Source organism: Nocardia sp. NBC_00416 (genome assembly GCF_036032445.1).
GTDB lineage: Bacteria > Actinomycetota > Actinomycetes > Mycobacteriales > Mycobacteriaceae > Nocardia.
In genome coordinates this window covers 5006573-5064243 of sequence record NZ_CP107932.1, presented here as the reverse complement: position 1 = coordinate 5064243, position 57671 = coordinate 5006573, and the positions used below count along the sequence as shown (strand labels likewise).

45 protein-coding genes and 2 pseudogenes (2 of these 47 running past the window's edge) are annotated in these 57671 nt (G+C 69.1%); 25 read left to right on the top strand and 22 right to left on the bottom strand.

What is annotated here, in order from left to right:
- On the bottom strand, positions 1-1065 hold the 5' portion of the coding sequence (locus tag OG804_RS21755) for an adenylate/guanylate cyclase domain-containing protein (RefSeq protein WP_328398603.1). 414 nt of this gene lie to the left of the window's left edge; the window shows 1065 of its 1479 coding nt (coding positions 1-1065); it begins with the start codon at positions 1063-1065; the stop codon falls past the left edge of the window.
- Between the two features lie 232 nt (positions 1066-1297).
- On the opposite strand from OG804_RS21755, the gene OG804_RS21750 reads away from it, so the two are divergent.
- Both OG804_RS21750 and OG804_RS21745 read left to right on the top strand, forming a co-directional pair.
- Positions 1298-2620, top strand: coding sequence for an AI-2E family transporter (locus tag OG804_RS21750; protein ID WP_328389324.1), 1323 nt, complete (start codon positions 1298-1300; stop codon positions 2618-2620).
- Positions 2621-2743: 123 nt separating this feature from the next.
- A complete protein-coding gene (locus tag OG804_RS21745) occupies positions 2744-3394 on the top strand; it encodes a DUF1707 SHOCT-like domain-containing protein (RefSeq protein ID WP_328398601.1) in 651 nt (216 codons plus the stop codon).
- An 18-nt stretch (positions 3395-3412) separates the two neighbouring features.
- Here the strand turns inward: OG804_RS21745 and OG804_RS21740 are convergent, their stop codons facing one another.
- Genes OG804_RS21740 through trmB form a run of 3 tightly spaced genes read right to left on the bottom strand, consistent with a single transcriptional unit; the run spans position 3413 to position 8682 of the window.
- Entirely contained in the window at positions 3413-7135 is a 3723-nt protein-coding gene (locus OG804_RS21740; protein ID WP_328389322.1) for an MMPL family transporter, read from the bottom strand.
- On the bottom strand, positions 7136-7864 hold the full coding sequence (locus OG804_RS21735; RefSeq protein ID WP_328398599.1) for an NYN domain-containing protein: 729 nt from the start codon (positions 7862-7864) through the stop codon (positions 7136-7138).
- A complete protein-coding gene (gene trmB, locus OG804_RS21730; RefSeq protein ID WP_328389320.1) occupies positions 7864-8682 on the bottom strand; it encodes a tRNA (guanosine(46)-N7)-methyltransferase TrmB in 819 nt (272 codons plus the stop codon). The genes OG804_RS21735 and trmB overlap by 1 nt, the downstream gene beginning before the upstream one ends.
- A gap of 189 nt (positions 8683-8871) precedes the next feature.
- Here trmB and OG804_RS21725 point away from each other — a divergent pair, with 189 nt between their 5' ends.
- The 5 genes from OG804_RS21725 to OG804_RS21705 all read left to right on the top strand — a co-directional run bounded on the left by OG804_RS21725 (position 8872) and on the right by OG804_RS21705 (position 14695).
- A complete protein-coding gene (locus OG804_RS21725; RefSeq protein ID WP_328389318.1) occupies positions 8872-9930 on the top strand; it encodes a GTPase domain-containing protein in 1059 nt (352 codons plus the stop codon).
- Positions 9917-11485: a hypothetical protein gene (locus tag OG804_RS21720; RefSeq protein ID WP_328389316.1), complete on the top strand. Its 1569-nt coding sequence runs from the start codon at positions 9917-9919 to the stop codon at positions 11483-11485. Before OG804_RS21725 ends, OG804_RS21720 begins: the two co-directional genes overlap by 14 nt.
- Positions 11486-11726: 241 nt before the next feature.
- The gene (locus tag OG804_RS21715) at positions 11727-13562 is read left to right on the top strand and encodes a phosphoenolpyruvate carboxykinase (GTP) (RefSeq protein WP_328389314.1); all 1836 of its coding nucleotides are present in this window, start codon (positions 11727-11729) and stop codon (positions 13560-13562) included.
- A 294-nt stretch (positions 13563-13856) separates the two neighbouring features.
- Positions 13857-14039, top strand: coding sequence for a hypothetical protein (locus OG804_RS21710; RefSeq protein ID WP_328389312.1), 183 nt, complete (start codon positions 13857-13859; stop codon positions 14037-14039).
- A gap of 341 nt (positions 14040-14380) precedes the next feature.
- Complete coding sequence (locus OG804_RS21705) at positions 14381-14695, top strand: hypothetical protein (protein WP_328389310.1); 315 nt, start codon at positions 14381-14383, stop codon at positions 14693-14695.
- Between the two features lie 3 nt (positions 14696-14698).
- Here the strand turns inward: OG804_RS21705 and OG804_RS21700 are convergent, their stop codons facing one another.
- A complete protein-coding gene (locus OG804_RS21700) occupies positions 14699-15424 on the bottom strand; it encodes a class I SAM-dependent methyltransferase (protein WP_328398597.1) in 726 nt (241 codons plus the stop codon).
- A gap of 1185 nt (positions 15425-16609) precedes the next feature.
- Between OG804_RS21700 and OG804_RS21695 the strand changes: the two genes are divergently transcribed.
- Positions 16610-17818, top strand: coding sequence for a glycosyltransferase family 4 protein (locus OG804_RS21695; RefSeq protein WP_328389308.1), 1209 nt, complete (start codon positions 16610-16612; stop codon positions 17816-17818).
- A 20-nt stretch (positions 17819-17838) separates the two neighbouring features.
- Here the strand turns inward: OG804_RS21695 and OG804_RS21690 are convergent, their stop codons facing one another.
- Positions 17839-19794: a hypothetical protein gene (locus OG804_RS21690; RefSeq protein ID WP_328389306.1), complete on the bottom strand. Its 1956-nt coding sequence runs from the start codon at positions 19792-19794 to the stop codon at positions 17839-17841.
- Positions 19795-19931: 137 nt separating this feature from the next.
- Between OG804_RS21690 and OG804_RS21685 the strand changes: the two genes are divergently transcribed.
- The gene (locus OG804_RS21685; RefSeq protein ID WP_328398595.1) at positions 19932-21146 is read left to right on the top strand and encodes a polysaccharide biosynthesis protein; all 1215 of its coding nucleotides are present in this window, start codon (positions 19932-19934) and stop codon (positions 21144-21146) included.
- On the opposite strand, the gene OG804_RS21680 is transcribed toward OG804_RS21685, so the two are convergent.
- The 4 genes from OG804_RS21680 to OG804_RS21665 all read right to left on the bottom strand — a co-directional run bounded on the left by OG804_RS21680 (position 21103) and on the right by OG804_RS21665 (position 27420).
- Positions 21103-25335, bottom strand: coding sequence for an alpha-(1->3)-arabinofuranosyltransferase (locus OG804_RS21680; RefSeq protein ID WP_442941897.1), 4233 nt, complete (start codon positions 25333-25335; stop codon positions 21103-21105). The genes OG804_RS21685 and OG804_RS21680 overlap by 44 nt on opposite strands.
- Before the next feature lie 104 nt (positions 25336-25439).
- The gene (locus tag OG804_RS21675; protein WP_327149153.1) at positions 25440-25610 is read right to left on the bottom strand and encodes a DUF2613 domain-containing protein; all 171 of its coding nucleotides are present in this window, start codon (positions 25608-25610) and stop codon (positions 25440-25442) included.
- 160 nt (positions 25611-25770) lie between these two features.
- The gene (locus OG804_RS21670; protein WP_328389302.1) at positions 25771-26871 is read right to left on the bottom strand and encodes an isochorismate synthase; all 1101 of its coding nucleotides are present in this window, start codon (positions 26869-26871) and stop codon (positions 25771-25773) included.
- A 36-nt stretch (positions 26872-26907) separates the two neighbouring features.
- The gene (locus OG804_RS21665; protein ID WP_328389300.1) at positions 26908-27420 is read right to left on the bottom strand and encodes a universal stress protein; all 513 of its coding nucleotides are present in this window, start codon (positions 27418-27420) and stop codon (positions 26908-26910) included.
- A gap of 104 nt (positions 27421-27524) precedes the next feature.
- Between OG804_RS21665 and OG804_RS21660 the strand changes: the two genes are divergently transcribed.
- The 3 genes and pseudogenes from OG804_RS21660 to OG804_RS21650 form a co-directional block, all read left to right on the top strand.
- Complete coding sequence (locus OG804_RS21660; protein ID WP_328389298.1) at positions 27525-28703, top strand: glycoside hydrolase family 3 N-terminal domain-containing protein; 1179 nt, start codon at positions 27525-27527, stop codon at positions 28701-28703.
- 162 nt (positions 28704-28865) lie between these two features.
- Positions 28866-29498, top strand: coding sequence for a TetR/AcrR family transcriptional regulator (locus OG804_RS21655; protein WP_328389296.1), 633 nt, complete (start codon positions 28866-28868; stop codon positions 29496-29498).
- Positions 29392-30327: pseudogene (locus OG804_RS21650) on the top strand (DUF5685 family protein); the annotation flags it as partial. The gene OG804_RS21655 and the pseudogene OG804_RS21650, both read left to right, overlap by 107 nt.
- 326 nt (positions 30328-30653) lie before the next feature.
- Here the strand turns inward: OG804_RS21650 and OG804_RS21645 are convergent.
- Positions 30654-32030, bottom strand: a complete 1377-nt coding sequence (locus OG804_RS21645; protein ID WP_442941595.1) for an acyltransferase family protein — start codon at positions 32028-32030, stop codon at positions 30654-30656.
- Between the two features lie 202 nt (positions 32031-32232).
- Here OG804_RS21645 and OG804_RS21640 point away from each other — a divergent pair, with 202 nt between their 5' ends.
- A complete protein-coding gene (locus tag OG804_RS21640) occupies positions 32233-33405 on the top strand; it encodes a DUF3068 domain-containing protein (RefSeq protein WP_328389294.1) in 1173 nt (390 codons plus the stop codon).
- Positions 33406-33551: 146 nt separating this feature from the next.
- Here OG804_RS21640 and OG804_RS21635 read toward each other — a convergent pair whose 3' ends face one another.
- Positions 33552-33722 (bottom strand): hypothetical protein, encoded by a 171-nt coding sequence (locus OG804_RS21635; protein WP_328389292.1) that lies wholly within the window; start codon positions 33720-33722, stop codon positions 33552-33554.
- A gap of 446 nt (positions 33723-34168) precedes the next feature.
- Here OG804_RS21635 and OG804_RS21630 point away from each other — a divergent pair, with 446 nt between their 5' ends.
- Both OG804_RS21630 and OG804_RS21625 read left to right on the top strand, forming a co-directional pair.
- A complete protein-coding gene (locus OG804_RS21630; RefSeq protein ID WP_328389290.1) occupies positions 34169-34456 on the top strand; it encodes an Rpn family recombination-promoting nuclease/putative transposase in 288 nt (95 codons plus the stop codon).
- Between the two features lie 35 nt (positions 34457-34491).
- Positions 34492-34716, top strand: a complete 225-nt coding sequence (locus OG804_RS21625) for a hypothetical protein (protein WP_328389288.1) — start codon at positions 34492-34494, stop codon at positions 34714-34716.
- 277 nt (positions 34717-34993) lie between these two features.
- Here OG804_RS21625 and OG804_RS21620 read toward each other — a convergent pair whose 3' ends face one another.
- Together OG804_RS21620 and OG804_RS21615 are read right to left on the bottom strand one after the other, a co-directional pair.
- On the bottom strand, positions 34994-35860 hold the full coding sequence (locus OG804_RS21620; protein WP_328398589.1) for a MaoC family dehydratase: 867 nt from the start codon (positions 35858-35860) through the stop codon (positions 34994-34996).
- Entirely contained in the window at positions 35860-37218 is a 1359-nt protein-coding gene (locus tag OG804_RS21615) for a 3-oxoacyl-ACP reductase (protein WP_328389286.1), read from the bottom strand. Before OG804_RS21615 ends, OG804_RS21620 begins: the two co-directional genes overlap by 1 nt.
- Before the next feature lie 286 nt (positions 37219-37504).
- Here OG804_RS21615 and OG804_RS21610 point away from each other — a divergent pair, with 286 nt between their 5' ends.
- Positions 37505-38797: an acetyl-CoA C-acetyltransferase gene (locus OG804_RS21610; protein WP_328389284.1), complete on the top strand. Its 1293-nt coding sequence runs from the start codon at positions 37505-37507 to the stop codon at positions 38795-38797.
- A gap of 222 nt (positions 38798-39019) precedes the next feature.
- Here the strand turns inward: OG804_RS21610 and gnd are convergent, their stop codons facing one another.
- Positions 39020-40051 (bottom strand): phosphogluconate dehydrogenase (NAD(+)-dependent, decarboxylating), encoded by a 1032-nt coding sequence (gene gnd, locus OG804_RS21605; protein ID WP_328389282.1) that lies wholly within the window; start codon positions 40049-40051, stop codon positions 39020-39022.
- Positions 40052-40972: 921 nt separating this feature from the next.
- On the opposite strand from gnd, the gene OG804_RS21600 reads away from it, so the two are divergent.
- The gene (locus OG804_RS21600) at positions 40973-43069 is read left to right on the top strand and encodes a VanW family protein (RefSeq protein ID WP_328389280.1); all 2097 of its coding nucleotides are present in this window, start codon (positions 40973-40975) and stop codon (positions 43067-43069) included.
- Between the two features lie 96 nt (positions 43070-43165).
- On the opposite strand, the gene OG804_RS21595 is transcribed toward OG804_RS21600, so the two are convergent.
- Positions 43166-44257: a DUF4185 domain-containing protein gene (locus tag OG804_RS21595; RefSeq protein WP_328389278.1), complete on the bottom strand. Its 1092-nt coding sequence runs from the start codon at positions 44255-44257 to the stop codon at positions 43166-43168.
- A 285-nt stretch (positions 44258-44542) separates the two neighbouring features.
- Positions 44543-46378, bottom strand: coding sequence for an acyl-CoA dehydrogenase (locus OG804_RS21590; protein ID WP_328398587.1), 1836 nt, complete (start codon positions 46376-46378; stop codon positions 44543-44545).
- A gap of 285 nt (positions 46379-46663) precedes the next feature.
- Here OG804_RS21590 and OG804_RS21585 point away from each other — a divergent pair, with 285 nt between their 5' ends.
- Entirely contained in the window at positions 46664-47263 is a 600-nt protein-coding gene (locus OG804_RS21585; RefSeq protein WP_328389276.1) for an alpha/beta hydrolase family protein, read from the top strand.
- Between the two features lie 9 nt (positions 47264-47272).
- Here OG804_RS21585 and OG804_RS21580 read toward each other — a convergent pair whose 3' ends face one another.
- From OG804_RS21580 to OG804_RS21570, 3 genes are all read right to left on the bottom strand, one after another.
- A complete protein-coding gene (locus tag OG804_RS21580; protein ID WP_328389274.1) occupies positions 47273-47935 on the bottom strand; it encodes a class I SAM-dependent methyltransferase in 663 nt (220 codons plus the stop codon).
- A 43-nt stretch (positions 47936-47978) separates the two neighbouring features.
- Entirely contained in the window at positions 47979-49235 is a 1257-nt protein-coding gene (locus OG804_RS21575; RefSeq protein WP_328389272.1) for an erythromycin esterase family protein, read from the bottom strand.
- Between the two features lie 94 nt (positions 49236-49329).
- Complete coding sequence (locus OG804_RS21570; protein ID WP_328389270.1) at positions 49330-50412, bottom strand: DUF4185 domain-containing protein; 1083 nt, start codon at positions 50410-50412, stop codon at positions 49330-49332.
- Positions 50413-50741: 329 nt separating this feature from the next.
- Here OG804_RS21570 and OG804_RS21565 point away from each other — a divergent pair, with 329 nt between their 5' ends.
- Together OG804_RS21565 and OG804_RS21560 are read left to right on the top strand one after the other, a co-directional pair.
- Entirely contained in the window at positions 50742-52262 is a 1521-nt protein-coding gene (locus OG804_RS21565; RefSeq protein WP_328389268.1) for an acetyl-CoA acetyltransferase, read from the top strand.
- The gene (locus OG804_RS21560; RefSeq protein WP_328389266.1) at positions 52262-53026 is read left to right on the top strand and encodes a crotonase/enoyl-CoA hydratase family protein; all 765 of its coding nucleotides are present in this window, start codon (positions 52262-52264) and stop codon (positions 53024-53026) included. Before OG804_RS21565 ends, OG804_RS21560 begins: the two co-directional genes overlap by 1 nt.
- A gap of 16 nt (positions 53027-53042) precedes the next feature.
- On the opposite strand, the gene OG804_RS21555 is transcribed toward OG804_RS21560, so the two are convergent.
- Positions 53043-53855: an alpha/beta fold hydrolase gene (locus OG804_RS21555; RefSeq protein WP_328389264.1), complete on the bottom strand. Its 813-nt coding sequence runs from the start codon at positions 53853-53855 to the stop codon at positions 53043-53045.
- 425 nt (positions 53856-54280) lie between these two features.
- On the opposite strand from OG804_RS21555, the gene OG804_RS21550 reads away from it, so the two are divergent.
- From OG804_RS21550 to OG804_RS21530, 5 genes and pseudogenes are all read left to right on the top strand, one after another.
- On the top strand, positions 54281-54616 hold the full coding sequence (locus OG804_RS21550) for a hypothetical protein (protein ID WP_328389262.1): 336 nt from the start codon (positions 54281-54283) through the stop codon (positions 54614-54616).
- A gap of 161 nt (positions 54617-54777) precedes the next feature.
- Positions 54778-54945: pseudogene (locus OG804_RS32395) on the top strand (cadherin repeat domain-containing protein); the annotation flags it as partial.
- Between the two features lie 467 nt (positions 54946-55412).
- On the top strand, positions 55413-55919 hold the full coding sequence (locus OG804_RS21540) for an NADPH-dependent FMN reductase (RefSeq protein ID WP_328389258.1): 507 nt from the start codon (positions 55413-55415) through the stop codon (positions 55917-55919).
- Between the two features lie 10 nt (positions 55920-55929).
- A complete protein-coding gene (locus OG804_RS21535) occupies positions 55930-56427 on the top strand; it encodes a flavin reductase family protein (RefSeq protein WP_328389256.1) in 498 nt (165 codons plus the stop codon).
- 141 nt (positions 56428-56568) lie between these two features.
- The gene (locus OG804_RS21530) at positions 56569-57372 is read left to right on the top strand and encodes an alpha/beta fold hydrolase (RefSeq protein WP_328389254.1); all 804 of its coding nucleotides are present in this window, start codon (positions 56569-56571) and stop codon (positions 57370-57372) included.
- A gap of 63 nt (positions 57373-57435) precedes the next feature.
- On the opposite strand, the gene OG804_RS21525 is transcribed toward OG804_RS21530, so the two are convergent.
- Positions 57436-57671, bottom strand: the 3' portion of a protein-coding gene (locus tag OG804_RS21525; RefSeq protein ID WP_328389252.1) for a hypothetical protein. It continues 121 nt past the right edge of the window; only the last 236 of its 357 coding nucleotides appear in the window; its start codon lies beyond the right edge, outside the window — the gene reads right to left on this strand; the stop codon is at positions 57436-57438.

The window sequence follows — 57671 nt, the reverse complement described above, 5'->3', positions numbered from 1 at the left end:
GTGGCGGTCGATGACATCGACTACGACCCGGAAGAATTCGTTGAGCAGGCTCACCACCTCGGTCGGCGGATGTTCCGCGGCGGTCGCGGTGGAACCGACCATATCCACGAACAGGACTGCCACGAATCGGGTTTCCCCGCCGAGTTCGGTGCCGTAATCGAGGGCCCGTTGCGCCACCTCGGCGCCGACGTGCTGACCGAACAGTTCCTGCAGCCGCTGGCGGGTCGCCGCCTCTTCCATCATCCGGTTGAAACCGACCTGCAGCAGGCCGATCTCGCTGCCGTCGAAAACTTCGACCTGCACGTCGCGGGCACCGTTCTGCACCTGGTCGATGGCCTGGCTGAGCTGGCGGACGGGGTCGGAGATACTGGACGCGGTCAGCATGGACAGCGCGAGCGCCTGCATGATCACCACACCGCAGAGCAGCAGAATCGACACCGCCAGCGATTGCGCCGAGAATTTGACGTCCGACGAGATCTGGGTGACGCACAGCAATACGATCGCGATGGTCGGGGCGAAGGTGCCCATTCCCCAGGTCATCGCCATCCGGGTGCCGACGCCCGGGGTGAGGGTGTGATCGAACCGACCGGCCGTGAGAGCCTCGGCCGCCACCGGTCGCAGAATGCGTTCACCGAGCATGTAGGTGAAACCGAACACGATGGTCGCGGCCATGCACTCGGTGATGATCACGGTGCCGGCCAGCGCCGGGGTCTCGGAGATGATCGCCGCGCCCAGCACTCCGCCGCCGAGAATCCACAGCGCCAGATGCAGAATCGCCTGCCGCAGCGGTGCGTGCAGGGCGGCCATCTGCTCCTGGCGGCTCGGCGGGCCGCCCCGCACCTGCCAGCGCATCACCGGCCGCAGCATGAGCGCCGAGGCGGCCACGCTGAGCACACCCCCGGTGAGGAAGACGATGGCGGGAACGAGCAGCCCGATCTGCCGGGTACCCGGCTCCTCGCCTTCGGGTACCGGCAACCCGTATTGGATGAACGCCCACACCAGTACGGCGCCGAAGGCGTTCGCGAGCAGCATCGAGGTCAGGTACAGGGGCCAGCGCGTATGCATGGTCTGTTTGACCGCTTCCAATGGCGCTGACACGCGTACCAATCTAGCGCCCGGCGCCGACCCTCCTGATGTTGCCGGGGTGGGGCGTTGCGCGTACCTTCGCGTTCGCTGCGGCGGTGCGCTGTGTGTGTACCTTCGCGTTCGCTGCGGCGGTGCGCTCTGTGCATACCTCTGCGGCCGTGCGCGGCGTGCGGGTGAGCTCCGCCCGGCTGCGCTCACTAGGCTCGGCCGGGTGACCGAGCCGAAACCAGCTGCTGCAGACGCCGTTCACCCGATCGTCCGGCAGACCGCCGAATGGGCGTGGCGGCTGCTGGTGATCTTCGCCCTGGTAGCGGTACTCGCGGCGGCGGTCCGCAGGCTGGACACCGTGGTGATTCCGCTGGCCATCGCCATGTTGGCGGCCGCGCTGCTCGCACCGCTGGTGAACTGGGTACAGCGGCGCGGGGTGCCGCGCGGGATCGGGGTCTTCGTCGCGCTGGTCGGCTCGCTCGGCCTGGTCGCGGGGGTGGTGACCTTCGTTGTGGAGCAGTTCGTGGTGGGTGTCCCGCAGCTGTCCGACGAGTTCACCCACAGCATCCACCAGGTCCAGGACTGGGCCATCAACGGTCCGATGCATCTGAGCGACGACCAGATCCGCAACGCCGGCGACGCGACGATCCGGGCCATCCAGTCCAATCAGGACACGCTCACCAGTGGCGCGCTCACCACCGCCACCATGATCGGGCATATTCTGACCGGCACCTTCCTGACGCTGTTCATCCTGATCTTCTTCCTCTACAGCGGCTACCAGATCTGGCATTTCGTCACCCGGATCGTGCCGCGGGCCCATCGGGAGCGGGTACGTACTGCCGGCGAACTGGGGTTCGGTTCGCTGGTGGGATTCGTCCGGGCGACGGTCGTGGTGGCCGCGGTCGACGCGATCGGCATCGGTTCGGGGCTGGCGCTTTTGGGGGTCCCGCTCGCATTGCCGCTGGCGTCGCTGGTGTTCATCAGCGCGTTCGTACCGATCCTCGGCGCCTTTCTGGCCGGTTTCGTGGCGGTGTTCATCGCCCTGGTGACCAAAGGTTTCGTGACCGCGCTGATCGTGCTGGGCATCATCGTCGCGGTGATGCAGCTGGAGGGGCATGTGCTGCAGCCGTTGCTGCTCGGGCGTGCCGTGCGGATCCATCCGCTGGCGGTGGTGCTGGCGATCGCCGCGGGGGTGGTTCTGGGCGGGATCGCGGGCGGTCTGCTGGCGGTGCCGCTGGTCGCGGTGCTCAACACGGCGATCCGTTCGCTGCTCGCCGAGGACCCCGAGGAAATGCTCGGCGAGCCGACACCGGACCGTAAAGGCATCTATGTCGCCGAACCCGATACACCCGAGGACGGTGACCAACTCGCGGGCGGGCCGGACATCGCGGGGCGTTTCGATCTCGGCGCACTGCTCGCCGAAGCACAGCGACGGCTGCCGATCGCGCGGACCGCCGACCCCGGCCCCGAACCGCGCCGAACCGATCCAGCGGACGAGCCGGGCGAGACCCTCGCCGGGAAGGAAATCGGAGGTCAGCGCGACTGAAGGAGGCGCTGGTCACCCCCGTATCCGGGAATGCCCTGATGCGGGATTCGGCCGGTGCTGGGTAATCTCGGACCTATGAACCGCCCCGATCCGGTATTCGACGGTGCGGGTCCCGGTAGCCAGGTGGGCAACCGGGACCTGCGTGTTTCCGATGCCGAACGGGAGCACGTCGGGGAACTGCTGCAGCGCGCGGTCGGGCTGGGGATGCTCTCGCTGGGGGAATTCACCGAGCGGATGGACACCGCGCTGGCCGCGAAGACCCGCGGCGAACTGAACTCGGTGCTCGTCGACCTCCCGGGTGTGCGGCTGATCGGTGAACCCGCGACCCGGCAGTCCGCGCACGGGCGGCCCGTTCCACTGCCGCGACCAGGTGATTCCGCGGGCTCGGCGCTGTCGGGAATGGTCCAGGGCGGGGTTATCCGGCCGCGGATGTCGGGAGTGAACCGCCGGGGCAACTGGCAGGTGGCGCCGGTACTGCGGGTCAACAGCTGGCTGTCCGGCGTGACGCTGGATTTCACCCAGGCGATCATGACCACCCAGGTGGTGGAGGTCCAGGTCGACGACTACGCCAGTTCGCTCACCCTGGTGGTGCCGCAGGAGGCCACCGTCGATCTGGACGGGCTGGAACTGGTCGGTTCCAGTGTGAACAACAGGGTGCGCAGCGGCCCGCCGATCGGCCCGCTGCACCTGCTGGTGCACGGCCGGGTCCGGTTCGGATCGGTCACCGCGAAACAGCCCTTCATGGCCCACTGGCGGCGGCTGCTCGGGAACTGATCCGCGCCTCGGCCGGAGCTAGTCCTGTTCGCGGCGGCGCAGCAGCTCGTTCACGCTGACCGAACGACCTTCACCGTGCTGATGCCGTCCGGCGTCGTCGACGGGCTGTCCGGGCTGTCCGGCCTGCTGGCGGCGCGCGGAACGCAAGCCGGCCATCCAGGATTCGATGCTGTTGCGTTCGCGCGGGTCCGGACTCTGCTGTGGACCGGGCTCTTCGGCGGACTGCTGAGCGAGGCTGTCGGGTCGCGGCCCGCGGGGGACGGGTCGCTCGGCAGGCCGGGTCGGCGGTTCCGGTGCGCGGTACTGCCCCGGCATCTCCGGTGGTTGTGCGCCGGGCACCCGCCGGGGGAGTTCGGGCAGGCCCGACGCCGGAGCGCCCGGAGTTCCGCTGCCGGGGTTGGAGATCCGCGGCATGGGACGTGGCTGCGAACCCTGGTCCTGCGGTGACCGCGGCGAGCCCGGCGGAATCGGTGCGGGTCGGCGGGGCGGGACCGGCGGCCGTGCGGGCCCCTGATCGGGCGCGGGCCGGGTACCGGACGGTTGCTGACCGGGGCCGGGCCGGGCGGGCGGGCGACTCTCGGGCGCGGGCGGGCGCGGCGGAGCGGGAGGCCTGGTCGGGCCTCCGGTGCGACCGGGCGCGCCGGGGATCCGCAGCGAACTCTCCGGCCGCGGCTGCGGCGGGGCGCCCGTGGTCCGCGCCTGCTGCGGGGTGGGGGGGACGGGGGGCGCGTCGGCCGGGGTCGGGTAGACCGTACGACCGGTCGCGTTCTGGCCGTCGGCGTCCTCGGTCGGTTCGGATGCGAAGAGCCCGCGCCGATTCGGGGAGGCGAAACCGGCCCGGCCCGGGGGCGGTCCGGTGGGCGGACGGCCCGGGGCGCCCGGTCCGGCCGGGGTGCGCTGAGCACCGGCCGGGGGAGCGGGTCGCTCCGGGCCGGGCGGGGTCGCCGGGGGCCGGCCCGGACCGGATTCGCTGCCCGGGACACGGCCGGGGGGCGGCCGGAAATCGTTGCGGGGTCCGCCGGGACCGCGTCCCGGCGCGCCGCGGTCGGGATCGGACGGCGCGGCGCCGGGGGCGCGGCCGGGCTCGGGGCGGGCCGGCGGCCGTCCCGGCCCGGATCCGGCCGGGAGATTCGCACTCTGCTCCGGTCCGCCGGGGACGCGTCCCGGAGGAGATTGCGGTCCGTGGGCGGGTGCGCTGGGCCCCTCGGTGGGCGGCTGGGCGCCCCGGCTCGCGGTGCCGGGTTCGTCGGTCGTACCGGGTCCGGATTCACCGGCGCCGGGACCGTCGCCCGCCTGAGCGGCCCGCGGTCGGGTCGGATCCGGCGCGCTCGGCATCGGTTTCTTGGGTGCGGTCGGGCCGGCGGGTGCTTGTTTGCGTCCGCCCTTGCGCGAAGCCTTGGGCACCGCCTGCATATGCGCGGTCGGCGCGGCGGCCTCGATCTCCTCGCGAGTGCGTTTGAGCACCGGTGTCCGGCGTTGCTTCTCGTTCCCGACCGCGGGCATCTGCATGGTCACCGGATCGGTGACGGGGGTGGTCTTGACCAGGTCGACCACATCGCCGCCGCCGGGACGCTCATCGTCCAGGATGGGTTCGCCCAGGCCGATCTTCTGCTGGATGCGTTTCATCCAGGCCGGGGCCCACCAGCAGTCGTCGCCGAGCAATTTCATGGTCGCCGGGACGAGCAGCATCCGCAGGATCGTGGCGTCGATGATCAGCGCGGCGATCATGCCGTAGGCGATGTACTGCATCATCACCAGATCGGAGAACGCGAACGCGCCGGTCACCACCAGCAGGATCAGCGCGGCGGCGGTGATGATGCGGCCGGTGTGCGCGGTGCCGATGCGGACCGCTTCGGTGGTGGAGGCGCCCATCGCCCGGGCTTCCACCATGCGCGAGAGCAGGAAGACCTCGTAGTCGGTGGACAGGCCGTAGATGATCGCGATGATCAGCACCAGGACCGGGGACATGATCGGCTGCGGGGTGAAGTTCAACAGCCCCGCGCCGTGCCCGTCGACGAATATCCAGGTCAGGATGCCGAGAGTGGAGCCCAGCCCGAGCGCGCTCATCAGCGCCGCCTTGATGGGCAGCACCAGCGACCCGAAGGTCAGGAACATCAGCACCGTGGTCACCAGGACCACCAGCGCGATCATCAACGGGATCCGGTCCAGGAGCGCGTCGATACTGTCCATCTGCAGCGTCGGCTGACCGCCGACCAGCATCGTCACATCGTCGGGGACCTCGATCGAGCGGAGATAGTCGACGGTCGGCTCGTAGTTCTCGGAATCGAGGAGGGTCGCGCTGCTGCGGAACAGATCCTTGCGCTCGGGGGATTGGGAGGGAACCGAGAAACCGGAGGAGTCCGCCAAGCCGGGAGCCTTGTCGGCCTCCTTCATCACCTTGGCGATCGACCTGGTGTTCTCGCCGATGAAGATCAGCTGGATCGGATCGGATTGGCGCAGCGGGAAGGTCTGGTCGAACTCCTCCTGCGCGATCCGGGTCGCGTTGTCGGGCGGCAGGTAGCGTTCGCTCATACCGCCGAAGGCCAGGTTCTTCACCGGAATGATGAGCAGCAGCAGCAGGACGCAGATCGGGATGGCGATCTTGAGCGGATGCTGCATGACCCAGGTGGTGGCCCGGCCCCAGAAGCTGGACTCCACCTCCTCGGCGGATTTGGTCTTACGGATCTGCTTGAAGCTGAGCATGTCCACCCGCGGGCCCAGCACACTCAGCATGGCGGGCAGCAGGGTGATGGAGCCGAGCGCGGCCAGCGCGACGGTGGCGATGGTGCCGTAGGCCATGGACTTCAGGAAGCCCTGCGGGAACAGCAGCAGACCGCCGAGGCTGGCGATGATCATGGTCGCCGAGAACATGACGGTACGTCCGGCGGTGATCACCGAACGCCGGACGGCGGCCGGGGTGTCGTAACCCTCGGCGAGTTCCTCTCGGAACCGGCTGACTATGAAAAGTCCGTAGTCGATGGCCAGGCCGAGGCCGATCATCGAGACCACCGCCCCGACGAACGAGTTCACCTCGGTGACCTTCGTCAGCATCATGATGATGCCGTTCGCGCTGATGATGGTCAGACCGCCGATGATCAGCGGGAGCGCGGCGGCCACCACACCGCCGAAGATGAAGAACAGCAGGATCCCCACGGCGGGGATGGCCAGGATCTCCATCCGCTTCTGGTCGTGGGCCATGGTGTCGTTGAGCGTCCCGGCCACCGGTTGCAGACCCGCGACCTGCACATCGATGCCGTCGATGAAGAAAACATCCTTGACCGCGCGATAGTTGCGGACCATCTCGGTGTCGTTGCTGCCGACGATCGCGATGGACGCGAACGTCTTGGTTTTGTCCGGGGACCCGAACACCGAGGGCTGGGATTCGCCGGTTTCGGTTTTCCAGTAGGCGCCGTTGATCTTCGCGATCTGGTCCGGATGCTCCCTGGGCAGCCGGTTCAGACTGTCGACGATCTTGTCCCGGAACGCGGGATCGCTATCGACGGTCTGGCCTTCGGGCGCGGTGTACAGCACCAGCACATCGGCGTTGTGGTCGCGGCCCCACGCCTCGTCGGAGAGCTCGGCGGCCGCGACCGACTCCGAGTTCGGATCGAACAACCCGCTGGAGCTGAGGTGGTCCGCCAGCCCGAGACCATAGGCGCCCAGGCCCAGCATCCCTGCGACAACGACTCCGATAACGGCGAAACGCAGCCGATAGACCAGATCGCCCCAGCGGGTGAACACTTAAGCGACTCCTTGTGCGGGGCGAGAGGTGAGTAGCGCCGACAGCGGCCGGAACGGCTGCAGCCAAGCACCCTCGTCGGGCAGCGAATCGAGGCTCACCCGCGGTAGGGGTTCACGGAAAACACCCGGGATGTCCTCGAGGTCGACAAAGTCGAGAGTATCGGATGTTACTGCCCAACTCGCGTGCTCGCGGAAGCCGAGCACCTGAACAGGGATGCCCTCGGTGGCCAGCTGCTCGAGCGGCTCCCGGAACGCCTGGCCGTCGGCCGAGGCCACGATGATCCCGGCCAGGCCCGAGCCCCGGGTGCGCTGGGCGATATGGCCGAGCATGTCCGAATCGACGTCGGAATCCTCGTCGATCTTCGGTTTCGCGAAAACGGCATAACCGACATTGCGTAGGGCCTCGACCCAGGGCCGGACCACATCGGCGGTGCCGGGGGCGATATTGGTGAAAACGGTCGCCTCGGGTTCCAGCCGCTGCTTGTCGCCGCTGGAGAGCTCGGCGGTGCGCGCCAGCAGCCACCGGCCGAGCGCGTCGAACCGCGGCCGGTAGGCGGCAGTGGGCCGACCTCCGAGGATGGCGCCCAGGCCCATATCCAGGTTCGGCGCGTCCCAGACCAGCAGGACTCTCCGGAGACCGTCCGCATCGGACCCTTCCGGCTCATTGCCGGATTCGTGCAGACTTTCGGCAACCTCGTCGCCGGCCGGGGCCATCTCACTGACGCTCATCATTCGATCTTGCCCCATATGAACTCGTTGATCGCACTACCGGCCCGATGTGCCTTGCCCTCGAATTTGGTGACCGGGCGCTCGAAACCGATCGGCGCGGAGTCGCGATGGTCGGCGCTCACCCCGCCGGTGGTCTCGTTCAGGCCGATGAGCAGGGGTTCGGCCGCACCGACTTCCGCGATGTGCTCGGCGTAGCCGGCGTGGTCGGTCGCCACGTGCAGAACCCCGCCGGGCCGCAGCCGGTCCGCGATGAGCGTGAGGGTGGCCGGTTGCAGTAGCCGGCGCTTGTGATGGCGGGCCTTGGGCCACGGGTCCGGGAAGAACACACGCACGCCGGTCAGCGATCCGGGAGCAATCATGTTCTCGAGCACATCTACCGCATCGCCGCGCAGCAGCCGGATATTACCGATCTCCTCGCGCTCGATCCGCTGGACGAGCTGTGCCAGTCCGGGCTGGTAGACCTCGATGCCGATGAGATTCAGGTCCGGTTCGGCCTGAGCCATGGCGGCGGTCGCGGTACCTGTTCCGCAGCCGATCTCGATGACCAGCGGCGCCGCACGGCCGAACCAGGCGGCGGCGTCGAGCGGTTCGTCGGCGACCTCGCGGCCGAGTGTCGGCCAGTTGCGATCCCAGGATGCCTGCTGGTTGGGGGTCAGCGCGCCGCGCCGGGAACGGAAGCTGGTGACCCGCGGATAGAGCCGGGACCCGGCGTGCCGTCGCCGCGGGCCTCCGGTGTCGCCGGAGGTTTCCGACAGTGCCACCGGAACGGACTCGGAGCGGGGGTGCACGGCGTCGTTCACAGCCCTATTGTCCAGCATGGCCGGTTCCGGGCCGCAGCGGACCGGCCGGGCCTACCCGTTGGTAGGAGGGACCCGGTCGTCACCCGGCGCGTCACTGCCCTCTTCTGACAGAATGCGCACCGGAAGAAGGGGGCGCGGCGGGTGTCGGCAGCACAGGGATCGGACAGGTATATGCGTGAGGCGGGGGCGGCGGATCCGCTGGAGCGAATGATTTCCACGCTCCGGATGGGCGACGGCGCGGACGCCGGGATCGCGAACGGTATCGAGGCCGCGGCGCAGCGCTGGCGGACCCTGCCCCGGGCGCAGGTCGCGGGGCGTACCCGGGCCGGACGGACCACCGTGGCCAAAGCGCTGGGCCTGCAGCACGGGGTGGAGACCGCGCCGGTCGACGAGCCGGGCTTTCCCGATCCCGTACTGGACGCCGATATCGTCGTCTACGTATTGGCCAGTACCCCGTCGCCGGGCGACCGGCGACTGCTCGCGTCGCTGCGGCCCGAACGCACGATCCTGGTGCTGAACAAGGCCGACGCGATCGGCACCGGCTGGGCCGACGCGGTGGAGGCGGCCCGGCAGTACGCCCGGGAATTCGGCCTGCCGACATTTCCGATGGTCGGATCGCTCGCCGCGCGGACCGTGTCCGGAGCGTTCCAAGAGTCCGATCTCGCGCTGCTGCGCAGGCTGGCGGAGTCCGGCTCCGCGGTGACCGTATCCGCCGAGGCGTTCGTCTCGCCGGCTGCCGGGCCCGATACCGCCGACCGCACCGAACTGCTGGAGCGCTGGGATCTGTACGGGCTGGCCTGCGTCCTGGCCGCTCTCGAACGGGAACCGGATCTGGCGCCCCGGACCGTGCTGCAGATCCTGCACACGATCAGCGGGATCGAACCGGTCGCGCGGTTGCTGGGCCAGCGCTATCAGCAGGCGATATCGCGGCGCGCGGGCACTCTGATCGACGAACTGACCCGGCTGGCGGCCCGGGCCGTCCCGCACGGGCAGAGCCGGGCTCGGGCGTTGATCACCGAGTATCTCGATACCGACGAAGCCCGGTGGCTCGCGTTGTGCGGCGGGCTGGTCGACCCCGAGGTCTCGCATCTGGCGGCCGGATACGCCCGGCCCGAGCCCGACGACGCCGACGACGCGCTGGCCCGGGCCGTGCGGTGGCGGGCGGTGGTCGCGGGCGAGATGTCCCCGGCGGCGCGCCGGGCGGCCGTGCGGGTGCACAACGGATACGTCCGCATGTGGGAACGGATGAGCAGTGTCGGACTCTGACCAGGGTCCGGTATCCGGGTCCGGGGGTCCGTGGCACGCGGATTCCGAGGAGGTCGCGGCGGAGCCGACGCCCGTGATCACGTTGCCCGACCCGGTCGCGGAGGTGGTGGCGCGCTGGAATCCGCAGGGTATGGCATTGCTGCGCACGATGACCGTCTCCGGCACCGCGGCTGAGGTGCGGCTCATCGGCTCCGACGACGCCAATACCGCGCTGCTGCGCACCGAACTGACCCGCTTCGAACCGCGGATCGACCTGAGCGCGCCGTCGTCGGATCCGTGGGTGAGTGCGGCGCCCGGGACGGTGGTGCTGCTCGTCCTGGACGCCGGTGTGGTGATCGGCGCGGCGGAACTGGACACCGTGCGGCGGCTCTGTGACGACGGGGTCCGGGTGCTGCTCGTCCTGAACGGAACGCATGCGCACAAGGACTGGCAGTTGGTCCGTGACCGCAGCGCCGAGCTGCTGGTCGCCGCCGGGCTGGACTGCGAGATCGTGCCGGTATCGGCCCGGCTGGCCCTGACCGCCCGGACCTCGGCCGATTCGGGGTTGCTCGACCGTTCCGGTCTCGCGGCCCTGCACGCCCGTCTCGTGGCGCTCACCACCGACACCGCGACCGCCGCCGCACGTCGCGCCGCGGCGGCGGCGCAGGTGGTCGCGGGTACTCGGGAGCGCATCGCGCAGGAGGAGGCGATGCTGCGGTCGGGAACCGAGACCGAACTGCTCCGGGCCGAACGATCCCGGCTGCTCGCCGACCGCGACGGCGGTCGGGCCGTGGCCGTCTCCACACTGCGCGCACAGCTCAATCTGGCCCGGGTGGATCTGCTCACCCAAGTCGGTTCCCGGGTCCGCGCACTGCATGCCGAGGCGCGGTCCGAACTCGACCGGATGGACCGGGCGGGCCGCCGTGACTTCCCGGAACGGCTGCGGCAGGCGGTCGGTCAGCTGACCGCGACGGTCGATCTGGATATCGCCGCGCGGCTGACCGAACTGCGCGTGCGAGCGGCCGCGGCGGGGCCCGCGGGCGGGGAACCGCTGGATGAGACACACGGGCTCCGGTACGAACCGGCGCCCACGCTCGGCCCGGATCCGCAACCCCGCCGCGGGGGTGTCGAAGATCACCTGATGATCGTTCTGGGCGCCTCGGCCGGGGTGGGTCTGGGACGTCTGATGGTGTCCCCGCTGGCTCTCCTGCCCGCCCTGGACGCGGCCAGTATCCCGGTCACCCTGCTGCTCGGCGCGGGTGCGGCCGCCTGGGTGGTGCGGGCCCGCCGTCAGCTCGCCGACCGCGACCATCTGCGGCAGTGGGTGGCCGACGCGGTCGCGAATGTGAAAGCCCAGCTCGAGCAGCGGGCGGTGACCGCGCTGGTGGAAACCGAAACCGAACTCGCGGACGGCATGGTGCGGGCGGCCGCGGCGAGTATGGTCGGGGTGGATCGGCGGGTCGCCGAACTGGAGTCGGCGCTGCGCCGGGCCACCACCGGACAACCCGGTCGGCTGGCCGCCTGCGCCCGTGACCGGCAGATACTGGAGCAGTGGGCGCCGGCGTCCGGAAATTAGTTTGTTCACCCCTATTGATCGGCAACCCGATTCCATAGGGGGCGCAATACCGCGTTAACCTCTAGACAGGAACCTGGGCGTCCGCTTCGCCCTATGTACACCGCCACGATCCGGGGGTGTACACGACGGGCCGTTGCGGAAGCCTCACCCGCCAATGGTGGCGCTAGGTGTTTTCGCGCTGGTCACGGGCCCATGGGCCAGGGCGGAGGCATTTCACGCCGCCCATTTCAGGAGAGTTTTCATGACCTCAGCGACCATTCCCGGTCTTCGTGGATCCGACGGCACCGCGCCGACCGAACACAGCGAACTGCTCGCCTGGGTTCAAGAGGTCGCCGAACTGACTCAGCCGGAGCGAGTCGTCTGGGCGGACGGTTCCGACGCGGAATGGGACCAGCTCACCACGCAGCTCGTCGCGGCGGGCACGTTCCAGAAGCTCGACGAGAAGAAGAAGCCGAACTCGTTCCTGGCTTTATCCGATCCTTCCGACGTGGCCCGGGTCGAATCGCGCACTTTCATCTGTTCGAAGACCGCCGCCGACGCCGGGCCGACCAACAACTGGGTGGATCCCGCCGAGATGCGCGCCACCATGACCGAGCTCTACCGGGGCTCGATGAAGGGCCGCACCATGTACGTGGTGCCGTTCTGCATGGGCCCGCTGGGCGCGGACGACCCGAAACTCGGCGTCGAGATCACCGACTCGGAGTACGTCGTGGTCTCCATGCGGGTGATGACCCGGATGGGACAGGCGGCGTTGGATTTGCTGGGCACGGATCGGCCCTTCGTGAAGGCACTGCATTCGGTGGGCGCGCCGCTGGCCGAGGGCCAGGCCGATGTGCCGTGGCCGTGCAACGACACCAAATACATCACCCACTTCCCCGAGGATCGCGAGATCTGGAGCTACGGCTCCGGCTACGGCGGGAACGCGCTGCTCGGTAAGAAGTGCTATTCGCTGCGGATCGCCTCGGCCATGGCCCACGATGAGGGCTGGCTGGCCGAGCACATGCTGATCCTCAAGCTGATCTCCCCGGAGGACAAGGCCTATTACGTCGCGGCGGCCTTCCCGAGCGCCTGCGGTAAGACCAACCTCGCCATGATCCAGCCGACCGTGCCGGGCTGGCGTGCCGAAACCCTGGGCGACGATATCGCCTGGATGCGGTTCGGCAAGGACGGCCGCCTGTACGCGGTGAACCCGGAGTTCGGTTTCTTCGGTGTCGCGCCCGGCACCAACCGGTCGTCCAATCCGAATGCCATGGAGACGCTGGAAGCCGGTAACACCGTCTACACCAATGTCGCGCGCACCGATGACAACGATGTGTGGTGGGAGGGTCTCGAGGGCGAGCCCGATCATCTGATCGATTGGAAGGGCAACGACTGGTATCTGCGGGAGACCGAGACGCTGGCCGCGCACCCCAACTCGCGCTACTGCACCCCGATGTCGCAGTGCCCGACCCTGGCGCCCGAATGGGACGACCCGCAGGGTGTGCCCATCTCGGCGATCCTGTTCGGCGGCCGCCGCAAGACCACGGTCCCACTGGTCACCGAATCCTTCGACTGGCAGCACGGCGTGTTCATGGGTGCCACCCTGTCGTCCGAGCAGACTGCCGCCGCCGAGGGCAAGGTCGGCACCGTGCGCCGCGATCCGATGGCCATGCTGCCGTTCCTCGGCTACCACGTGGGCGACTACCTGGGCCACTGGATCAACCTCGGCAAGAACGCCGACGCGGCCAAGCTGCCCAAGATCTTCTACGTGAACTGGTTCCGTCGCGGTGACGACGGCCGGTTCCTGTGGCCGGGCTTCGGCGAGAACTCCCGCGTGCTGGAGTGGATCATCGGTCGGATCGAGGGTTCCGCCGATGCCGAGAGCACCGCGATCGGTCATGTGCCGACAGCCGCCCAGATGGATCTGGCCGGCTTGGACGTGGACGCGGCCGATGTCGACGCGGCGCTCGCGGTGAACGTCGACGAGTGGCGGGCGGAGATCCCGCTCATCGAGGAGTGGTTCGAGTTCGTCGGCGACAAACTGCCCTCCGGCGTGCGCGACGAGTTCGAGGCCCTCAAACAGCGCGTGCAGGAGTAGCTGACCGTCCGGGCTGCCGAGCCCGACGTCATGGCACGATTTCCGGATACGACCCGCGGTGGATTCGATTCACCGCGGGTCGTGCTGTGTCCTGGTCCGGGGCCGTGCCGCCTGTGGATCGGGAACCGGTTGGAGCGGGAGCGGGATCCCGGCGGATATGTGCCTTATTCTGAAAGTGTCCTGAATCTCACGACCACGCAATTCCGATTGCCGGATTGTCCTTCTATCCCCTGATCGGCTCACCCGTCGCGCGATCCGTGGCCGAGTCGATCGCCCCCGAGAGGTGGTTGGAACATGGCCGACGGATTCGTCCCCTCGGAGTCCTGTGACGATCTTCCGGTGAGCACACCGTTGCATCGCGCCGCGGGGCGGCTGCAATCGGCGCTGCCGGACGGCTGGCAGGTCGAGGTCGTGGATGCCGCGGAGTCCGGCTCGGACGCCCAGCCTGTGCTGCGGGCGTTGCTGGCTACCGATTAGTTTGCTACACGAATAGTTTCTCGGCGCTCATCGAGATGACCTGCCGTAACCCTTCTTTCGCATGCGCGGCGTTGCGCCGTGCCGGAAACCCTGTCGTGTGGCAGAGTTTCGTGCGGCACGGGTTTCGTCTTGTGCGCGAAGCGAACTCGTGAACTGCCCTTTTCGTCCGTGACCGTTCCGGACGTCGTCGTGGGCCGTCCAATTCCCCCGAAATCCGACCTCGCGGTTCGTGTTTCATCGAACGCACTATTGCGTTTTGTTGCTGGTGGGCGCATGATGTTAGCCAGATATCAGCTCGCTCCATTCATCGAACCGAATACCCGCGATTGGGAGAGGCGTTCATGGCGGTGCAAGTGATCGGCCGGGCGTTGATGACCAGCGACCAGACCGACCATCAGGCGAAAAGCGTTGGCAGTGGCGGTTGGGTCGTCTCGTTCCTACCGGGACGCACTTTGACCACGGAGCAGGCTATGGCGGCCATGCAGGCGGCCGAGGCCGTGGCCGTGGTCGGCGGCCTGGCCGACCTGGTCGGGCTCACCACTCTCGAAACCGTGGGGCTGGCCATTCAGGAATCACCCTGGCGGCGGGCCGAACCGGTGGTCCGCAGCGGCTGGCGCGGTCGCGTCGAACGCAGCCGGGCGCAACTGGCGCTGTAACGATCAGCCGGGTTTGGTCGCGACCACCACGAGATTGCTGACCAATAACTCCCGGATGCCCGGTACCCGCACCAGCCACCATGCCCACCGCGGGTGATACCTGGGGAACAGTGTGTACACCTGCGCGGATGTGCGCCGTGACCAGCGCACACCGTCCGCCGCGCGGACCGCGAACAGGGAGGTGCCGAAGCGGTTCTTCGGTTCCCGGCCGTGTCGGCGGCGGTACCGTCGCGCGGCGTACTCCCCGCCGAAATAGTGCCAGGGTCCGGTCTCGTGGCCGCCGAACGGGCCGAGCCAGATCGTGTAGGACAGCACGATCATGCCGCCCGGCCGGGTGACCCGGACCATTTCATCGGCCATCCGCCACGGGTCCGGGACATGTTCGGCGACGTTGGAGGAGAAACAGACATCCACCGCGTCGTCCCGGAACGGCAGCGCCATCCCGGAGCCGCGGACTGCCGCGGGCACCGAGATACCCGCCGCGTGCATCTCCGAGGGGTCGGGCTCCACCGGGATGTAGCGGGCGCCGGCGCGGGCGAACTCGTCGGCGAAATAACCCGGGCCGCCCCCCACATCCAGAACCGTGGCGCCGGTCAGATCCCGGCCGGTGAGATCGGCGTAGAAATCGGCGATCAGGTGGGCGCTGTCGGTCGCGATACCGCCGTAGAACCGTGCGGGATCGGTCTGTTCGAAGCGGAAACTGTTCAGCAGGCGCAGCGACCGGCGCACCGAGGCCCGCCGGGCGAACCGGAAACGCTTCGGCGCAGGGCGCGGGGCCGGATCACGCCGCTGGGCACCGGGCGGGCTGATGATCGCGGCGACCTCGCTGCCGGCGGTCGGTATCCGGTCCACAGTTGATTCCTCGGCCTCGAGCACGATGCCGAGTCTCGCATATTGTGGTCGGCGACAAATCCCGCCATCCGCCGGCACGGCCCGCCCGGCGCCGGGGCGACAGAGTGCAGGAGCCCGGTGACTGCGGAAAGCCCTGCCGAGCGGGTGAGCCGTCGAGCACCGGCGTAGGTGTGGCTTCCGCAGGCGCTCATAGTCCGCGAGGTGTGCACAACCTGCGAAGACCCGCTCCCCCGCGCCGTCTCCGGACGGCCGCCTGCCGTGGTCGAGCCCGCCCCGGTTCCGGCGCGGGTGCCCGCGGCCATCCGGAGCAGGTGACCTACTGAGCGCGGGCCGTTGCCGGTCCCCACAGGTGTTCACAGTGCGCCACCGCCGGGATGCCATGTTCGACCGGACGGTCGGCATCCGTGCTCGGGGCCGCCTCCGACGCGCGTGCGGAAGGCCGTCCGAGGAGACGCGCTGTTGCGTAGTCGCCGGCCGTGATCTCTGTGGATGCCATGGCCGGTCTGTCTGCCGCCTGGTTTCTTGTCCGGATGGTTAGGTTCTGTGGTCGGGGCCGGCTCGGGTTCGGGAGCGCGCGTGGAGGAGTGTCCGAGGAAATGGAGCTGTCTTGCCGCGGCGGGTCGGTGACCGCCGGCATGGTGCCCGCGGCGTTGTCGCGGCCGATTTCCTGGCATGAGGCTTCCGCCGCCCATCCCGGGTCCGCAGTACCCGGCCGTGATTTCCGTAGATGCCATGGCCGGTCTGTCCACCTCCTGATTTCTTGTCCGGATGGATACCTTCCATGGTCGGGGCCCGCCCCGGTTCTGGAGCGACGGAGCGAAGGAGCGCAGCGACTGAGCGTAGGAGTGAAGAACCGGGGTTGACGAGGGCCCCGACCCGCGCCGCCGAAGGCGGCGCCATAAATAAGGAGCGCAGCGACTGAGCGTAGGAGTGAAGAACCGGGGTTGACGAGGGCCCCGACCACGCCCCGCCGGAGGCGGGGCAATATGCACAGCAGCGTTAAGGTGTATCGCGATGCCGATGTCCCGTCCGCGGGACCCGAACCGACCGGAGAAGCCCCACGTGCGCGAAGTACTTCTGCTCTGCTGGCGTGATACGGGTCATCCACAGGGCGGCGGTAGCGAACGGTACCTGGAACAGGTGGGCGCGCAGCTCGCGGCTCACGGAGTGAAGGTGACGTTGCGTACCGCCGGTTACCCGGGCGCGCCCAGGCGGGCGCGGATCGACGGTATCGATATCAGCCGGGGTGGGGGCCGTTTCACGGTGTATCCCCGCGCGCTGGCGGCGATCGCGTTAGGTCGGCTGGGTCTGGGCCCGCTCAAGGGTGTGCGACCGGACGCGGTGATCGATACCCAGAACGGCATCCCTTTCTTCGCTCGGCTGGTGTCGGGCGTGCCGTCGGTGGTGCTGGTGCATCACGGGCATCGGGAGCAGTGGCCGGTGGCGGGCCGGCTGGTGGGTCGGATCGGCTGGTGGATCGAATCGACCCTCTCGCCCCGGGTGCACCGGGCCGACCAGTACCTGACCGTCTCGCTGCCCTCGGCCGAGGAGTTGGCGACGCTCGGGGTCGATCGGTCGCGCATCGCGGTGGTTCGCAACGGCGCCGAGCCGGTGCCCGCGCATGTTCCCACCGGGACCGCCGGCGTCCGTTCGGCCGAGCCTCGCGTGGTGGTGCTGTCGCGGCTGGTTCCGCACAAGCAGATCGAGGACGCGCTCACCGCGGTCTCCCGGTTGCGGTCTCGGATCCCCGGGGTGCGGCTGGACGTGATCGGCGACGGCTGGTGGGCGGGCAAGTTGAAGGATCAGGCCGCTGCCCTCGGCATCGCCGACGCGGTGACCTTCCACGGCCATGTCGACGAGGGTCGCAAACACGAGCTGCTCGCTCGGTCGTGGGTGCATGTGCTGCCGTCGCGTAAAGAGGGCTGGGGCCTGGCGGTCATCGAAGCGGCACAGCACGGTGTCCCGACTGTGGGGTACCGGTCCTCGCGCGGGCTCACCGATTCGATCGTGGACGGCGTGACCGGGGTGCTGGCCGATGATGCCGACCAGCTCGCCGCCATCGTCGGTGATCTGCTCGAGGACGCGACGGCGCGCACGATCATGGGGGAGAAGGCTCGGGCCCGGGCTCGGGAGTTCTCTTGGGAGCACACCGCTTCGGGTGTGCGTCGAGTGTTGGCGGCGGCCGCGGCGGGCCGGCGGATCAGCGGGCTGATCTCGCCGGGTGAGGATTCGGCGGACAGTCCGCAGACCGAACTCCCGGCCGGGGTCTGACCGAGACGGATCTGTCGATCTCAGTGCTCGAATCGCCGGGCCAGGCTGCTGTACCCGTAGGCGACGAGTGGAGCGATCAGCAGGAGCGCCCAGAGGATATGCGCGGCGACCACCAGGGATCGGTGTTCCGGCGCGGGACGCGGGTGCACATCCGGGACCTGGTAGAGGGTGAGTTCGGGGGTGCTGTGCACCTGCCGCAGTTGGGCGAGGGTGGCCGCCGAATCCCCGTGCGGGCCGGGGGTGTCCTGCTCGACGACGACCCACCCAACCCCGAGCCGGGCCAGTTCGGTTGCCGGGCCGCCGGTGAGCAGGAGATCCTCGACGGTCTGGGCGCGGGCGCCCTCGCCGGTCACGGTCTCGCCGCGGACGGGCAGGGCACCGGTCTGCAGTACATCGCGCGGCAGCATCCGCGGTGCCGGATCCAGGACCGGGGCCGACCCGGAGTACGGGAAGCGACGGAACATGCCGCCCGGTAGGACCGCGATATCCCCGGGCCCGTCGATTCGTCCGGCGACCTCGCTCCAGGAATCCGGGTAGTCGATCGCGCGCATTTGCCCGCTCACGCCCCAGCCCAGATCCAGCAGCGGGAAGGTGAGCGCTCCGATGAACAGCACGGCGAGCAGGGGAGCCCAGCGGGGCGCCTCGCCCGCGGGAGCGCGGCGACTCGCGGATCCGCTGTCGTCGTCTGTCCGGCTTTCGGCGCTGCCCTCGGACGGCTGATCCGCGCCGGCGGACCCGATACTCCACTTCGCTCGTGCGGAGTCGGAGAATCTCAGGCAGGCCGCCGCGGCGCAGAGGGCGTACCCCGGCACGGCCAGCGCCACGAACTTCTGGGTGTCCCGGAGCAGCCCGGCGCCGGGCACCTCGACGACCAGCCATTCCATGACCGCCAGCCCCGGCGGAGTGGCCGCCAGCGCCGGGAGCACGACTGCCGCCGCGGCCAGAACCAGCAGGATCCGGCGGACCCGGGTCCGTCCGGGATCGCCGTCCGCCGCGGCCACCCGCCGGATACCGAGCAGCACGACGGCCAGCAGCAGGACAGTCGCGATCGCGGCGAGCGGTGTCGTCCGCGAGCCCGGCACGGCCTCGGCGTTCCAGATACCGCCCAGCCCGGCGAGGCTGCCCACGGTCGCGAGCCAGGGTTCGGCGCGGGCGGCGAAGGCCGTCACCCCGGCGGGATCGGACGGCTCGGCCGCGACACCCGAGACGGCGGTGGCCGTCAGCCATGGAATGGAGGCGAGCGCGGCCAGGGTGAGTACTCCGGCGAGCCGTCGCCACCCGGCGACCGTCACGGCCACGATCCCGGCGAGCAGCGCGCCGGTCGGGGTGAGGCCGGCCGCGGCCAGGCAACCGGCCAGCGCGGCCCAGGTCCGGTAGCGGTCGGAGCGGGGCGGGGCGGCGGTCGGATCGGCGTCGGTTCGCGGGGTGGTTTCACCGCGCTCGTCGGTCGCGTGGCCCGCGCTCGGTGGGAAGGGACCGGGCAGGTTCGGCGCGATCCGAGCCCGGGCGGTGGTCCGCAGCCGAAATGCGGCGAGCGCGGTCCAGGGGAGCGCCGCGTAGCCGGTGAGCAGGCTCCAGTGCCCCTGGAGGAGTCGTTCGGCGACGAAAGGGTTCCAGACCACCAGCGTGGTCGCGACCAGTTGGGCGACGAGCGGGACGCCGAGTAGTTCCCGGACCAGGACGGCCGCGCCGTAGCCGGCGGCCCAGAGCGCCGCCAGCAGGATGATCTTCACGAGCAGACCGCCGTCGATCACCGTCGAGAGCGCGGCCAGCAGTCCGTCCTGGGGTACGGCACGCGGTGCCGCGTCGCCCAGGCCCAGGGCGGCGTCGGTCGGATAGGAGCGCGGGGTGCTGACGGCATCGCGGAGCAGTAGGTAACCGGGCCGCAGCAGGGGCGCCGTGATCAGGAGTGTGAGCAGCAGGCTGTAAGCGGCCGGGAGCCAGAACGTCCACCGGCCAGTTCGTTGCGCACCCACGGCCAGACACCCTACGTTCGTTCGCCGCGCCGGGGCGGACCGGTATCCGCGCCGGGCCGGGTGGGAGACTTGCGCACGTGCAGTCCGTTCGCCGTCTTCCCGCCGTGGCGGACATGACCCTGGTGACCGCGGGCGCGATGACCGCGAATATCGCGAGTTACCTGCTGCAGCTCCTGGCCGGGCGCTGGCTCGGTGTGGCCGGGTACAGCGAGTTCGCCAGCCTGCTCGCCGTGCAGCTGCTGTGCGCGGTGCCCGCGCTGGCGTTGCAGAACGTGGTGGCGCGGGAGCTCGTGCACGGGGCCGATATCGCCGCCTTGCGTGTGCTGCGCTGGCGTTGTGCGTTGCTGGTGGCCGTGGCGGTGGCGGTGCTGGTGCCGCTGGTGAGCATGGTGCTCGAGGTCGGAGTCGGGGCCGCGGCGGCCGCGCTGGGTTCGGCGCCCGCGCTGGTGGTACTGGCCGGGGAGCAAGGGGTTCTGCAGGGGGCCAAGCGGTTCCGCGGGCTCGCGGTGGTGCTCGGCGTAACCGGTATCGCGAAAGTGCTTCCGGCACTGGTGGTCCTGGCCTGCGGCGGTGGCGCGACTCCGGCGCTGTGGGCTGCCGCGGGCGGTATCGCCGCGGCCGCGGTGTACGCGCGGGTGGTGGCGGGAGCCGCCCGGGACGGCGATCGGTCCGGCGGCGACACGCTCGAATCGGCGGGAGATACCGCTGCTCCGGTCGTCGGCGTGGGGAAACGCCGGGTGGCGGGCGGGTTCGGCGGAGTGCTCGCGGTGCTCCAGGCCGCGCAGGTGCAGGCGGCGTTGATGGCGCTGTCCTCCGCGGATCTGATCGTGGTCCGGATCGTGCTGGACGAACCGGACGCCAGCCGCTACGCCCTGGGGACCATCGCCACCAAGATCGCGTTCTGGTTGCCGCAGGCGGTCGGGGTCGTGCTCTATCCGAGGATGGCGCAACCCGCTTCCTCGCGGTCGGCGGTGCGGTCGGCACTCGCCGTGCTCTCCGGGGTCGGTGTGCTGGCTGTCCTGGGCGCCGCGGTGGCCGCGCCGCTGGCACCCCTGTTCGCCGGACAGGACTACGCCCCGATCCAAGGCCTGCTGTGGTTGTTCGCTCTGCACGGGGCGATACTCGCGGTGCTCCAGGGCGCACTGCTGTCGGCGATCGCGGTGAACCGGACGGCGCTGGCGGGACTCGCGTGGGCGGGGCTGGCGCTCGAGGTGGTCCTCATGTTGACCCTGGCGACGACTGTCACCGGACTCATCGCGACCGCTGCCACTGTGGCGGGGGTGACCACGACGCTCGTCGCGATACTGGTCATCCGGGCGGCGGTCCGCCGTCCGGTGGCGGCTCCGGCCTGATCCCCGGCAGCGCGGCCAGACCGACCGCGACCACCGCGACCAGTGCGGGGAAATTGACCCATACCGAATCGCCCATGTATCCGCCCGGCATGCGCCACGGTCCGGTCGACAGCGCGGCGGCCGAGAGCACGGTGCCGATCCCGGCGACAGCGGCGAGCGCGCGCCGCGGTAACCGAGGGGAGAAGCGCAGTGCGGCCAGGCCCGCGATCGTGAGCACGGCGCCGACCGCGCCGGCGATCACCGTCGCCGCCGCGACCAGCGCGAGCGCGCCGAGCACCCGCGAGGAGCGGACCTCCGGCGCCGGATCGGCGGGATCGCGGCGGGGCCCGCGCACGACCGCGAGTGCCAGCAGCGGGATCAGCAGCAGCAGACCGCCGAAGATGCCGAGTCGGTACCAGCGGTCGGCCGGGAAGGACACGGTGACGGGCCCGGCGGCGTCGGCGGGCAGCAGCCAGCCCTGCTGCCAGCCGTCGACCACGATCGGTTCGAGTTCGCGCCCATCGGCGCTATGAGCCGACCAGCCGGTGTTGGTGCTCAGCGGGAGCGTCAGCAGCTGCGTCCCGGTCGCGGCGGCGGGCGGTCCCGGCTGAGTGTTCACCAGCCGCAACCGGTCCACGAAGAACAGCTCCGAGGGCGCCACCAGCACATCGACCGCGCCGGTCGGCAGCGAAACCGGTTGGACGGCCGCCCCGGCGTCCTCGGCCCCCGGCGGGACGTCCGGGCAGGGCTGCGCGGGAACCGGTGCGCCGGAACGTAGTTCGCCCACCGTGGCGGTCACGCTGGTGTGCACGACCCGTCCGCCGACCGCGATGGTCGGGCCGATATCGCAGCCGACGGTCACCGGCCGGTCCGCCGGTGCCGGCGGCGGATACTCCGGGCCCGATACGCCGATCTCGGCCAGTCCGGGCGGCTGAGGTTGGGGGTAACCGAGCGCGGTCCGATCCAGCACCGGTTCCCAGCCGCGGATGCTCAGCTCGATTCGATCGGTCACCGTGGGATGCAGTTCGATCCGGGAGACCTCTTGGGGCTCTTCGATTTCCCGCACCTGTGGCCCGTTGCCCAGGTTCACCGCGACAGAGGTCGGCGCCGCGGGCAGGCCGCCGAGCGAGGGCGTCAACTCCAATCCGGTCACCAGGGTGGGTTGCGGGAGTTCGATCGTCAGAGTCGGTTTCGGACCCAGGGTGTCGCGGACCGTGTCTTCCGGCGCGGTCCAGCTGGTGCGCGGATCACCGTCGGTGGCGGCGAAGGCCGAGCCGCGCAGATCGCCCACATCGGAGGCGCCGCGGGCCACCGGGCGCGCCGGATCGGTGAGCAGGGCCTCCAGCGCGGGACCCTGTCGCGGGCGGACCATGAGTCGCGGGTCGACCGTGACCGGCGCCGGGACGGACAGGGTCCGGGAGAACGGGCCCGGCTCCTCCGGCGCCAAGGCCAGGCCTTTACCGCAGCGAACCCGGTCGGGAGCGTCGAAACACGCACTGCGTCCGGGGAATTCCTGTCCCAGGTCCCAGCTCGCCACCGTGGCATCCGGCGGGGTCGCGGGCAGGACACTGCGATGGCGGAGATCGACGGGAACCGGGGCGTCACGCACCGTGTAGTCGTCGATACCCAGTTCGCTGATCCCGAACTGGCCGCCGGTGGTGCCGCGTTCGGTGCGCATCGCGGTGAGTTTCACCCAGTCGGTGGATCCCACCGGCAACGCGACCGAAACCGGTTCGCCCGGTTTGCTGATCCGTGCCGACACACTGCCGTTGTTGGTGCGGACCTCCACCCATTTCACCGGATCGCCGATGGCGGCGGGGGTGGTGGTGAACCGCAGCAGCCCGGACTTGAAGGGCTTGCCGAGATCGATGCGCATCCATTGACCGAGCGCGTACTCGCCCGCATTGCTCATCCAGGCGGTGGCCGGATCACCGTCCACCGCCGCGGCGGTCGAGTTGCCGGGCGCGGCGCCACCGATCTGCGTGGCGTCGGCCGCCGAACTGGAGGCGGTGATGGTGGCGTCGGCCCAGCCGCCCTGCACTCGTTCGGCGCCGGGAACGTCGTAGTCGGGGACCAGATTGTGAGTGTGGCGGGCGTCGCCCGGTGCGCGCAGGGCGGAGTTGTGGTTGTCGACCCGGCCGAAGTCGGTTTCCCGGTTCATCGGGGTATCGGTCACCGTCACCGGTCCCACCGGCAATCCCGCGGCGGCGGCGTCGGCAGCCAACAGGGTGGGTTCGTGCGCGGTGGCCGGGTCGCGGTGCAGGCGTTCCAGGACCTCCGGCCCGCCCTGTACCACCGGTACCGAATCGAGCGGGACGGTGTATGCACCCGGGAACTGCCCGGGTGCTCCGGTCCCACTGCGTATCTCGGCCGGGACGCCGGGCGCCGGCGCCTCCACCCGGTAGATCTCCACCGCGGGATACTCGGGCCGCAGATCCGCGTCGGCCACGAAATCGTCGCTGTCGGGATCGTGTTCGATCGGCTCACCGAATTCCGCGACCTTGCGCAGTCCCGGCGATCCCTCCACCGCGCTGTGCGCCAGCAGCGGGCGGGTCGATCGGGACGTGTCCGGATCTAGATCGTTGCGCAGCACCAGCACACCGATGCCCTGCCCGCGTAGCGCGGCCGCCAATCCGTCGGAGGGCCGGCCGTCGGCGATGAGCCGCTGCACCGAATCCATCGCGCGGATCGCGCCGGGCGGATTCAGCGGGACCGCGTCGCGTACCGCCCACGGGGTTTCGGCCAGCGCCTGTAAGGGTTCGTCCCTGGTCAAGCCCCAGACCTGGCTGCCGAAGGGCGCGCCGGGCACCACCAGCGCACGCGTGTCGGCGGCGTTGTCCCGCAACCAGTCCGCGGTCTGCTGCCAATAGACGGGCACATCGCCGTAGGCGCCGCGCGGGGCGAGTTTGCCGGTCCACGCCAGCGAAGTGGACAGCGCGAGCGCGGCGAGCAGCAGCATGGCGACCGCGGCCCGGCGGTCCCGGTGCGGATTCGAGAAGGTCGCGCGCCAGACCTCCGGCCGCACCGACGCGGGCAGCGGAACCCGGGCCAGCAACTGGGCGGTGCCCAGCACCAGCGGCAGCCGGATCAGCGGCTCCAATTTGTGCACGTTGCGCAGGGGCGCGCCGCCGGAGTCGAGGAAGACGCGGATCGGTTCGGCGAACGGCCCGCCCAGCTGGCCCACATAACCGGCGCAGATACCGGTCAGTCCGACGCAGAGGATCAGCACCAGCCGGCCGCGGGCCGGGGTCGACCGCAGCGCCAGCCCCGCCATTCCGGTCGCCGCGATCAATCCGGTGGCCAGGACCGCGGCGGGCTGGGTGACCAGCACCGCGCCCGCGATCCGCTCCGGGGACACGAACGGGGTCCAGCTGTCGGTGCCGCGCAGTACCTCGCCCAGTGAGGCCCACTGGGTGGTCACCCCGGAGGATTCGATGTAGTCGAGGAACGGCGGGCTCACCCGGCCCAGCAGCAGCAGCGGCACCGCCCACCAGGCCACGGCCAGCGCGAGCAGCGGCACCCAGGCGAGGGTGAACCGCCACCAGGCGCGGTTGGGCCGGAAACTGGCCCACCACAGCAGCGCCGGCAGGAATGCCGCGACCGTGGCCACCGCGTTCACCGCGCCCATCAGCGCCAAGGCCACCGCACTACCGGCCGGGGACCGGATACCGCCGCGCCGGTGCCGCCGATAGGCCGTACCGAGCGCGACGGGCGCGAGCAGCACCCACGGCGCCAGCATCATCGGGAGGGTTTCCGAGGAGATCGAGCCCAGGGTGGTCAGCACCCGCGGGGACAGCGCGTAGGCGGCGGCCGCGATCACTCGCGATCCGCGACTGCCGATCCCGAGGGTTTCGCAGAGTTTGACCACACCCCAGAAGCCGGCGAGCAGCAGCAGCGCCCACCAGACCCGCTGGGTCATCCAGGCGGGGAGGTGCAGCAGGTCACCGAGTGCGAAGAAAGCGCCGTGCGGGAAGAAGTAGCCGTAGGCCTGGTTCTGCACCTGGCCCATCGGCGCCTGACTGCTCCACAGGTGCGCGGCTCGGGTGAGGAAGCCGAGCGGATTCTCGGCCAGATCGTATTTGGTGTCGGCGACGGTGAGGCCGGGAGTCTGCAGGAAGGTCAGCAGGAAGGCGGCGAAGGCGGTTCCGAGGAACCAGCGGCGGCCCAGCTCACCGGTGGTCGCCGGGTCCGGGGTGGATCGGTGGGCCACGTCGGCCGAGTCGACGGGATCGGACTGATCGGGCACCGTGGGTCAGGCGTTCGGCGTCCCCGCCGGAAGACTCCGACGGGGACGGTACGAGATCGGGTCGGGTCTCAGCGCTTGCCGTATTCGACGTTGTTCAGCAGCGAACTGTCGGCGTTACCGCTGCGGTCGACCTCCGGCCGGGTGTTCTGCTGCAGCGCGGCGGTGATGGCGAATACCGCGATCGCGCCCAGCAGGGCGCCGCCGACCGCACTCGCAACACCGGGGACAGCAAACTTCATCGCAGCACTCCAAACTCGCGGCAGGCAGATATCTGGGCCAACCTAGCAGGACCGGGCGGGTCCGGGTAGGCACCGTCCAGCGTTTCACCATAACGGGTGTGGCCGGGTCGGCCGCAACCGCCGCCCGGGCGGGGCGCGAGACTTACTCCGCGGTACCCGTTCACTCGGGGTCGGGCGGCGCAGCGCAGTCGAGGGCGCCGAGCAGAGTGCCCAGTTTGGTCGTGGTCTCGGCCAGTTCGGCGCGTGGATCGGAATCGGCGACGATTCCGCCGCCCGCGTAAGCGCGCAGCGAGAGCCCGTCGGCGGCCAGTTCCGCGCTGCGGATGGCGACCACCCAGGATCCGTCGCCGCCGACGTCGCACCACCCGACCGCGCCTCCGTAGAACCCCCGGTCCTCCTCGTGTGCGGTGATGTACTCGAGCGCGTCCGCGGTCGGCGTGCCGCATACCGCCGGGGTCGGGTGCAACAGCAGGGCGAGTTCGAGCGCGCTGGGCGCCGGATCACGCAGCACCCCGCGGATCGGTGTGCCCAGATGCCACACCTCGCGGGTGCCGACGAGTTCGGGGCGTCCGGGTACCGAGAGTTCGGCGCACACCGGGGCGAGCCGTTCGGCGATCCAGTCCACGACGAACGCGTGTTCGGCCAGATTCTTGGCGCTCGTCGCCAGCAGATCGGCCTGCGCGGTATCGGCGGCCGGGTCCGCGCGCCGCGGCAGTGTCCCGGCGAGCGGATACAGCCAGACCGCTCTCCCACGCCGCTGCACCAGCGTCTCGGGGCTCGCACCGATCAGCGTCGCCCCGGTGCGCCCGGCAGGCCCGAGGTCGACCGCGAAGACGTTCGCCTGCGGGTGCCGGATCAGCAGATACGCGGCGACGACCTGCGGGTCCAGCGCCGAATCGGCTTCGGCGCGCAGCGATCGGGCCGCCACCACCTTGCGCAGCCGGGCACCGGGTTCGGTGAGGAGTTCGACCAGTCGCGCCACCCGGTCATGGTGTTCGGCCGGACTCGGCGTCTCGTCCACCACGCGCACCCGGGGCAGTTCCGGTAGCGCGGCCGGACGCCACGGGCCCGCGGTGTGCAGCAGTTGGACGGGTTCGACCAGTGCGGCCGGGAGCCGCGGGTCGAACGGCAGGGCCCCGGCGATCGCCACGGCGTTTCCGTCGCGCAGCGCCTGTACGGCCTGCCACGGGTCGCGGTGGGTGGTGCGCACACCGGTGCCGCGCACCACGCTGTCGGGTCGTGCCAGCAGGAACCCGGTCATGATCCGACCGTAGCGCCGTGCCCGGGTCCGGCCACGCTATTGCGCGACGTGATCGGTGCGTCCGTCCGCTCGCGCATCGGCCCGCTGCACCGGGGGCACCAGGAAGACCGGGCGGTGACAGTGTTTGAGCACGGCGTCCGCCACGCTGCTGTGGACCAACGCCCGCAGGCCGGTGGCGCCGCGGGTCCCGGCGACGATGATGTCCACATCGAGTTCGTCGGCGACGTCGACGACCGCCTGCCAGGCGCTGTTCGCGTAGTCCTGGGTGCGGGCTTCGGCGTTGAGCCCGGCCAGCCCGGCCAGGTGCACGCCTTCGGCGTTGATCTCGCGCGCCGTGGTGTAGGCGATGTCCTCCATCTCCTCGTCCGACACCCATTCCGGTTGGACCATGCCGGATATTCCGGAGATACGTGCGGCCTGGCGCACCATCGGCTCCCAGGCGGTGAGCACCACCGCCCGGTTCGCGGTGAGGAAACGCCCGGCGTATTCGATCGCGCGTTTGGCGTGTTCGGAACCGTCGTAGGCGATGAGCATCAGATCGCAGGGCATAACGGCGACCTCCAGGGTGGACTCCTGACGGGTGTTTCCAGATTACCCCGTCGGTAGGCCGAGCCGAGGTTCCGCGGCTGCCGCGCGCGGGCTACCGTCGAACGATGCGGAAGATACCGTTCGTCCTGCTCGCGGTGCTCGCCGTGGTCCTCACAGCCTGCTCCGGCGGTGACGGCGGCGGCTCCGGTACCGGAACCACCGCCGCCCCGGGCGGCGGGAGCCTCGAGGCCGCGCCCAGCGCCGCGCCCGGCCCCAGCACCACGGCCGAACGTGACTGTGCCGCCGAGTATCTCGGGCAGTTCAGCACCCGGGAGAAACTCGCGCAGCTGCTCACCGTCGGTGTGACCGGCGTCGACGACGCCCTCGCGGTGGTGCGCGACCATCAGGTCGGCGGGATCTTCGTCGGCAGCTGGACCGATCTGTCGATGCTGTCCGACGGCGGGATCGAACAGGTGGCGGGCGCGGCGAAGGTGCCGCTCATGGTCACCACCGACGAAGAGGGCGGGCGGGTATCGCGCCTGAGCGACCTGATCGGGACCGCGCCGTCGGCCCGGGTCACCGCGCAGACCATGACCGCCGACGAGTTCTACACCGCGACCCTGGACCGCGCCCGCGCCATGCGGGAGCTCGGTATCACCGTCGATTTCGCGCCCGATATCGATGTGAGCTCGCAATCCGACGATTCGGTGATCGGCGATCGCTCCTTCTCCGACGATCCGGCGGTGGTCACCGACTACGCGGACGCCTATATCCGGGCGATGCACGAGGTCGGTCTCGGTACCGTGCTCAAGCATTTCCCGGGTCACGGTTCCAGTTCCGGCGATTCCCATCTGGGCGCGGTGCAGGTTCCACCGCTGTCGGAGCTCAGCGCCAGGGATCTGGTGCCGTTCCGGGAACTGGTCGATTCGGGGTCCGCGGTGATGGTCGGCCACCTCGATGTGCCCGGCCTGACCACTCCGGGTGTGCCGGCCAGTATCAGCCCCGAGGTGATGAGCCTGCTCCGCGAGGGCTCGGGCTACGGCGCGGCGCCGTTCGACGGCCCGATCTTCACCGACGACCTCAGCGGTATGGCCGCCATCACCGATCGGCTCTCGATCGAGGAGGCGGTCGAGGCCGCCCTGGTGGCGGGCGCCGATAATGCCCTGTGGATCAGCACCGATGCCGTAGGCCGGGTCCTCGATCATCTCGAGCAGGCGGTGGCGGCCGGTCGGCTGCCCATGGAGCGGGTGGACGCGTCGGTCCTGCGGATGGCCGATTACAAGCACGTGCCACGTCCCTGCTGACGGTTGATGTCGCGACCGCCCGCGCACGGCGCGGGCGGTGCGGGATCGGTTTCCGGCCCTCACCCGGAAAAACACCGGCGCGAGTGGATCGCGGCCGGTGGTTCCGGTCCTGCGGAACTTACTTTGGAGTAATATAAAGGGCTCACTGCAGTAGGAGACGTGATGGCGGGCGGTACGAAAAGGCTTCCGAGAGCGGTGCGCGAGCAGCAGATGCTCGACGCTGCGGTCGAAGTCTTCTCGCGCAAGGGCTTCCACGAGACCTCCATGGACGCCATCGCCGCCGAGGCCGAGATCTCCAAGCCGATGCTCTATCTGTACTACGGCTCCAAGGACGAACTCTTCCGTGCGTGCATCCAGCGTGAGGGCCTGCGCTTCATCGAATCCGTCGCGCCGGCCGGCAACCCGCTGCTCAGCCCGCACGAACAACTGCGCACCGCGCTGGAGGGGTTCCTCGGCTTCGTCGACAGGCACCGCAACTCCTGGCAGGTCCTGTACCGCCAGGCACTCGGCCAGCAGGCCTTCGCGTCGGAGATCGAGAACGCCCGGGAGCGGGTGATCGAACTGACCGCCAAACTCCTGGAGTCCAGCGCCAAGCACGCCGACCCGGGCACCAACTTCGATATCGTCGCGGTCGCCGTGATCGGTGCGGGGGAGGCCATCGCCGATACCGTCGCCGACGGCCGGATCGATGTGTCCGAAGCCGTGGACCTGCTGGATACGCTGGCCTGGCGCGGTCTCTCCGGGCGCAAACCCGGGTCGGCCGACGCGGAGGATTCCGCCGAACCGCCCGAATAGTCCTAATTGGCTGTGCTGCACTGTTTCCCGGTTGCGTCGGGTGGGGCCACTCCGTAGTTTCGAGCGCAGAACGGATGGTGTGGAGGACACATCCGACCGAGAGGGTGATGTGTTCGGAATGTTGCGGCCGTGCCGGCACGGCGCCGCCAGGCACGGGGTGGACCCGGAGCTCTGGCAATCCCATATGTGCGGGTTGTGCCTGGGCTTGCGCGACGGCGACGGGCAGGTGGCCCGCAGTGCCACCAATACCGATGCCATCGTGCTCTCCCTGCTCACCGAGGCGCAGGCCGGAGCGCCTGCCCTGCGCCGGACCGCCGGGCCCTGTCCGCTACGCGGTATGCGCACCGCCCGGGTGCCGGTCGGCACCTCGGCCCCGGTCCAGCTCGCCGCCACCGCCGCGCTGCTGCTGGGCTCCGCCAAAGTCCAGGACCATATCGACGACGGCGATACCCGTCCGCGGCTGCACCGCCCGATGCGCCGGGTGGCGGCCGGCTGGTCGGCGGGCGCGCACACCCGCGCCGCCACAATCGGTCTCGATATCGCGCCCTTGATCGCCGCCATCGAGGCACAGACCGGCGCCGAACACCGGATCGCCGCCGGTCCCGGCGCCTTCGACGCTTCCGCGCTCGACGAACTCACCCTGGCCAGCCGCCGCTGCGCCGCCGAATTCTTCGCGCATACGGCGGTCCTGGCCGACCGTCCGGAGAACGCCGGACCACTCCGCGCCGCCGGTGGGGAATTCGGCCGGATCGCGCACCTGGCCGACGCCCTCGTGGATCACGAAGCGGATGCCGCCGCGAATCGGTTCAATCCACTCACCGCCACCGGTACCTCACCGGCGCAGGCCTACGCGCTGATCCGCGAATCGGACCGGTCGCTGCGCGATGCCCTGCGCACCGCCGGACTGGCCCGGATGCCCGTCCTGCGCTGGGCGTTGCTGGACCCGCTGAGCACAGCGCTGCGCCGGATCGGCCGGACCATCGCGCCGCCACCCGGCGAGTCGATCCACCGGAACCTGCTCACCCCGCACTCCGCCGACCAGCAGTCCCCACCGCGCCGCCCCGGTGTCGGGGAGTCGATCCAGTTGATCCTCACGCAGTACTGCACCGGTTATGTCTGCTGCGCCGAACACACCAGCCCGTGCAGCGGCGAGCGTCAGCAGTCCTGGTTCGGACGGGGCTGTAACTGCGAGGGTTGCGGCGATTGCTGTGAGTGCTGCAGTTGCTGCTCGGACTGCGGAAGCACCTGCGGTAACTGCGACTGCTGCGACGGTTGCGGCTGCGACTGTTCCTGCTGAGCCGGGCGCGGCCGGTCCCGACGCCGGGCCCACTGCCGGCACGGCTCTTCCACCAGGGCGTGGCTCGCCGCCGCGAGCGGCAGGGTGAACGCCACCGTTAGTACCAGGACGACCCCGAAATCTCCTTGGAACGGCAAGATCCCGAACACGGGGAAGATGACCGACAGTACGGCGAGATGCCACATGAAGATCCCATAGGACCAGCGCCCGGATATCGCGACCGGGGCCGCGGTGAGCCAGCGATGCGGTGCGCCCGGCGGACCGAGTACCAGCGGCGCCAGCAGCGCGAAGCCGAGCACCGCGCCCAGCCCCATCTTCGCCGCGTACTGCCACGGCTCGGCCCGGGTCAGCCCGGCGACCCCGCCCAGCCGAGTCGCCGAGGCCACGAACGCCGCGACGGCGATCGTCCACATGAGCGGTTGGTTGCCCAGGATCCGCCGCCACCGGGCCGGCCGGTCGTCGCATCCCAATTCGGCCAACAGCATTCCGCCCGCGAACCACGGCAGATAAGCGGGCAGCCAATTGTCGGCGTGGATCGCGTCGGGCGTCGGCACCGGCAGGAAGTTCCAGCTCAGGAAGATCAGGCCGAAAACCAGCACCGCGGGAACCCGGGCCGCGGCGGCGCGCCCGCGCAGCCGGTGCAGCAGCCACGCCAGCAGCGGCAGCACTATATAGAAGGCCACCTCGACCGAGAGGCTCCACATCTGAGTGAGTCCGTCGGTGAGCGTGAGCGGTACGAAAACCTGCAGTAGCAGCAGATTCGATACCCACACCTGCAAACCCGCGGTATCCGCGGCCGCTGGGACCAGGATCAGGACCACGCACACCACGACCCAGTAGGCGGGCACGATCCGCGCCACCCGGTGCCGCAGGTAGTACCCGAGCGTGGGGGCCGCGCCGAGACCACGCGCGGCCAGCGCGTGCGGGCGCCACAGCAGGAAACCGGACAGCGCGAAGAACACGGCGACGGCCATATCGAAACGTTCCAGCAGACGGCCGAGTACGGGTGTGCCGGTGGCGCCGGTCTGGAACGCCACATGGGTGAGCACCACGCCGAGTGCGGCCAGGCCGCGCATACCTTCCAGCGCGGGGAGAAACCCCCGCTGACGTGTCGGGGACGCGGCCGTTCGGCCGGGCGGGTTCGGGTCACGGCCGGACCGGGCCTGGTCAGCGGCGGGCCGCGGCGGGCCGCTGTCGGGCCCGGCGCCGGTTTCGGTGGTCGGGGTGGTCGTCATCGGGTCCCAGTCTGCCGGGCCGCTTCCGCGTGGAGGAAGCCGGTATTTCACAATGCGGGTTAGACTCCCCCCGATTTCGGTCCGATTCCGGCCTCGCCAACGCCCGGGTATCCTCCCGGCTGTTAGTGTCAGGGCTCACGAGTGCCGCGGCGTCCCGCTGTACCCGCGGAACGACCTGTGTTCTACGACGAGGAGACTTTGCATGGCACTGAGTGCCGGAACCAGAAGGACGGTCGCCTGCGTGCTCGTGGGTCTCGGCGCGTTGCTGATCGTCGCCGCGCTGATGATCCCCACCTACACCGTCAGCAAGATGGCCAAAACTCCCCTCGATCTCGAGATCACCACCGTCGCGGTGAACCAGAAGGACCAGGAAAGCCTGGTCCTGGACTCCTCTTCGCTGACCGCTCCGGGACGCTCGGCCGAGGTCAACGAGAACGTGCCGCTGGTCTCCCAGCGCTTTCTCACCGTCGAGGACCCGTCGAACGCGGACGAGATGACCATCCAGGCCGGTAATACATTGCGCCGGATCGACAAATCGGGCGACACCGGCGTACTGACCGCCTACGTCGACCGGGTCACCATCGACCGCAAGTCCGGCGAGCCGGTGGCCGCCGACCCCAACGGCTCGATCGCGATCACCACCAACAGCAAGGGCGAGAGCCTCGCCGACCCGGTGCAGCACACCGGGTTGCAGTACCGCTTCCCGATCGGCACCGAGAAGAAGACCTACCCGTACTTCGACGTTCTCGCCCGGACCACCACCGATATGGAGTTCCTGGAAGAGACCGAGATCAACGGCACCAAGGTCTACCACTTCCGGCAGAACGTCCCGGTGACCAAGCTGGCGGACGTCTCCAAGGCCCCGACCAACCAGCTGGAACTGCCCGCCGCCAAATGGGGCGTCGAGGGCGGCGAGGAACCGGTCACCATGTACCGCTTCTACGGCAACACCCGCGACGTGTGGGTCGAGCCGGAGACCGGCACCATCGTCAAGGGCGGTGAGCAGCTGAACATCTTCTACGGCCGCACCGCCGACAAGCCGGAGGTGCCCGCGCTCAAGGCGAACATGGTCTTCGACACCGACACGGTGGAATCGCAGCTCGCGGTGGCCAAGGACAATATCGACCAGCTGTCGCTTTTCGGCCGGGTGCTGCCGATCGTCTTCGGCATCATCGGTGTCCTCGCGCTGATCGCCGGTATCGCGCTCGGCGTGCTGGGCGGCCGTTCCGGCAACCCGGCCCGCCCCACCGGCCCCTCGGGCCGGCGGCCCAGCGGGTCTTCGGTCGCGGCCTCGGAAGCGCCGACCACCACGCTGCCCCGCCAGGGTGACGCGGACGCTCCGACGGAGACGATCAAACTCCCGAAGAACCTCTGAGATAAGAACACACAGGAAGTGCCCCGGGCCGCTGGTCCGGGGCACTTTGTTTTCCGCAGCAGCCTCCCGCACCGTCGCGGCCCGGTATCGCACGCTCCCGGCGCATTCCATGAGACCCGCAGACGGTTCACCACAAAGCGCGATGGTCAGCCAGATATCGAGAGCCGCGGGTGATCGAGTGCCGCGCGCCAGGCCATTTTCCACGGGAAGCGGTCGATATACCGTTCGCCGGCGCCCGGTTCGGGCTGCTCGTAGACCTCCTCGCCGACGAGCATGGTGACGCCCCACTCGGCGAGCTTGCGAATGGCGTCCTGCACAGCGGGAAAGCTCAGCTGTGCCGGTTCGAGAACGGCACAGCGACCACGGGTAAGCCCTTGCCCACCGCTTCGACCAGCAGGCCGAGCGGAAGGGTGTCGGATATTCCGGCCGCCCACTTCGCCAGTGAGTTAGATCGGGACAGGCGTGCCGGCCGTACGCAAGAGGCAGCCGACCGCGCGGTTGAGCAGGTGGAACGTCACCGTCGAGCACGCGAACAGACGAACGCGCACCCCCGTCCGTGACGTCAGCGATGACGAAAGAATCCGGTGCCGGGCCGGTGGCGCAGCAGAACCTGGAACCGCCAGGTGCGCGGCGTCCCAGGTGACCGGCGGAGTCGGTCATATCGGTCGGATGCGGTGAGCATCGAGGCATCGGACGCTGCCTCGGGTCGGCGACAGAGTGCCGCACATTTCAGGTGTCGGCCCTCCCGGGTAGTTTCGCGGCCGTGCCCGCCGATCCGTCGAACCCACACGACGCCTATTTCCGTCACGTCCTCAGCCGCCCAGTAGATGCAGCCTCCGAATTGCGTTCCGCGTTACCGGAAAACATCACCCACCGGATCGACTGGAACCAGCTGGTCCTGCAGCCGGGCAGTTTCGTCTCGGCTCAGTTGCGGTCACGCTATAGCGACGTGTTGTATCGCGTTCGCCTCGACGACTACCCCGCTTATATCTATCTGCTCATCGAACATCAGAGCCGCAGCGACCGCTTCATGCCGCTGCGCAGCCAGTGATCGAGCAGTTGGGCCCCCGAGCCAAGGAGGCATTGATGACAACCGCCGAACGGCTCCGCGCCGAAGGTGAAGCCCGCGGTGAGGCCCGCGGTGAGGCCCGTGCGCGTACCGAGACCCTGGTCGACCTTCTCGATACCAAGTTCGGTTCGCTCCCCCGGGCGGCGATCCAGAAGATCGAGACCGGCAGCCCAGAAGAGATCCGGACCTGGCTCCGTCGCTCCGTCACTGCCGACACCATCGAACAGGTGTTCAACGGATAGCCACGCGGCCGTCGCGGCCAGCTCTGAACCTGGTGATTCCGGCCGGCGACATTGAGTGACCTGTGCCGCGACTACTCGATCAACATTCGGGACGAAGACTCACAACTGTTGTCGGCGAGCAAACAACAGTGCTGTCCGGATGCTCGGTCACAAGGTAGCGCTCATGTCGACCGATCTCGCCGAGCGCAACTCGGCGTCGACCGCCGAGTTCTACAAGGGCGGAAAACCCCGCTCCGGAGAGTTCCGGAGCGGGGTTCGCGTGTAGCTCCCGGGCGGCTCAGCGCAGCGTGGCGGTGAGGTGGGGGTACCCCTTCTTCGGATGCTTCAGCGCCAGGTCCCAGCCCTGCTCGACCTGGTCCGCGTACACGTTCACGGTGGACGGCAGCAGGATCGGCTTCCCGAATTTCACCGCGTAGGAGGTCTTGTCCGGGATCCGGCCCTCCAGCGTGGACAGGATCGTTGCCGCCGACCACATCCCGTGGGCGATGGCCCGGGGGAAACCGAACGCCTTGGCACCCAATGCCGAGGTGTGGATCGGGTTCTGATCGCCGGACGCGTTCGCGTAGCGGGTGATCGTCTTCTGGTCCACCTGCAAAGTCCGCAGCGGGGGCGGGGGAACCTCGTCCGGTTTCGGTTCGGGTTTGGGCCCGCCCGACAGTGAGGTCTTCTGCTGGTGCAGGAAGGTGGTGACCTGGCGCCACACCAGTTCCCGGCCCACCCGGATCTCGCTGATCGCGTCCACCAGCAGACCTTTGGGGTGTTCGCGGAGGTTCTCGATATGCGCGGTGATGTCGAGCGGCTCGCTCAGCGAGATGTCCCGGGTGCGTTCGATCAGGTTCTCCGCGTGCACCGCACCGACCGCGACGAACGGGAAGTCCCGCTGCACCACGAGTTTCATCACCAGCGGGAAGGTGATGATGAACGGGTAGGTGAGTGGCAGGGTGTCGCCGAACCGCAGCCCGGTGGCCCGGCAGTAGGCGGCCAGATGGTCCGGGTCGAGCCGGAATCCGTCGAGCCGCACCTCCCGGTCCGGGATGGCCGATTTGCGCGCGGATACCAGGGGCAGCGGGACCGCGCCCAGTGCGGCTTTCACATAGAGGCTGCCGTTCTTCGGCGGCGCGTCGAGGGTGATGGTCTCGGTCATCACGCGCCGATCATGCTCTGGCCGCAGACCCGGACGATATTGCCGTTCACCGCGTTCGACGCCGGGCTGGCGAAGAAGGCGATGGTCTCGGCGACGTCCACGGTCTGGCCGCCCTGGTTCAGCGAGGCCATCAACCGGCCGCCCTCGCGGGTGGCCAGCGGGATGGCCGCGGTCATGGCGGTTTCGATGAAACCGGGTGCCACGGCGTTGATGGTGATGCCCTTGGCGGCCAGTTCGGGGGCCTCGGCGTTCACCATGCCGATGACCCCGGCCTTGGAGGCGCCGTAGTTCGTCTGCCCGCGGTTACCGGCGATACCGGCGATGGAGGACACGTCGACGACGCGGCCGCCCGCTTTCAGCGCACCCGCGGCCACCAGGCCCTGGGTGATCCGGTGCGGTGCGGCCAGGTTCACGCCGAGTACCGCGTTCCAGCGGCCCTCGTCCATGTTCGCGAGCAGCTTGTCGCGAGTGATGCCGGCGTTGTGCACGATGACGTCGATCCCGCCGAATCGTTCGGTGGCGAATTCGGCGAGCCGTTCGGCGGCGTCGGGCGCGGTGACGTCCAGTGCCAGCGCGGTGGCGCCGACCTTGTTCGCGGTCTCGGCGAGCGCCTCGCCCGCGGCCGGGATATCGGCCACGATCACCGTCGCGCCGTCGCGGGCGAACACCTCGGCGATGGTGGCGCCGATCCCGCGGGCCGCGCCGGTGACCACGGCGACCTTGCCGTCGAGGGGCTTGTCCCAGTTCGCCGGTGCGACCGCGTCGTCCTTGCCCACGCGGATCACCTGGCCGTCCACGAACGCCGATTTGGCGGACAGGACGAAGCGCAGCGTCGAGGCCAGACCGGTGGCCGCCGGGGAGGCGTCGGGGTGCAGGTACACCAGTTGCGCGGTCGCGCCGCGCAGCAGTTCCTTACCCACCGACCGGGTGAAACCCTCCAGAGCCCGCTGCGCGATCTGGCCGTCTACGCTGCCGGCGAGTTCCGGGGTGGTGCCGATGACCAGGACCCGGCCCGACGGCGCGATACTGCGCATCGCGGGCTGGAAGAACTCGAAAAGCTGCGACAGATCCTCGATGGTGCCGATACCGGTGGCATCGAAGACCAGCGCGCCGTATTTGGTTCCGGCGGTGAGGGAATCGGCGAAGGTGTAGTCGTCGGCCAGCAGGGCGCGCACCGGTTCGGCGACCCGGCCTTTGCCGCCCAGTAGCACCGGCCCCGGCAGTGCGGGTTCGCCGGCGACGTAGCGCCGCAGCTTCTCCGGTTTGGGCAGGCCCAGCTTGTTCGCGAGGAACCCGCCCGGCGCGGAATTGACGAACGATCCGTAGAGGTTGGGTGCACCCTTGCTCTTGGCTGCCACTGTTCCCACCTTTTCTGTTGCTCGATGTGGTGTCGGTACCGGTAGTCCCCGATACCGGTCTTCCGGTGCCCGCCATATCTCCTCATCGGGCTCTGACCTGTGGAAAGGGCAGGGACCGGAGGTCAGCTGGCCCACAGTCGCCGGAAGCGGTGTCGACATTGAACTTACTCCGGAGTAAGTTTATCGTAAACCGAGCGCGGGCGGGCGTCGGACGCCGCGGCGGGGACCGCGGCCCGGGCCCGGAGCACCCGACCCTCTCGCCAACTCGACAACCTGGGAGATCCGAGTGACCAGCAAATCCCGTTCGACCCGTCCGGTAGCCATCCTCGGCGGTAACCGCATCCCGTTCGCACGGTCCGACAAGGCCTACGCCCACGCCTCCAACCAGGACATGTTCACCGCCACTCTGGACGGACTGGTGAGCCGGTTCGGCCTGCAGTCCGAACGCCTGGGCATGGTCGCCGGCGGCGCGGTGCTCAAGCGGGTCGGTGAGCACGGAATGATCCGGGAGAGTGTGCTCGGCAGCCGGCTCAGCCCCTACACCCCCGCACACGATCTGCAGCTCGCCTGCGGAACCGGCCTCCAAGCCATCGTCACCGTGGGCGACGCCATCGCGGCCGGCCGGATCGAGGCGGGGATCGGCGGCGGTACCGACACCACCTCCGACGCCCCGATCGGGGTCAGCGAGCGGATGCGGGAGTGGATGTTGAACATCAACCGCGCCCGCACCAACGCCGAACGACTCAAGCTGGTGGGTCAGCTGCGCCCGGGCATGGTCGGGATCGAGATCCCGCGCAATGCCGAACCGCGCACCGGTCTGTCCATGGGTGAGCACGCGGCCGTCACGGCCAAGGAATTCGGTATCGCCCGCGAGGCCCAGGACGAACTGGCCTACCTGTCGCACAAGAATATGGCCGCCGCCTACGAGCGCGGATTCTTCGACGATCTGGTCACCCCGTTCCTCGGGCTGACCCGCGACGACAACCTGCGCCCGAACTCCTCGCTGGAGAAACTGGGCACCCTGAAACCGGTGTTCGGGGTGAAGCTGGGCGACGCCACGATGACGGCGGGCAACTCGACCCCGCTCACCGACGGCGCCTCGGCGGTGCTGCTGTCCAGTGCGGAATGGGCGGCCCAGCGCAATCTGCCGGTGCTGGCGCACCTCGTGGACAGCGAAGTCGCCGCCGTCGATTACATCCACGGCCCCGACGGCCTGCTCATGGCTCCCACCTACGCGGTGCCGCGGCTGCTGGCCCGCAACGGCCTGACCCTGCAGGATTTCGACTATTACGAGATCCACGAGGCCTTCGCCTCGGTGGTGCTGGCGACGCTGCAGGCGTGGGAGTCGGATCAGTACTGCAAGGAGCGCCTCGGCCTCGACGGCGCGCTCGGCTCGATCGACCGCACCAAACTGAATATCAACGGCTCCTCGCTGGCCGCCGGGCACCCCTTCGCCGCCACCGGCGGCCGGATCGTCGCCCAGGCCGCCAAGCAGCTGGCGGAGAAGGGGTCGGGCCGCGCGCTCATCTCCATCTGCGCCGCCGGCGGCCAGGGTGTGGTCGCCATTCTGGAGCGCTGAGCCGGTCGACGACAGGCCCGTCCGGTGGGTGAAGGAAGCACCCCGAGCCGAGACGGGCCGTGGTCCGGCGCAGGGGATAGGAGGTGCCCCGATCGACACGATCGGGGCACCTCTGCGTGTGGCCGGGGCCGGTGACGGCTCGAACACGGGCATTCCCTTCCCTCGGACGCGGGAGCGAAGGCGGCACTGCGGGTCGGAAATCCGCTGGCGGCCCGACGTTGCCTAACCCGACTCGGGCAGTTCGTGATGTCCGCCGAAGGCCTCGCGCATCGCCGACAGCGCCTTGTCCGCGTACTCGGATTCCCCGCGCGAGGCGAAACGCTGGAACAACGCCGCCGAGAGCACCGGCGCCGGTACTCCGATGTCGATCGCCGCGTCGAGGGTCCAGCGCCCCTCCCCGGAATCGGAGACCCGCCCGCCGAACGAATCCAGATTCGGGTCGGCGTGCAACTGCGCCGCGGTGAGGTCCAGCAGCCACGACGCCACCACCGAACCGCGCCGCCACACCTCGGCGACCTCCGCGATATCGATGTCGTACCGATAGTGCTCGGGATGCTCGAGCGGGGTTTCCTCGGCGGAGTATTCGCCGCGGTCCCGGTTGCCGTAGTCGGCCTTGTGCAGGATGTTGAAGCCCTCGGCGTAGGCCGCCATGGCGCCGTACTCGATCCCGTTGTGGACCATTTTGACGAAATGACCGGCCCCCGCCGGACCGCAGTGCAGGTATCCCTGTTCGGCCGGGCCCGGTTCGCCCGACCGCCCCGGCGTCCGCGGCGCGGCCGATACCCCGGGCGCGATGGCGCGCAGCAGCGGCTCCACGTACCGCACGGGTTCGGTCTCGCCGCCGATCATCAGGCAGAACCCGCGTTCGCGGCCGAACACTCCGCCCGAGGTCCCGATATCGAGGTAGTGGATGCCCAGTGGCGTCAATTGCGCGGCCCGGGCTATGTCGTCGTGGTAACGGCTGTTGCCGCCGTCGATGACGATGTCCCCGGGCTCCAGCAGGCGTGCCAGCTGGTCGACCGTGGCACCTGTCAGACCGGCGGGGATCATCACCCACACCACCCGAGGGGTGTCGAGGTCGGCCACGAACGCAGCCAGGTCGGTATTGCCCCGGAAACTGCCGCCGAGTTCGGCGGTGAGGTCGTCGATGACGTCGGCGTGGCGTTCACATCCCACCGCGGTATGGCCTGCCGCGACGATCCGCCGCACGATATTGGCGCCCATCCGGCCGAGCCCGATCATGCCCAACTGCATCTCACGTCCCCTTCGCGTAGGAGTCCGGATCGCACGTCGTCACCGATTCTGCCCGCCGGTGGAAATGTTGCGTCGAGTTCGTGTGTAACGACCTGTCCGTGCCGCCGATATACCGGTCGGCTCCGTGCATTCGCCTGACCCCCGACCCGGCGACTGCACGGGGCCGCTTTGCTGTCCGGGGCTCGGTTCGGGTGGAATGTCCCAACTGCGACGTCGCATCGGTATCCCGATGGCGCAGCTGTGATCGATCAGGCACTGAAGATTACAGTTCGGACAACTATCGTTGGCGAAGGCTCGCACCCGCGAGTCCCCGGAAGTATCGATTGGGGAGGACGGTTCGTGAGCGGCGAATCGCACACCGACCGAGGTGACGGACTCGACCCCGGCCGCCCACAGCCGATCGATGGCGGTCTACGTCGGTCCGACGCCGGTCGTGCTCAGCCGTCACCGCAGCCGCCCGCGCAACCGGATTCGGCGGAGAATGTCGCCCCCGGTTGGCGGGGCGGCAGCTCCTGGTTGAATCCCCCCGCGGACGGGACTCCCGGCCCGCGCTCGTCGTCCGAGACGAACGGTGCTCCGGCCGCACCGGGTTCTGTTGCCGCCGGGACGCCCCCGCAAACCTCGGGGCCCCTCGCGGGGGTCGCTCGCCCGAGTGTCGCCGATCCCGCGCTGCCGAGCCGTGGACCCGCCGATCGTGGACCCGCGAACCGTGGTCCGGCCGCGCAGGGGCCCGCTGGTCGTGGTCCGGCCGGGCAAGGGCCTGCTGATCGGGGTCCTGACGGTCGTGGTCCCGCCGATCGTGGTCCGGCTGCGCAAGGGCCTGCCGGTCGCGGCCCGGGAGTCCCGAATCCCCCGGCTCCAGCCGGGAGCGGCCCGCCCGCCGATCCGACCGGATCGGATTTCGCCACCCAGCAGTTCCCGTTGCCCACCGTCGCCTCGCCCGCGGCGCCCACCGCCGCGACGACTCCGGCGGGCGACGATTTCCGCGATACCGACGACGCGCCGACCGAGGTGTTCGACTCGGCGGCGCTCACCCGGCGGCTGTCCGGCGGACCGGCGTCGTGGCCCGGTCATCCCGATAATCCGACCAGCGCCGATGTCCTGGCGCAGGGTTCTTCCGGTTCGCGCGTGCCGCCTCGGGGTCCGAAAGGGCGCCCGGGTGGTTCCGGCGGTTCCGGTGACGGCGGTGGCCGGTTCTCCGGCGCCCGGACCTGGCTGCGCGATTCCGCCGCCGCCCGGCGCGTGCTGCTGGTCGCCGCGATCGTCTTCGGTGTCGCGCTCGTCGGTTATATCGCCGATCTGGTGATGACCTCCGGCAAGATCCCCCGTGGAGTCGAGGTCGCCGGCGTCGCCATCGGCGGTATGGACGAGGAAGCCGCCCGGACGAAGTTGCAGGCCACCCTCGACCCCCGTTCCGGCGAAGTGGTCCCGGTGAAGATCGCCGATGTGCAGACCCAACTGGTGCCTTCCGCCGCGGGCCTGGGCGTCGACTGGGAGGGGACCTGGGAGCGGATCGGCGGTCAGCCGCTCAACCCCGCGTCCCGGCTGCTGTCGTTCGTCGCCACCCGCAAGGTCGGGGTCGCGAGCTCGGTCGACGAGGCCGCGCTGGACCGCACCTTCGCGGAACTGCGGGTGCACGACCAGCCGCCGGTCGAGGGCGGAATCCATTTCGAGGGCACGCGGCCCGTCGAGGTGAACCCGGTCTCCGGGCGGGTGCTGGACCTGCCCGCCGCGCGCACCGTGTTGACCGAGCAGTGGGCCACCGCCGCCACCCTGGACCTGCCCGTCGCCGCCGCGCCGCCCGCCGTGCGACAGGACGCGATCGATCAGGCGATGCACCAGATCGCCGAACCCGCGGTGAGTGCGCCGGTCGCCTACACCGGCAAGGGTTCGGCGAACGCCGCCCTGAGCCCCGAGCAGATCGCCACGATCGTCGGTTTCGTACCCGACGGTCACGGGGGGCTGCGGGTCGAATTCGACCACAAGGTGGCCACCGATCTGCTCGCCCCGCAACTGGCCGGAACCGAGGTGGAACCGAAGGACGCGACGTTCACCTTCTCGGGCGCGCCCAGCGTCGTTCCCGCGGTGGTCGGCGACAAGATCAACTGGGCCAAAACGCTGGACCAGTTGCCCGCGATGCTGGCTGCGGCCGGGCCGCAGCGCACCACACCGGGGATCTACGAGCGGATCGAACCCAAACTCACGACGCAGGCGGCCGAAGGCCTCGGCATCACCGAGGTCATGGGCGAGTTCACGACCGGTGATTTCAGCGGCCCGTCAGGCGTGAACATCCGTACCGTCGCGGAAAAGGTAGACGGAGCGGTCGTCAAACCGGGCGACACCTTCTCGCTCAACGGGTTCACCGGCCCGCGCACCGCGGCCGAAGGGTACGTGGAATCCGGCATCATCGATCACGGGCGCCCGAGTAAAGCTGTGGGCGGTGGGATCAGCCAGTTCGCTACGACGCTCTACAACGCGTCGTATTTCGCGGGTTTGGAGGATGCCGGCCACACCGAGCACAGCTACTACATCTCCCGCTACCCGGCGGCCCGGGAAGCGACTGTGTTCGACGGCGCTATCGATCTGTCGTTCCGCAACAACACCCCGCACGGGCTCTACATCCAGGCCTTCGCGGACAGTTCGGATGTGACGGTCCGGATCTGGGGCACCAAAACCGTGAACGTCGAATCGATCACCGGTGAGAAGACCAAGCCGACCGATCCGCAGACGATCACGCTGCCCGAGGGCGACGACTGCATCGCCTCCACCGGCGCGCCGGGCTTCACGATCTCCAATACCCGGGTGATCAGCGATGTCAATACGGGTCAGGAAGTTTCCCGCCATACCCGGACGGTGAAATACGATCCGGTTCCGGAGGTGAAGTGCGAGTCTCCGGAGGACAAGAAGGCCGAAGACCCGCAAGCCCAGCCGAGCGGGGAACCCCAGCCCACCACCAGCGCGCAACCGACGACCGGAGCGCAACCGAGCAGCTCCCGCAATCGGCCCGGTTCACGCTGAACGACGAACGGCTCACCCACCTGAACGACGAACGGCCCGCCCTCCGGACTCGGTAGGGCGGGCCGTCGTCTGTGACCGGGTCACTGTCCCGATCGGCTACAGCGGTGTACGCATCAGCAGCACGTTGTACTGGTTGTGCACCGTGAGCAGGAAGTAGAGGTCGCCGCCCGTCTGGTACGGGAAGATCATCGGGGCGTACGCGGTGGGCAGCGCTGCCGCCTCCACCAGCACGCGCGGCGGGCTCCACGGTCCCTCCGGCGCGTCCGCGGTACGCAGGACCACCGAGTTGAACGGATCGGTCGTCGTCATCACGTACTTGCGCAGGTGCTCGTTCCACTGCACCGACAGTTCCGCCACGCCCTCGACCACCGGCGCCGCCGCCTTGGCATCGCCGGCCTTCCAGCCGTGACCGTCCCAATACTCGTAGGCGTCGATATTCGCGATATCGGGTTCACGCACCCGGGAGACATACCCGGAGTGGTTGCGGCCGGCCGGAGTGCCGTACCGGTACACGTAGCCGTTGTCCTTCACGAACGCGTTCTGCTGGAAACGTTCGTGCCCGTCGACGTTCCCGCGCCGGGTGTTCGGCAGCTGGGCCCAGGTCCGTCCGCCGTCGCCGGACGCGGCGAGCGTCGCGAAATTCGTGGTCCATCGGCCGTGGTCGCCCCACTCCTTCACCGACATCATGCTCATGTACTGGACCCCGCCCGCCGAGATACCGGCCGTCGGGATCAGGCTGATCTCGATACCCGGGATCTTCGGGCTGGGCAGCGGATTGGGTACCGCGCCGTCGAAGACGATCCCCCGTGACGGATCCTGGGTGTGGCTCTGGAAAACCACATTGCTGGTCCACGCCCACATGCTGCCGGCCAGCAGGTTCGGCACCCCCAGCCCCGCGGAATCGCCGAACGCGGTCAGCAGCGTGCCGCCGCCGTCGTCCCACATCACGCCCAGATCGGTGCCGAGCACATTCATCCGCTGGGTCTGATTGGGGCTGTCCATCCCGGTCACCTGGAAGACGGCCTGCGTATCGCCCGGCAGCGGCGGGAGGCCACGCGGCTGACCGTTGATGCCCGGGATGGGGTTCACATTGTTCGGGTCCGCGCCGGCCGGACCGGCCAGAACGAGGGCCGCGGCCGCACCGGCGACTCCGGCGCGTACCAGTACGGACAGCGGGCGACGGCTCATTGTCGATGTCCTCCTGCGGAACTGCACGGGTGTGCGGGCCATCTTGCCATGAACCGTTGCGGATTTCGGGCCGGCAGCAAGGCGACTCCAGGGGCTTGGGGATGGATGTTGATGAACAGGACACCGCCCGAAGCTGGGATCGCCGGCGGTGTGGCCGGGTGTGTCGAGGTCGGCGGGTGTGGATGTGGGCCGGCCGGCGAGCCCGCGTCTCCGCGTCCTGGCGAATCGAAAAACACAGCGACCCGGGAAGTTTCCCGGGTCGCTGTGTCGTGCGTGCGAATCAGATCAGAACGCCGCTTCGTCCAGTTCCATGATGTCGTTGTCGAGGTTGGCCAGGATCGCCCGGGTGGCGGTCAGTTCCGGCAGGATATTGCGGGCGAAGAACTGGGCCACGGCGACCTTGCCCTGGTAGAAGCTCTTGTCCGCGCCCTCGGCGCCGGCATCGAGGGCCGCGCCGGCGACCTCGGCGTGCCGCAGCAGCTGCCAGCCGATGAGCAGGTCGCCGACCGAGAGCAGGAAGCGCACCGAGCCCAGGCCGACCTTGTACAGCTCGTCGGTCTGTTCCTGGGCGCCCATCAGGTGGCCGGTGAGGGTGGCGGCCATGGCCTGTACATCCTCGAGCGCGGTCGTCAGCAGTTTGCGTTCGGCCTTGAGCCGTCCGTTGCCTGCCTCGGAGTCGATGAACTTCTGGATCTGGCCCGCCACGTGTGCCAGGGCCACGCCGCGGTCGCGGGCGATTTTGCGGAAGAAGAAGTCCTGCGCCTGGATGGCGGTGGTGCCCTCGTACAGCGAGTCGATCTTGGCGTCGCGGATGTACTGCTCGATCGGATAGTCCTGCAGGAATCCGGATCCGCCCAGGGTCTGCAGCGATTCGGTCAGGTACTGGTAGGCGCGCTCGGAGCCGACGCCCTTGACGATCGGCAGCAGCAGATCGTTGACGCGGGCCGCGGTGTCGGCGTCCGCGCCGGAGACGGCGGCGGCGATATCGGTGTCCTGGTGGGCCGCGGTGTAGAGGTACACCGCACGCAGGCCTTCCGCGTACGCCTTCTGGGTGGCGAGGCTGCGGCGCACGTCGGGATGGTTGGTGATGGCGACCCGCGGGGCCGTCTTATCGGTCATTTTGGTGAGGTCCGCGCCCTGGATACGCTGCTTGGCGTAGTCCAGCGCGTTCAGGTAACCGGTCGACAGGGTGGCGATCGCCTTGGTGCCGACCATCATGCGCGCGTGTTCGATGACTTCGAACATCTGCGCGATGCCCTGGTGGACCTCGCCCACGAGCCAGCCCTGGGCCGGAACGCCGTGGCCGCCGAAGGTGACCTCACAGGTGGCCGAGACCTTCAGGCCCATCTTGTGTTCGACATTGGTGACGAAAACGCCGTTGCGTTCGCCCAGTTCACCGGTTTCGTGGTCGAAGTGGAACTTCGGCACGAAGAACAGCGACAGTCCCTTGGTGCCGGGTCCGGCGCCCTCGGGGCGCGCGAGCACCAGGTGCATGATGTTCGGGAAGAGGTCATCGGAGTCGGCCGAGGTGATGAAGCGTTTCACGCCCTCGATATGCCAGGATCCGTCCTCCTGCTGAACCGCCTTGGTGCGGCCCGCGCCCACATCGGAGCCGGCGTCGGGCTCGGTGAGCACCATGGTGGCGCCCCAGCCCTGCTCGACGGCGATCTTGGCCCACTTCTTCTGCTCGTCGGTGGCGTTGTTGTAGAAGATGTTGGCGAAGCCGGGGCCGGCCGCGTACATGAAGGCCGCGGGCTGGGCGCCCAGGACCAGTTCGGCGATGGCCCAGTAGGCGGCGCGGGGGAAGTCGATACCGCCGAGTTCGGGGTCGACGGCGTAGGAGTCCCAGCCGCCTTCCTGCAGGGTGCGGTAGCTCTTCTTGAACGATTCGGGGATGGAGATCGTATGAGTTTCGGGGTCGAAGACCGGCGGGTTGCGGTCGGCGTCGGCGAAGGACTCGCCCAGCGGCCCCTCGGCCAGGCGTCGCACCTCGTTGAGCATCTCTTTCACGGTGTCGGCGTCGAGATCGCCGTAGGCGCCGGATTCCAGGATGCTGCCGAGGCCGAGTACCTCGAAGAGGTTGAACTCCAGGTCGCGGACGTTGCTCTTGTAATGACCCATTGTGATACTCACTCTCCGTTGAGTCGGGTGCGGTCGGTTCAGCTGCCGTTCCCGCCCGTTGGCTGCCGCGGTAGTGGCCCTGGACAGGGGCTACCCACGGGTAACTTACAGTGTATATTACCGACGGGTAAGGCGGTGGGCAAAGGCTCGCACCGCAATGTGACGCGAGAAACAGATGAGCGTCGTCAGCGGCGGTTTTCCGGTAACGGGCCGGTCGCCCGCGTCCTCAGCGGCGTGTCCGTCGCCGCCGTGGCCGCCCGGCCTCCGGGCTGGCTAGGGTGAGGCGTGCGGATCGAGACGAGCTCAGGGCCCGCGGAGGCCGAGATCGACTGCCCGGACGTACCTGCCTTCCTACTGGTCTTCACCCATGGCGCGGGCGGCGGTGTGGATACCCCGGATATCGACACCGTTCGCGATACCGCGCTGGCCGCGGGCGGGGCCGTCGCGCGGGTGCTGCAGCCCTACCGGGTGGCGGGGCGGCGCGCACCCGGTAAACCCGAACCCCAGGACAGATCCTGGGTCGAACTGATCGCCGCGTTGCGTGCGGACCTCGGGCCCGACCTGCCGTTGGTGCAGGGCGGGCGCAGCAACGGCGCCCGGGTCGCGTGCCGGACCGCCGTCGAGGTCGGCGCCCGCGGGATCGTGGCAGTGTCCTTTCCGCTGCATCCACCGGGGAAACCAGAGAAATCGCGGCGGGACGAACTGCTGGCGGCCGGGGACGCCGATGTAGTGGTGATCAACGGCGGCAGCGATCCGTTCGGGATCCCGGATGCCGCGGATGCCGCGGAGGTCCGAGTGATACCCGGGCAGCCGCATTCCTTCCGGAAGGGATTCGACACGATCGCGCAGACCCTTACGCCCTGGTTCCAGCGCTGGAGTTCGTGACCGCCGTAACTACTCGGGTGCTGATTTCGTCGCTACGACCAGTGCGTCGATCGCGTCCCGGCCCTCGGTCGGACGCGATATTCGCCGGGCGGTGTCGATCTCCACGCCGGAATCGGCGCCCAGATCGGCGACCACGTCCTCGGATGTGAACAGGATGCCAGGGTCCTGCGGACCCCCGAACCCCTGCGCTGGATTGTCGCTGTGGTGTCCGAGAACCAGCAGCACACCACCGGGTGCGAGCAACCCGGCCGCGCGGCGGAGCAGAGCGCGCCGCTCCGCCGCGGGTAGATGCAGGAAGACCATCAGGACCAGTTCGCGGGGGCCGTCGAAATCGGCCTCGGAGTCGGTGAGGTCGGCGCACTGCCAGGTGATCCGCTCGCGGATCGATCGGGACAGCCGGGTCGCCACCGTCCGGCCCTTGTCGATGCCGACCTGGGAGAAGTCGATGCCGTGCACCTGCCAGCCGTGGGTTGCCAGCCACAGCGCGTTGCGGCCCTCCCCGCAGGCCAGGTCGAGTGCGCGGGGCAATTCGGGGGTCTGCCCGTCCGGTCCGGGCAGGCGGGGAACCCGCCGGTCCAGGCCGTGCACGTACTCCACGACCGTGCTGTTGGGGGGCGCGCCCCATACGAGTTCACTCTGCACATAGCGTGCGTCCCATTCGGCCGCCTTCATACGGGTCAGTGTATGGAGGCGGCCGGCGGGGGGTCAGGGTCGCTCAGGTGGCATCGAATTCGGGCAGCCAACGCACCGGTGTGGTTTCGCGGATATGGATCAGCACATCGAATGCCGCGGCCAGGGATTCCACCGCGATATAGGCGTCTTCGTCGCGAGCCGGGTCGTAGACACCGCTGATGACCCGGGCCCGGGCGGGCGCGGTTCGCCATCTCGTCGCCGCGGCGGGCGCGTCGGCGCGGAGATCGACGAAATAGGCGGGCAAGTCGACCGTGCCGAGGGCGGCGTCGATCAGTTCGGGCCCCGGATCGGGCGCGACGGCCACGCCGAGGTCCCCGTGGTGGAAGCCGATCGCGACCGACTGGTAGGCCGCGCCGAAGTGGGCCCGCAACTGCCCGCCTTCGGCGTTGAATCGGTCCGTGGCGGTCCCGACGAGCCGGGGGTCCGAACCGCTTGTATGGCTGATGCCGTCCCAGTAGACGATCCGGGCTCCGGTGCGGTGGTGATGGTCGATCAACGGCTGAGCCGGTGCTACGGGATTGGCGAAACCGCCGCGACCCGCGACGCTGTTCTCGTGGAATTCCACGATCAACCGGGCGTGTCCGAGGGCTTCGGTGCGGGCGGCCGCCGCGTCTGTATCGGCCGGTGCCGGGAGCGATTCGATCAGCGCGAGCGCGTCGCGGGCATCTTCGGCGAACGGGCGTCCCGGGTGGATGCCCTGGTGGCGTTGCACGTGTTCGTCGATGCGATGGGCGCTGCGGATCGGTGTCAGGTGCGCTTCCAGTTCCGCCAGCCGCCGCGGGGACCAGCGGCGCGCATAGGCCAGCAACTCGTCGTAGTCGGCGTCTTCGGCGGTCGGCGGCTCCACACCGATGACGCCGACCGGATCCTCCGGGTGGGCGAGGTTGCGGGCGCGGATCCATTCCAGGCTCGCGACGGTTTCCCGGGTGCGCCAGGGGCGCCAAGCTCCGGCGAGCAGGCTCCCCGGATCACCGGCGCCGGTGCGCACATAGGCGTCGAGCCGGGCGCCGGACCGGGCGTTGTCCTGGATGGCCAGCGTGCGGAAACCGTGTTCGGTGACCAGCGTTCGGAAGATCCGGTCCCGGATGCCATATGTCTGCCGAGAGAACCGAGTGGATTCGCCGAGCCCGACTACCGTGGCGGCGGCCAGGCTGTCGGTGAGTTCGCGCAGGTCTGTTCCGGTATCGGTGGCGTCGGTGCCGAGTATGGGCTGCGCCGCGCTGCGCAGCCACTCGTGGATCGCGTCGGTGTCACCGAGTGGGGTCGAGGTCGTGGTCACGGGGTCTCCTGCTGGTTCGTCGGAGTGTCGCGACCCAGCCTCACACCTCAACTATTGTTCAGGTCAAGCGGTGGAGCAAAATCCGGTGCGATGCTCACAGCTGTGTGCGCATCAGTACGACGTTGTACTGATTGTGAACGGTGGTGAGGAAGTACAGATCGCTACCGGTTTGATATGGGAAAATCGACGGCGCGTAGGCCGAGGGCAATTCGCGCGTATCGATCAATACGCGCGGTTCACTCCACGGGCCCGCCGGAGATCCGGCCGTACGCATGACCACCGAGTTGAACGGGTCGGTGGTGAGCGATACGAATTGCCCCAAATAGTCGTTCCACATGACCGACAGTTCACCGACACCGTGCATGATCGGTCGCGCGGCATTCACGTCGCCATGTTTCCAGCCGCCACCGTCCCAGTATTCGTAGGCGCCCAGGTTCTGGATATCCGGCTCTCGTACCCGGGAAACGTACGCGGCATTGTCCCGGCCCGAGGCGGTGCCGTAGACGTAAACGTAACCGCCGTCTTTGAGGAAGGAATTCATCTGGAAATTGCGGTTCGCGCCCTCGTTGGGCCGGCGGGTGAAGGCGAGATCGGCCCAGGTTTCACCGTTATCGGCAGAGGCGGCCAGGCCGGAGTAATTCGTGGTCCATTCTCCCGGGGTGTCCCAGGTTTTCACCGACATCAGGCTCATGTACTGAACACCGCCCACGGAGATACCGGCGGTGGGAATTCGGCTGATCTCCAGCAGCGGGATCTTCGGGCTGGGGATCAGGTCCCTGGCCTGGCCGAACACATCGCGGACCACGCTGTCGAAGTAGATGCCCTGGCGTGGATCGCGGGTGTGGCTGCGGACCAGCACATTGCTGCGCCACGCCCACATGCTGCCCGCGAGAAGATTGGGAAAACCGAATCCGGCGGTATCGCCGAACGCGGTCAGCATTTCGCCTTGCCCGTTGTCCCACATGATGCCCAGATCGGTGCCGAGCATGTTGTAGTTCTGGGTTCCGTTCGGGCTGGCCATTCCGGTCGCCTGGAAAACGGCCCGGGTGGCTCCGTGTAACTGAGGGAGTCCGTTGGTGCCGTTCAGTACGGGAATCGGATTGATGGCGTTGGGATTCGCGGTTGCCGGTGTGGTGGTCGCGAGCAGTGCGGCCGAGGCGCCCGCCAGCAAAGACATAAGTATGGAACCGGTTCTCTTCAAGACCGTCGGACCTCCGGGTCATGTCAAAGACGCCGCGGTCATATAGGGGGCGCCTCGATGGATACACGGAACATTTCGACTGGCTGGCAGAACGCGGACATGTTAGCAGTGGATCAGGCCTGATCAGACGCAATATCGGCGGTTCCGTGCCGGTGTCATGCGCGCGGCCGGTAGAAGCGGTGATTTGTCATGCGATAGGCGGTGTCCGGGTGTCGGTCCACAGGCGACATAGATCACTCCATGGTCTAATCGAGAAGTTAACCGCGCATTTCAGCGGGTTACTTCAGTGAGGAAGCGGAGGACGCATGCTGCCGACCGGAATGGACCCGCGCACACCGGTGCTCGTCGGCGTAGGACAGATCGTGCACCGACCCGGTGAACCGGGCCTGCCGGGACCGGTCGAGCTCGCGGCCGAATCGCTGCGCCGGGCCGGTGCCGACAGCGGAACCGGGGACGCGCTGCTGCGGGCGGCCGACGTGATCGCCTCGGTGTCTCCGGTCAGCCGTCAGTACTCCGACCTGGGCACCCTGGTCGCGGCCGACCTGGGTGCCACGCCGAAGCGGACGCTGCAGTCGGCGCCCTACGGCGGTGACGCGCCGCAGCGGCTGCTGAACCTGCTGGCACGCGATATCGCCGCGGGCAAATCCGATATCGCCCTGCTCTGCGGGGCCGAGGCGGTGTTCTCGTGGAACGTCGCCAAGAAGTCCGGCATCGAACCGGACTGGCCGGAACTGGACGAGCGCGCGCGTCCCGACCAGGTCGTCGGCGCCGATGACGCGCCCAATACCGAGATGGAGACCGCGGCCGGCCTGTGGGGCCCGATCTACGTGTACGCCCTGATGGAATCCGCGATGCGAAACCGGCTCGGGCTGGACGAGGATGCGCATCTGGCCCGGATCGGCCGGCTGTGGTCCCAGTTCTCCGGGGTGGCGGCGGCCAACCCGTATGCCTGGCTGCCCCGCGAACGCAGCACGTCGGAACTGATCACCACCGGGCCCGACAACCGGATGGTCTCCACTCCGTATCCGAAACTGCTGATGGCGAACCTGACCGTCGATCAAGGAGCCGGACTGATCCTGTGCAGTGCCGCGGCGGCGGACGCGGCCGGCGTGCCCCGGGACCTCTGGGTCTTCCCGCACGGCGGCGCCACCGCCACCGATACCTGGTTCCTTTCCGAACGGACGGATATGGCGGCGTCTCCCGCGATCGCGGCGGCCGGCCGGGCGGCCCTGGCGGGCGCCGGAATCGGAATCGACGATATCGCGCATATCGACCTGTACTCGTGCTTCCCGGTGGCCGTGCAGGTCGGTGCGGCGGCGCTGGGCCTGCCCCTCGACGATCCCACGCGACCGCTGACCGTGACCGGTGGCCTGACCTTCGGCGGCGGCCCGGGCAACAACTACAGCACCCACGGGATCGCCACCATGGTCGAGGTGCTGCGTCGCCATCCCGGTGACTACGGTCTGACCACCGCTCTCGGCTGGTACATCACCAAGCACGGCGTCGGCGTGTACTCGGCGAAACCGCCGGCGGAGCTGTTCGGTCCCGTGGAAGCCGAGGTTCCGGTCGCCCGGCGCGCCACCGCCCCCGGCTATACGGGCCCGGCGGTGCTCGAGGCGTACACGGTCCCGCACCGCAAAGGGTCCGCGGGCGATGAACCCGAAGCCGTGGTGGCCAGTGCTCTCAACCCGGCCGGGGCCCGCATACTGATCCGGGCGACGGACGAGGAGACCATCGCGGCCTGCACCACCGGCGACCGGTTGGGCGCCGCCATCGATATCACCGCCGCCGACCGTTTCATTCTGCGCAGCGAGAGGACAGCTTGATGACCGACACCGTGCTCCTGGACCGGTGCGATGCGATAACCGTGCTCACGGTGAACCGGCCCGGGGCGCGCAATGCCATCGACCTGGCCACCGCGAAGGCGATCGAGGCCGCGATCGACGAGTTCGAGGCCGACGACTCGGCCCGGGTTCTCGTGCTCACCGGAGCCGAGGGAACTTTCAGTGCCGGAATGGATCTGATCGCGATGTCGCGCGGTGAGGTGCCGATGACGGAGCGTCGTGGCCCGCTCGGTATCGCCGCTGCCCCGCCGGCGAAACCCATGATCTCCGCGGTCGAAGGGTTCGCGCTCGCCGGCGGTTTCGAACTGGCGCTGTCCGGCGATCTGATCGTCGCGGCGCGGGACGCGAAATTCGGTATCCCCGAGGTGAAACGCGGCCTGGTGGCGGCGGCGGGCGGAGTGATGCGGCTGACCCAGCGGCTGCCGCGCAGTATCGTCGCCGAACTGGCCCTCACCGGCGGCCGGATCAGCGCGGAGCGGCTCTATCAGCTGGGCCTGGTCAACCGGGTGACCGAACCGGGCGAGGCGCTCGAGGTCGCGCTGGAGCTGGCCGGTGAGATCGCGGCCGCCGCCCCGCTCGCGGTGGCGGCGAGTAAGCGGATCATCGACGAGACCCCCGACTGGAGTGCGGCGGAGGGATTCGCGAAGCAGGGCGAAATCGCCCTTCCAGCACTGGTTTCCAAGGACGCGGCCGAAGGTGCGCTGGCCTTCGCGGAGAAGCGCGACCCGGTGTGGCAGGGCCGCTGAGCGGGATGCCGAAGGATCAGGGCCGGCCGCCGCCGTGGTCGCCCGGCTGCGTGGGCAGCAAGTCCAGCAGTACGCGGGCGCAGGCGTCGGGATCGTCGTAGAACGGCGTGTGGCCGCTGCCCTCGAGGGTGATGTGGCGGGCCCGCGGCAGCACCTTCCGGGCGCGGCGGCTCTGCGTAGCGTAGGTGAGCAGGATGTCCCGGTTGCCCCACGCGATCGTGACCGGGAGTTCGGCGAGTGCGCCGGGATCGTGCAGCCCGGCGTCGGTGAACGAGTCCAGGGCGGGGGAGAACCCCAGGGAATCGACGGCGCCGTGTGCGGTGTCCAGCGCGATCCCGCTGCCGACCGCCCACGGTTTGCCGAAGACCAGGCCCAGGAACAGGGTTCGGCCGAGTGCGGTGCCGAGGACCTTGGGCATGGTCGGCCCGAGGATGCGACCGAGTCTCTTGGACTGTCCCAGCGATTGCTGGCACCAGATCCGGCCCGGGGTGTCCCAGAAGAAGATCGGGGAGAAGGCTGTCACCGAGCGGGCGAGGCCGCGCGCACCCAGGTTCAGCGCGATCCCGCCGCCCATCGAATTGCCGGCCAGGTGGGGGCGGTCGATGCCCTCGTCGGCCAGGAAGTCGGCGAGCGCGTCGGTCAGCGTGTCGACCGTGGTGCGCGGCAGTGGGGCCGATTCGCCGAAACCGGGGAGGTCCACCGCGATCACGTCGAAATGTTCGGCGAGCGCGTCGATGATCGGTTCCCAGACCTGCCACCGGCTGCCGACCCCGTGGACCAGCACCAGGGGTTCACCGCGGCCGACGCGGTGGTGGTTGAGGGTCGTCATGTTCCGGCTCTCCGATCGCGATGCGGGATTGCGGGTGCCGAGCCTAACAGCAGGCGCTAGCCCTCAGTTGCTTTTCGCGCGGCGGAGAAGGTGTCGTCGCCGCTGTTCGGGGAGCCCGGGGCAAGCGGGGCTGACGGGCCGGGAGCACGTCCCGGCGGCCGGATTATAAGAGACATGATCGAGGAAATGTAGCTTTCATGCGTCTGTACCGCGACTCGGAGCCTGGAACACGGTGTGCGAATTCCGGATATCCGGCGCGCGACCGCGCGGATCTCCAGTGTGAGTCATGTCGAAATTTCGGGCCCCAGGTTGCGGGCCGAGTGTGACTGCGACTACACACATGCGTGGACGTCATGCGGGCGGCCGCGGGTAACTGTTCCCCGGTCGACGCGGCATCCGTGCGATACATCTGAGAGAGGAACCCGGTGCGGAAGACCCTGATTACCGCGACCTTCGTGATTCTGCCGCTGTTCGCGGCGGCCTGCGGTAGCGATACCGAATCCGCGCCTGCGCTGACCGAGGCGGATCTGTCCAAGTCTCTGCAGGAGAAGGGGCTGCAGGATCCGGCCTTCGCCGACTGCGCCGCGAAACTGTACATCTCGGAGGGCATTTCGCAAGACGGCCTGCAGACCATGGTCAGCGACGAATTCGACACCCGGATGGCCGACCCGGAAACCCTGGGCATGAGCCAGGAGGACGCCGACAAGGCGCGCGCCGCGACCAACAAGATCGTCTCGGAATGCCTCGGTAAGACTCAGTAGGCCCCTCCGGCCGAGCCTGTCCCGTCCGGGATTCCGGACAGCCCTGTGGTTGTTCGAAACCATAAGTGGGACGGGATGTTTCACTGAATCCGAACAGTCGGAAATGATTCTCGCTGAGCGCAATACTGCTTCCGGGGATCACGACCTTGCAGCATGCCTGCATGACACCACAGAATTCGCCTGTCACCGCGGCCCGTACGGCCGCGGTGATCGGCGCCGACCCCGCGGGCGTCACCGCGGCGCTGGGGTTGCTCGACGCCGGCTTCGACGTCGCCCTCTACAGTGACCGCGATCGCGCGGCACTGCGCGACGAGACGCGGGCGGGTGGGCGTCCCACCGGGTCCGCGGGCCCGCGGCGGTCTGTCGGGCTGCCCGCAACCGCCCGTCACCACACCCGAGGCCAGCGACCCGTCGGTCGCATCGCCTTCGACGGCTACGTCGGCGTCACCGTCGACAGTTCGTTCGAGACCTCCGGCCGGATCGCGTCTTTCGTGGAACGGGGCGGCGCCTTCCTGGTGGAATCGGTGACCCCGGAATCGCTGGGCGCGATCGCCGCGACCACCGATCTCACCCTTGTCGCCACTGGTCGCGGCCGCCTGGCCGGGTACTTCCCGCCCGGTGTCGACCGCCCGGTTCATCAGGGTTCGCCCGGGTCTCTACAGGGCCTGTATGTGCTGACCCGGTCGGCCGGTTCCGATCGCGCAGAGCCGAACCCTCCCGTAGCAGGGCCCCGGATGCTGAACTGACAGGACAGCACGAGTCGAACCGGCCTGCGCCGGGGACAGGAGGCTACGGCGTGACCGTGACGGTTGTGGTCGGTAACCCGAAACCGGCATCCCGAACTCTGACGGCGGCCGTGGGCCTGGCCCGGGCACTGCGCCCGGATACCGAGCCCGCGGTCATCGACCTGGTCGAATTCGGGCCCGGCCTGCTCAGCTGGGGTGATCCGGCGGTCGGCGAGGCCGCGCGCGCGGTGTCGGCCTCGGAGTTGGTGATCTTCGCCAGCCCTACGTTCAAGGCCACTTACACGGGTTTGCTGAAGCTGTTCCTGGAACAGTTCGAGGGCGGTACCGGACTCGCCGGGGTACTCGCCGTTCCGCTGATGCTGGGCGCCGGGCCCGCCCACGCGCTCGCCCCGGATCTGCTGCTCAAACCGGTCCTGGTGGAGTTGGGCGCCACCACCGCCCTACCCGGGCTCTACCTCGCCGACCGGACGTTCGCGGAGGACGGCGTCCTCGACGCGTACGCCGAGCGGTGGCAGCCGGTGGCGCAGGCGCTGTCTGCGGTTTCCCACTCGAAGTGAAGGGCGAATCATGAACGAAGTCTTCGAAACACCCGCCGACGGCACCGGCCTGCGCCGCGCTTTCGCCAACTTCCCGAGCGGGGTCGTCGCGGTCTGCGCCCAGATCGACGGCAAACCGGACGGCCTGGCGGTGAGCACCTTCGTCCCGGTCTCCCTGGACCCGCCGCTGGTGTCGTTCTGCATCCAGAACAGCTCGGCCACCTGGACCCGGCTCGTCGACGCGGGCTATCTCGGCCTGAGCCTGCTCGGCACCGACCAGCAGGGGGCAGCGCGTTCGCTGAGTTCGCGCACGGGCGACCGCTTCCATGACCTGGAACTGCACGCGGGCACCGGCGAAGCGGTGTTCATCCAGGGCGCCTCGGTCTGGATCGAGGGAACGCCCGAAGCGCACGTCCCCGCCGGTGACCACACCGTGGTGATCCTGCGCATCCACCGCCTGGCCATCCATCCCGATCGCGACCCGCTGGTCTTCCACGGTTCTCGTTTCCGGCTGCTGCACGCCAGCTGACGGCCCTCTCGGCCAGCGGGAAGCCGCTGAGAACTGCGGGAACCAGCGAATATGCGGTGGTGTCGCCGGCCAGATCGGTTATCCGGCGAAACCGGCGGCCATTCGCTGGAGGAGTGAGCCCGGCTTTGCGAGAGTAGCCGCATGCCGATATTCACCAGCGAGCCGCCCGCGTCCTTCGAGTCGTTCGACGGGACCAGGATCTACTACCGGCGGGTCGGTGCGGGATCCCCGGTGATCATGATCCACGGCTCCGGCGGCGGGCTGCACTCGTGGCAGCCGGTCGCCGAACATCTGGCGCACCAATTCGAGGTGTGGCTACCGGCCCGCCGCGGATACGCGCCGAGCGGTCCCGGCCATTCGCCGAAACATTTCGCCGACGAGGTACGCGACCTCGGGGCGATCATCGATATGATCGGCCGCCCGGCGCATCTGGTGGGCATGTCCTACGGAGCCACGGTCGCTTTGCACGCCGCGGCGGCCGGACTCCCGGTTCGCTCGCTGGCCCTGTGGGAGCCGCCGCTCTACGCGGCGGGCGCCGAACTCGCGCCCGTCCTGGCCCGGTACGACGCGTTGAACGCGAAAGGTGAACGACAGCAGGCTGTTCGACTGCTGGCCGAGAAGGTGGCCCGTGTTCCGACGGCACTGCTGGATGCCGCGGGAGACGCTGGACCGACCGCGGACGAGCCCGATGATTCCTACGGCTGGAGCCGGGATCTCGAATCGATGATCGCGGATACGGCCTACCTGGATCGCTGGTCGGCCGTGACCACGCCGACTCTGCTGATGCGGGGCTCGGATACCTGGGAGCCGATGCCGGAGACCGTCGAACGGCTCGCGACGGGGATGCCCCGCACAACCCTCGAGACCTTCGCCGGTCAGACGCATTTCGCGCCGTCGACGATCCCGGAAACGGTGGCCAGGGCGCTGGCCGGATTCCTTTACTAGGGGTGATGACCGGACTCGGGTGAGTGGGTGGGTGATCTCGGCCGAATTCGCGACTTGCCAGCGCTAGTCCGCTGCGGTCACCACGGGCACCATATCCGGGCACAGTACGTCGACGGTCGTCCCCAGCACCCAGCCCTCCTGAACGCCGGGTGCGACCCCCGCGCCGGCGAGCTGCCGCTGCGCGGCCCGCTTACCGCTGGACGTCGGGTTCGCGTGCAGCGTCGCGCACGCCTGTTCACCCAGCGCCACGGCGTCGGGGCGGTCGGCGCCCAGTACCGCGAGCCGCCCGTGCACCTGGA

What these genes read in the sequence shown, in the direction of transcription:
- gnd (WP_328389282.1), bottom strand. Translation starts at nt 40,051, where the DNA reads ATGCAGTTGGGCATGATCGGGCTCGGCCGGATGGGCGCCAATATCGTG.
- OG804_RS21655 (WP_328389296.1), top strand. Translation starts at nt 28,866, where the DNA reads ATGGCGGGCGGTACGAAAAGGCTTCCGAGAGCGGTGCGCGAGCAGCAG.
- OG804_RS21535 (WP_328389256.1), top strand. Translation starts at nt 55,930, where the DNA reads ATGAACGAAGTCTTCGAAACACCCGCCGACGGCACCGGCCTGCGCCGC.
- OG804_RS21665 (WP_328389300.1), bottom strand. Translation starts at nt 27,420, where the DNA reads ATGCCCTGCGATCTGATGCTCATCGCCTACGACGGTTCCGAACACGCC.
- OG804_RS21710 (WP_328389312.1), top strand. Translation starts at nt 13,857, where the DNA reads ATGGCCGACGGATTCGTCCCCTCGGAGTCCTGTGACGATCTTCCGGTG.
- OG804_RS21560 (WP_328389266.1), top strand. Translation starts at nt 52,262, where the DNA reads ATGACCGACACCGTGCTCCTGGACCGGTGCGATGCGATAACCGTGCTC.
- OG804_RS21675 (WP_327149153.1), bottom strand. Translation starts at nt 25,610, where the DNA reads ATGAAGTTTGCTGTCCCCGGTGTTGCGAGTGCGGTCGGCGGCGCCCTG.
- OG804_RS21685 (WP_328398595.1), top strand. Translation starts at nt 19,932, where the DNA reads ATGACCGCGAATATCGCGAGTTACCTGCTGCAGCTCCTGGCCGGGCGC.
- OG804_RS21735 (WP_328398599.1), bottom strand. Translation starts at nt 7,864, where the DNA reads ATGAGCGTCAGTGAGATGGCCCCGGCCGGCGACGAGGTTGCCGAAAGT.
- OG804_RS21565 (WP_328389268.1), top strand. Translation starts at nt 50,742, where the DNA reads ATGCTGCCGACCGGAATGGACCCGCGCACACCGGTGCTCGTCGGCGTA.
- OG804_RS21705 (WP_328389310.1), top strand. Translation starts at nt 14,381, where the DNA reads ATGGCGGTGCAAGTGATCGGCCGGGCGTTGATGACCAGCGACCAGACC.
- OG804_RS21530 (WP_328389254.1), top strand. Translation starts at nt 56,569, where the DNA reads ATGCCGATATTCACCAGCGAGCCGCCCGCGTCCTTCGAGTCGTTCGAC.
- OG804_RS21595 (WP_328389278.1), bottom strand. Translation starts at nt 44,257, where the DNA reads ATGAGCCGTCGCCCGCTGTCCGTACTGGTACGCGCCGGAGTCGCCGGT.
- OG804_RS21715 (WP_328389314.1), top strand. Translation starts at nt 11,727, where the DNA reads ATGACCTCAGCGACCATTCCCGGTCTTCGTGGATCCGACGGCACCGCG.
- OG804_RS21625 (WP_328389288.1), top strand. Translation starts at nt 34,492, where the DNA reads ATGACAACCGCCGAACGGCTCCGCGCCGAAGGTGAAGCCCGCGGTGAG.
- OG804_RS21620 (WP_328398589.1), bottom strand. Translation starts at nt 35,860, where the DNA reads ATGACCGAGACCATCACCCTCGACGCGCCGCCGAAGAACGGCAGCCTC.
- trmB (WP_328389320.1), bottom strand. Translation starts at nt 8,682, where the DNA reads ATGCTGGACAATAGGGCTGTGAACGACGCCGTGCACCCCCGCTCCGAG.
- OG804_RS21645 (WP_442941595.1), bottom strand. Translation starts at nt 32,030, where the DNA reads ATGACGACCACCCCGACCACCGAAACCGGCGCCGGGCCCGACAGCGGC.
- OG804_RS21670 (WP_328389302.1), bottom strand. Translation starts at nt 26,871, where the DNA reads ATGACCGGGTTCCTGCTGGCACGACCCGACAGCGTGGTGCGCGGCACC.
- OG804_RS21640 (WP_328389294.1), top strand. Translation starts at nt 32,233, where the DNA reads ATGGCACTGAGTGCCGGAACCAGAAGGACGGTCGCCTGCGTGCTCGTG.
- OG804_RS21580 (WP_328389274.1), bottom strand. Translation starts at nt 47,935, where the DNA reads ATGAAGGCGGCCGAATGGGACGCACGCTATGTGCAGAGTGAACTCGTA.
- OG804_RS21590 (WP_328398587.1), bottom strand. Translation starts at nt 46,378, where the DNA reads ATGGGTCATTACAAGAGCAACGTCCGCGACCTGGAGTTCAACCTCTTC.
- OG804_RS21725 (WP_328389318.1), top strand. Translation starts at nt 8,872, where the DNA reads ATGATTTCCACGCTCCGGATGGGCGACGGCGCGGACGCCGGGATCGCG.
- OG804_RS21570 (WP_328389270.1), bottom strand. Translation starts at nt 50,412, where the DNA reads ATGTCTTTGCTGGCGGGCGCCTCGGCCGCACTGCTCGCGACCACCACA.
- OG804_RS21660 (WP_328389298.1), top strand. Translation starts at nt 27,525, where the DNA reads ATGCGGAAGATACCGTTCGTCCTGCTCGCGGTGCTCGCCGTGGTCCTC.
- OG804_RS21555 (WP_328389264.1), bottom strand. Translation starts at nt 53,855, where the DNA reads ATGACGACCCTCAACCACCACCGCGTCGGCCGCGGTGAACCCCTGGTG.